Below are 57,091 nucleotides of genomic sequence, written 5' to 3'. Positions count from 1 at the left end.
GCCTATCCACGCTGCGGCGCCGATGAGGTTAAGTTTGTCCGGATCATTGGCGAGCCATAACGAAATAACACCCACGCTGAGCACTGCCGCGCATAATGCGTAGGCGATGCTTGCCCGAGTCCAGCCGGCAAGCCGGTACGTGCAGCCGGTGCCAGCGGCGGCCAGCACCACCGTGATGGCCACAAAAACGGCGGGCGCGGCGGTTCCGGGCGTGAAGTGCCAGATGTCCGTCAGGTTGAGAACCAGGGCGCCGAGGCACATTGCGAGCAAAACGAAAGAACTGGTGAGCGATCCGTAGCGAGCCACGATATGCATGGTAGCGAAACCTCCTCGTTGAGATTTTGTTGATGCGGGTGCAAATGCGGCCGTGAATGCAAAGCTCCCCGGGAACGGTCGATATTTCGGCCACTCCCGGGGAGCGTTAATTCTGTTTCGGCGTGATCATGCGATCACGTTCCCGAAACTTTTTTAGCGGCGACGACGCCCAGCGGCCATGGCCCCACCGGCAGCCACCGCGGCGGCCGCAGCCAAGAGCCCAAGCGTCACATCAGCACCGGTGTGCTGCAGCTTCTTGACCTTCTTGACCTTGGCGGGCTTGGAAGCGTCCGGCTTGTCACCCTTATTGCCCTTGTCGGCATCACCGTTATCTGCCGGGGTGAGGAGCTTGACGGTCTTCTCCGCGGGGATTTGGGTCTCGGAACCGTCGGGGAAGGTGACGGTCACGGTGCCGTCCTTACCAACGGTGACCTGGGTGTTCTCCGGGAGGTCGGGGTTGGCCTTCTTGACCTTGTCCTTGACCTGGTCCTGCTCTTCGGGGGTGAGGTTGTTGGGATCCACGACACCGGTTACTTCGGGGTCGTTGATCTTGATCTTTTCGTTGTCCTTGAGCTGGCGAACCGTCTTGTCCGCGGGGATCTGGGTCTCGGAACCGTCCGGGAAGGTGACGGTCACGGTGCCGTCCTTGCCGACGGTGACCTGGGTGTTCTCGGGCAGGTCGGGGTTGGCCTTCTTGACCTTGTCCTTGACCTGGTCCTGCTCTTCGGGGGTGAGGTTGTTCGGGTCAACCACGCCGGTGATTTCGGGGTCGTTGAGCTTGTTCTTCTCGTTGTCCTTGAGCTTGCGGACGGTCTTGTCGGCCGGGATTTGGGTCTCGGAGCCGTCGGGGAAGGTGACGGTCACGGTGCCGTCCTTGCCGACAGTCACTTGCGTGTTTTCGGGCAGGTCGGGGTTGGCTTTCTTGACCTTGTCCTTGACCTGCTCTTGCTCTTCGGGGGTGAGGTTGTTCGGGTCAACCACGCCGGTGATTTCGGGGTCGTTGATCTTGATCTTCTCGTTGTCCTTGAGCTTGCGCACGGTCTTCTCAGCAGGAATCTGCGTCGTAGAATCATCAGGGAAGGTCACGGTCACAGTTCCGTTTTCTGAGACGGTGATCTTTGTACCCTTCGGAAGATCCGGATTCTTCTTCTCGACGGCCTTCTTGACTTGCTCGCGTTCGGGATCGGTCAGTTTATTGACATCGACAACGCCGGTGATTTCGGGGTCGTTGATCTTGATCTTCTCGTTGTCCTTGAGCTGACGCACGGTCTTGTCGGCCGGGATGTTCGAGGTCGAGCCGTCGGGGAATGTGACCGTGACGGTGCCGTCCTTGCCGACGGTGACCTGGGTGTTCTCCGGGAGATCCGGGTTGGCCTTCTTGACCTTGTCCTTGACCTGATCTTGCTCTTCGGGGGTGAGGTTGTTGGGATCAACAACGCCGGTTACTTCGGGGTCGTTGATCTTGTTCTTCTCGTTGTCCTTGAGCTTACGGACCGTCTTCTCGGCCGGGATGTTCGAAGTAGATCCGTCCGGGAAGGTAACGGTCACGGTCCCGTCCTTAGCGACAGTGATCTCACCAGTAAGGTCGGGGTTGGCCTTCTTGACCTTGTCCTTGACCTGCTCCTGCTCTTCGGGCGTGAGGTTATTCGGGTCGACAACACCAGTTACTTCAGGATCCTTGAGAGTGATCTTCTCGTTGTCCTTGAGCTGACGCACGGTCTTCTCGGCAGGAATCTGCGTCGTGGAATCGTCCGGGAAGGTCACTGTAACCGTGCCGTTCTCAGACACGGTGATCTTTGTTCCCTTCGGAAGATCCGGGTTCTTCTTCTCGACGGCCTTCTTGACCTGCTCGCGTTCGGGATCGGTCAGCTTATTGACATCGACAACACCGGTTACTTCGGGGTCGTTGATCTTGTTCTTCTCGTTGTCCCTGAGCTTACGGACCGTCTTCTCGGCCGGGATGTTCGAAGTAGATCCGTCGGGGAAGGTGACGGTGACGGTGCCGTCCTTGGCGACGGTGATGTCACCGGTGAGGTCGGGGTTGGCCTTCTTGACCTTACCCTTCACCTGGTCACGTTCCGGATCGGTGAGGTTGGTCAGGTCCACGACACCCGTGAGCTCGGGATCCTTGAGAGTGACCTTCTCGTTGTCCTTGAGCTTACGTACGGTCTTGTCCGGCGTGAAGGTAGTTGAGGAACCGTCCTTGTAGGTCACGGTTGCAGTTCCATTGTCGGAGACAGTGATCTCGGCATCCGTGGGAAGATCAGGGTTCTTGGTCTTGATGGCATCGCTAACCTTGGTCTTTTCCTCGGGCGTGAGTTTATCGAGGTCCACAACTCCGGTGATGTCGGGATCCTTCAGGGTGATCTTCTCTGCCATCTTCGGCTTGGTAACGGAGATCTTGAAGGGAACACGCACCGGCTCAGGCTGGCCGGGGATGGTCACGAGCACAGTGCCCGTCACATCGCCCGTCTCCTGCCCCTCGGGGATCTGGTAGGTGATCTTGCCATCCTCGCCAACGGTGAGGCCGGTCGGAGCATCGCCGTCGATCTTAAAGGTGGAACCGTCCGGGAAAGTGAAGTCTTCCGGGGTGGAGATCGGAACCTCAACTGTGGAACCGGACGTACCCTTCGAATCCGGGTACGAAGGCTTCACTGTCGGTGCCTTGAAAGTCTTGTTGCCGAGATCCTTGCCGTTGCGGTTGAAGGTGATGGTGACGGTGCCGTCCTTGCCGACGGTGACTTTGTCCGTGTCCTTGAGCTGGTTGAGCTCCCGGGTCTTGTCCTCAATGGCCTTCTGCTCACCAGGGGTGAGGTTGTTCGGGTCGCTTACCGTGGTTTCGGGGATACGTGCGGTGTAGTAAATGATGGTGGCGGTCAGCTTCGGGGAGACCGCGCCGAGGTCGGTTTTCAGGGTGCCGGTGAATTCCTGGGTACCAGGATCAAGGGTCATGCTATCAACCGAGATTTCCTTGGTTACCTTGGCCTTGACCTCATCGTGAATCTGTTGTTTGGTGAGTCCGTTATCGTTGCCGTACTTCAACGGGTTGAGATTTTTGTAATCGACGCCGATGAGGTCCTTGACTTCATCCGGTGTAAAGGGATCTTCGGTATCCAAGCTGCGAATGAGAGTTTCCTGCTTCAAAGGCACAACGCGCACCTTGAACATATTCGAGAAGGATTGAGTATAGCTTTTGTCGTTGGCTTTGTCAGTGCGGATGCCGATCCACCGGTTGCCGCCGGTAACGTTCGAAACGCCAGCGTTGTACTTGCCGGAGATCACGACCGCATTGCCGTCACGTTTTAAGTCGAGGCCGGCCAGTTGCTGATTGTTGGGGAGGCTATCATTACCTCCGGCACTGTTGGTGCCCCAGAGCTTCCCATTGTCGTAGTTATCGGCTTTGAGGGGGATTTTAACAGGGGGAATCGGAGTTGAGGTTTGCTGGCCTTGCTTCGGATTAGAAGCAGGATCCAGGAATACTAAAATATTGGGAACAGTTCCGATGACGCTGACGAATTCACTGCTCGGAACAACTGCACTGTAGGTATCAGATCCCTCGGTCTTTGTGATCGTCAGGTTGCCCTGGTTATCCATGGAGAGCTGCTCACGGGAGAGACCGAGATTGGCATTCTTTTTTGCGAATGCGTCAACGAGCCGACTTTGTTCCTCGTTCGACAAGCTGTAGCTATTCGGGTTGTCAACTGTGGCTTTACCGACGTTGTGATTGGTGTTGTAATTCGGGTATTCCGAACCCTTCTGGAATGCAAAGGGAGGGGTGTAGTAGAAAACTTTGACGGTGTAGGCTTCGGGATTGCCCTGGGGTGTCTTCTTTGTGACGGTCACCGGAATATCAGTTACGCGATCAGTGCGGCCGGGGCCGTTGGATCCAGCGTTCGCCTTAGAAATAGCACCTGCGTCCACGGTGATGTTGTAATCGTCAGCGTTGAGGCCGGCTTTGGTGAGTTCGGCTTTTACGGAGTCAAGAACTTCAGTTTCCTTTAATCCGTCGATCAAGAAGAAGTTCTTTGCGATGGCACCGCCGAACTTTGCGGAGTTGGCTTGTTCGGCAGTTGGAGCTCCCGCAGGGGAGGCTGGGTCGGCGAGCGCGGGAGTGCCGCCGAAGAAAATGAGAGTGGCGGCTAATGTAGCGCCGGCCACCTTACGAAATGGTGTCACGAGATCCGTTTCAGCGTGTCAAAATCATTGAACGGTGAATGTAACAATGAGATGAATAGAGAATTGACATCTCAATTCTAATCCGCAGGTCAGGGGGTTGAAAACCGTTTCTCTGTGACGTTATGCCCTGGTCTTTTCTTGCTGACGAATGTGCGGGTAACGGGGAAGGTACGTTGGGTGCCGCTTTACCTGTTCAGGCTTGTATGCCACTGGGCGTAGCGTTCTTGGATGGCGCGAAATTCTTCTTCAGAGATGCCGTACTGGGCTACCTCGTCGAAGTCCACGTAAGCGCAGGCTTCTAAGCGCTGAATAAAGAATCCCATGTCGAATCTGCGATCGCTTTCCTTGGCGAGGGCGATGAGTTGATCGTCGGTATAGCGGCCGCTGCGGCGAAGTGAATCCACATCCAAATAGTCACGAGGTTCCGCGCGGGAATACAGTGCGGCGACTTTGCTGCCCGCGGCATCTTCCTCCGCCAGAACTGGACCGATGTTTAACGTGGCTGGAGGGAAGCCACGCCAATCAACACCCATATCGATGGATAACACGTTATCTCCATCGGAGATGACCAGGTTGGCGTACTGGCTGCTTGCATGCGTCGTCGCAATCTTGAAGCCGTGTTCAATGCGCGTTTCCACTACCTTCTGGTACGCCAGCGGGAACGTATCCGCATGCTTCTGGACGGTAAAAAGGTCAATATCTTCAGTGGGGCGCGTAATAATTCCGTGCTCGCGTAGTGCTCCCGAGCCGCACAGAACGAAGCCGTACTCGTCGATTTTCGAGAGGATAAGGCGGGTGATTTTACGCTGAAATTCGAGATTTTCCATGGAAGATCCGATTCTCCGGCAGCTCCGGGAATTTTGATTCCCACATCTCGTAGACGCGCCACGGCAAACTGAGTGTTGGCCAGACCTGCATGAGGAGTTCCCGATTGAGCCAGCGCTCCTGCTGCTCGGTAGTTCCTTCGTTGATCAAAGCTGTGTAACCGCGCTTGATGAGGCCGTTGCTTTCAAGATGGATCGTCTGGGAATTCGGTGCCCAGATGATCGAGTGGTCGAGATAAAGCGTGCCGCCCATGCCGGGGCCGCGAAGCGCATCCAGGGAAGAGGGCAGTTCATAATGCTTGCGTTGTGAATAGGGTGCAATATCACGCATGCGGCCTCCTTCCCGGTTCTTCCCCCATCCTAAAGGGGAAGATGGCTGGAAGCCACGGCGCTAACTCTAATTGAGCTTCTGAATTATCTTCTACATTGAATATTTATATGGCAAGATAATCTTTGATAGCTTCCTCGAAGTTATATTTCCACGTTATTCACCAGTCCTCGGTGAAGATATTTAAAGGAGTTGATGGATGAAAAGCCTGCGTAGGGCGAAGGTGCTCGCGGCCTCTTTGGCTGCTTGTTTAACCGTCCCTCTTGCGTGTACTTATGCAGCATATGCGGATGGGGCGGATTCTAGCGGGGGGGGGGTAGTTCTTCCCGGTGATGATCCGGTAGCCGCAAACAAGGTAGCCATTAAGAACTTCGTCAATCCAGATCTGGCGGTGTTGCCAGATAACGTGAACTGGGACGGTAAACAACAACTCCAGACACAGGTAGAAACCTTCCACAAGGGTGTGAAGCTGCCCAATACCGCCACTCCTTACACCGTGTATCGCATGCGTGAGTTCCACGGCTACAACAAGCCGACAATCACCAATGCCGACGCGTTCGGTTGGAAACTCATAGGCGCGGCGTCGCTATCGCAAACCGGGCAGGCGTATAGCGAAGGCACTGGCGAATCGGGCATCATCAATCCCGAGGGCAAGAAAAATATTGCGTGGCTGGGTAAGTATTCTCCTAATGGTGAGAGCGTAGACCGCCCGGTTGATACCGGAACCAAGGCCCGCGATTTTATTGGCAATGCGGATCAGATGCCTGCTGATACCGTTTTTGAATTCGTTGAAGGTGAATATTGCCGGCACAAGACCAAAACCTGGCAGTATGTCGACTGTGCAAGTGATGATGCGAACGCCGCGATCAAGAAGAATTTCGTTGATCCCAACAAACTTACCGCTCTGGGTATCTGGGATGTTTTGGTCAAGGCCACCTTCGCCGAGGACGGCTCTTCGTGGATGATGGGTACGGAGTTTACGTACCGACCGCGCTTCAATATGGGAGTTCGGCAGGAACTCAACGTTACCCCCGGCCAGGAAATTGTCATCACTCCTTCCTGGGTGTCCAACGGCAACAAGGATGGGATTGACCAGATCCGCACCCTCGTCTACGACATCACCAACCAGCAGGGCGAAATTGACTGGAACCGAGCGGAAGAACGCCCCAAGGCGCTGATCGGTGTAGACACCAACGCGGACGAGCCGGGCAAGCAGGGATTTGTATGGAAAGTCCCCGAAGGTGTGACGCGCATTTCTGTGAGCTTCCAGCAAGCCGATGAGAAAAAGGAACATACCGGCCTGGCTGATAAGAAGGCGATAGCTGTTTCCGGTTTCACCGGAGCACACGCGACCAGCGGTTCTCACCTCGCTATATCCGCTGCTGATACCAATAAAGCTGACCAGCAATATGCGGGGCGCGCGTTTGACTACACGCTCACTGTGCAAAGCGACGGGCAGGTGGCCGCTGCTGGCGGCCAATTCACCGCAAAACTGCCGCAGGGAGTCAAGCTCGCTTCGGTCAGCGTAGGCTCTGGTGATTCCCAGACCGCAGGCGAAATTAAAGACGGCGTGCTCACCGCACCGCTACCCAAGTTGGAGCCGGGTGAGCAGACCACGATTACGCTGCACGGCCTGGTACTGCCCACTCCTGAAGCGTGGGATCTGGAATCTCCGATGCTGTCCTATGACACATTCGCGGTTCGTGGCGGCTACGTAGAAGCGGCACCGGACGGGGCTAAATTCCATATCAACCAGCCCTACAAGGTGACAATCAACGCGATCAAGGTGCCAACAGTCGATGCCGGTACCCAAACCGATACGCCGACTACAGAGGATACGGGTACGCAGACGGATGAGCCGTCGACTGGTGATGCTGGTACGCAGACCGACACGCCGACTACCGGCGACGCCGGGACTCGGACGGATGAGCCGTCGACTGGTGATGCGGGTACGCAGACCGATGAGCCGTCTACTGGTGATGCGGGTACGCAGACCGATACGCCATCCACTGGCGATGCCGGGACTCAGACCGATACGCCATCGACAGGCGATGCGGGTACGCAGACCGACGCCCCGAGCACCGGTGATACCGGCAAGCCGGCTGACGTTGATAAAACCGACCAGCCTGATGGCTCTGCGGGTAGCGCCGTCGGCGAAAAACCGAATCAAACCGATCCCGCGACCGATGGGAAAACCGCAGAATCTAGCAAAACGAAGCAGGTGAAGACCGCGCGTCACTTGCCTTCAACCGGAAGTGACGCTGCTGGTCTTGCAGGATTGGCTGGCGTAGCTCTCGCCTGCGGAATCGGGCTTGCGGTCGCGGCTTCGCGGAAGCGGTCCTAATCCCGCGGTATTCAATAAGCGGCCTGGCAGATAGCCTGTCGGCTTGAAGCGGCCCAAATGGCGGCCCAGGTTCCTCGTCATCCAGATGGGAACCTGGGCCGCTTTATGTCTCGATGCGGCGAAACGCCGGCGGTCACGGTGGAACAATTAAATTGAATACCGCGCGGAATAAATGCGATAAAATTATGCGGAACAGCGTTATGTGAGTGCGCGGTTACGTAGGCACGAGGAGGTGCGGGTCATGGCACGGCTACATGTGAGAAGGCGGTGGTCCTTCTTCGATGATAGGAGCCGCCATTATTTGAGCGTAAACGGAAAGAAACGCCCGGAGGTACTACTTCCCGAACGCGATAATGTTTTTGAGGTGAACGACGGCGCATGCGTTGCTCAGGTGCGAACGCTGGTTCCCCTCAAGAGCAATCCCGTATCTTTCTCCGCGGCGGCGGATAGCGACGTCTATCTCAGCTATCGCCTCAAGAAGGGAGCCATTATTGGCCTCATTGTGCTATTCGGCGCGGTGGCGGCCCTGCCCTTTGTGGCGAAGTCCGTAGACCGCATGATTCTGCTGCCGGTGGTCGGGGTGTGCCTGATCGTGCTGCTGGTGCTGTCGCTCACCGTTTTTTCGACGATGTACACGCTCAAGATAGAGGACTCGCCCGGAGTAACTGCATAGCCAGCCACGCGGGCCAGCTTCCCGTAGTCATGTGTACTGGCGGCGGCCTAGGCGGCGTCGTCGTTCTTATCGGGAATGCACTGCGTTGTTGACGAAATACGCTGGGCGCCGCGATGGTCGGCGAGCCAACGCTGGCCGTTGACGTCCGTGAAACAGAAACGGAAGTTTTCGTTGATGACGGTGCGCGGGGGTCGGTCGCCGAAAAGGGCGTCGCCGTAGGTGTCCACGTATTCGGCTTTTTCTTTCGGCGGGAGCGTGGGGAACGTGATTTCGTAGCCGGCGGCGGTTTGCCGGAATTCGTGATAGTGGTCGGCGGAGACGGTGAGGCCGTCGAGCGGGGCCGGCAGTGCGAGCGTGAGGTCGAAAATCGGGTTGGGGGAGGCGTTGTGGAAACTCGAGGTGATCTGCCGGCCGATCTTCCCGGTGTCGGTGCGGTGTTCCTCCGCGGTGATCTTATTTTGGGTGAATGCCTGGTTGGCCTGGGAGAATTGCTCGGCTTTGATCGCCTCGTGGCGGTCGTAAATATTCAAGCCGAGCACGGCCACCGCGATAACCACCGAAATCAGCGAGAGCGTTTCGGATAGCGGCAGCCAGCCGCGCCGCTTCCCGCGCAGCTGTCCAGTGCCGATGGCCTTCTCCTCATCCATGCGCTTGTCCCTTTTCTACCCGTTTTCGAATCGTAGCCGCGCTTGGCGTGACTGACGCCGGCGCTGTGCAGCGTGGGCCCGCAGCGTGGGCCCGCAGCGTGCGGCCACCGATGAATTTTAGCGGTTGGGATTATGGTGGGAAAGCTTCGACGTGGCCTGAGTGGAAAGAAATCCAGCCCGTCTGCAACCAAAAGTCACAGCGGGGCTAATAGACAAATGGTGGGTCTTATACCGGGAGTTTGCCCTGTCATACCAACGAAAAGTCGGCCTTATTGAGGTCGGGCACCTCAATAAGCTTGCTTCCTTGACATCCGTTGCGTGACATGCCTTGACGGAAAACTCGTTCCGTCCGGGCTGCCATGCGCCACAGCCACGGGGTGGGCAGAGGCGTCAGAGCCGCTTTCTGGGCCGTGTAGGCGCCATAGTGCGCGTTAGAGACACGAAATCGGGGACAAACGGTGCTCTCCCTCGCACTTCGTTTGTGTACCCGATTCGTACGGATCTGATCCGGATCCAAGCCAACGACACGCCGTCATTAGACCCACTTTTTGTCTATTAACCCTCACAGCGGGCTGAACGATTGATGTAAATGTACCATGAGCGGGCTAGTCGGGTAAATAGCCAAAAATGGTTGCCAATAACCCGACTTTCCCCTGTTATGCCAACGAAAAGTCGGTCTTATTGAGCTTGAGCATCTCAATAAGCTTGCTTCCTTGACATCCGTGGCAGAACATGACTCGACGGAAAACTCGTTCCCTCCGGGCTGCCACGCGCCACAGCCGCAAGGTGGGCCGAGGTGTCAGAGCGCTTCTATATGCAGCCTGGTCGTAGCATCGAACCTCTATGTGTGGAAGCTACATCTCAATAAACGTTCTTGCGGTGACGATTCTTGGTGTGGTTACCATCGCCTCTAGGAAGTCCTTGTCTCCAGTTACAAAGACGTGAGCTCCGCAGGCGATTGCGGCGCGCAATATCGGGCGATCCGACGGGTCTCGAATTCCTGACTCTGTAGCGGTTGCGGACGTGGGAATGTCGACGACCGCCAATGTTAATTCTGCGGTACGTAAGAAAGTATCGAGGAGATGCATTTTGTCAGGAAATTTAACACTGAAGACCCGGCGCAATTCTTCGATATTTTGTTCGCAGATGACCGCTCGATTGGGGAGTGAGACAGCCTTGGCGAATGCTCGTGCTGGAGCGGATCCGGGATTGAGCGCGGCTGAGATCAAAATGTTGGTATCAATGAAAACCAGCATCTTGACTACTCACTTCTAATGTCAGCAACTAGGGCGTTAACGGCTTCCTCAGTGTCGAGTCCTAAACGCTCGGCCTCGCCCTCTAAGCCGGCTTGCAATACGGACATTGCGTAGCGTGCGGAATTGACGACGCGCACCTCGTCGTCGTCAACGACGAAGACAAGTCTGTCTCCGCTATCAACGCCCAGCCGATTGCGCACCGATTTGGGGACTGTTACCTGCCCTTTTGCCATTACTTTCGCTGATTCGACAAAAACCGTGCTCACGCTAATCCCTCCTTAGGGTTCTGATCGGTGAAACTGACTATGTACACAGCATACCTCAAGTAGGGAAAGTAGGGTGATGGATTGGGGTGATCTGCCGCTTGCTTGTGTCCTTCACTTCGTCAGCTCCTCATATACGCGCGCATTTTTTCTGATGAGCGCGGCTGAGACCTTCGCGAGCTCGGCATCGTCCGGCTCTGTGGCCCCATCGAGCTTGTTAGATTCTGCGAATTCCTTGGTCACCGTCATCCCTCCTTGGATGTGGGCGGTAGTGTTGATGCTTCGATTCTAAACCGCAATTCTCGTTGAGGATTTTCTTTGTTCAGCGGTTCCGCTCGCTGTGGCCAGCTGGCGGCATTGAACTTTTGCGTTTCGTAGCGGCTCGATGGCACAGCTAGACGCTTGCTGATGCACTAACAAATACCCTAAACTGTCAGTGCAACCAACGGTTGGAGGGGAAATGGCGTCGAGTAGTCTTACTATCCGTCTTGATAGCGAATTGAAGGATGGTGCGGCAAGTGTTGTGGAATCCTACGGACTCGACCTATCGTCCGTTGTGCGAGCGTTTTTCACTGAAATGGTGAACACTAACTCGATTCCTTTGTCTTTCGATTACAAGCGCCCGAACGAGGAGAGCCTTCGAGCTATTCGTGAGACTCGGGAAATGATTGCCTCGGGCAGCGGTAAAAGCTATGCGACGGGCCGCGACCTCATTGAAGCGGCTTTGGCATGAGCAGGCGCCTACAGGCGAAGTTCGCTCCGGCATTCAGTAGAGATCTGAAAAAGAAAGCCGCCAAACGGCAGTGGAACCTTGTGGAACTGGAAAACGAACCGGATCTCATGACGAGCTGTTTCGTCGGTGAGTGGCAAGCCTAAGGTGGAGCGGGCGACGGGAATCGAACCCGCCTCTGCAGCTTGGGAAGCTGCCATTCTACCGATGAACTACGCCCGCGAGAGCGGTGAAACCTCAGGCAAGCGGCCGAACCGCAGGCGCGAAAGAATCACTAGGTGATTATCCTAGCGTGCCATCCCCGCCAGCGCAAAGCGCGCCCGCGGCTTAGCGCGCGCAGTCCGTGTGGTGCAGTGCTTGCGGCACGTGTGGCTCAGTTCCCGCGGCACGCGTGGCCCAGCGCTCGCGGCGCGGAAGCGCGCCCAAATTGCTCCAATTACTCCACATACCGCCGCGCGGGTAGCGCCCACCCGCGCGGGCGTGTCAGAATCTAGGCGTGTTACTTTCCGATGTTGATATTTTGCGCTCCGTGAGCGAGGGCCGCATCGCCCTGCACCCCTGGGATCCGGCGATGGTGCAGCCCTCCTCCATCGATATTCACCTCGACCGCTTCTTCCGACTCTTCGATAACCACAAATACCCGGTCATCGACCCGGCCGCGGACCAGTCCGACCTCACGCGCCTGGTAGAAGTTCCCGCCGACGGCGAATTCGTTTTACACCCGGGAGAGTTCGTGCTCGGCTCCACTTTTGAGCAGGTCACCTTGGGGAACGACGTCGCAGCTCGCCTGGAAGGAAAATCCTCCCTCGGGCGCCTGGGACTCCTCACCCATTCCACCGCCGGATTCATCGACCCGGGCTTCTCCGGGCATGTGACCCTCGAGCTGTCCAATACGGCAACGATGCCGATCAAGCTCTACCCGGGCATGAAAGTGGGCCAGTTCTGCTTCTTCCAGCTTTCCTCGGCGGCCAATAACCCCTACGGCGCTGGCGCAAGCGGTTCGCGCTACCAGGGCCAGCGCGGCCCCACGGCCTCGCGCTCCCACCTTAACTTCCACCGTATCGACGTGACCCACTACCCGGAAGCCGGTAACTAAACTCCAGCCTTAGTACAACTCACCTGGCGCACCGCACGAAGCGCGCCGCACTCAGCAAACCGCCCGGAGCGCCCCGCACCCAGCAAACCGTGCCCGAAGCGCGCCGGCCTTAGCAAGCCTCGCGCTTCCAAAGCAAGCGCCGGCCGCGCGGTCTCATCGAGAGCGGAAACACGGGACACTCCCGCATATTTTCGCTACTGTAATGATGTTCCATGCGTTAACAACGAGCTCCACCGCCTAAGAAACCGGCGCCCGCACCTACCAGCTGCATCGCGCCAGGTCAGCCGCGGAGGGGCTCAGTGGCGTATGTTCGGCACGCTGCGCACGTAGAGCACGTAGCGCACCCCGCGTGCATGGCAAAGGTCGAAAGGACGGAGGCTGCCGTGGCATATGTGCTCCTGCTATTTGTGGTGGGGGCGCTGTGTGCACCGCTCGTGATGCAGCGCGGGCGTTTCGGCTTCGCGATCCTCGCCCTCCTCCCGGCCGGCACCTTCCTCTGGCTCCTCAGCCTCATTCCCCGCATCCTCCGCGGTGATGTCTACCAGCAGTCCCTCACCTGGGTGCCTCAGCTCGGCATGGACCTCGATATCCGCATCGATGCCCTCGGTCTGCTCCTCGCCCTCATCGCCACCGGCGTGGGCGCTGCCGTGCTCTTCTACTCGGCGCGGTATTTCAAACGCGATGCCTCCTACCTGGGCCGCTTCGGCGCGATCTTCGTGGCTTTCGCCGGCGCCATGCTCGGCCTGGTCACCACGGATAACACCATCGCCCTCTATATTTACTGGGAACTCACCACCGTCTTTTCCTTCCTCCTCATCGGCCACTACTCCGACCGCCAATCCTCGCGGCGCGCTGCCTTCCAGGCCATTATTGTGACCACGGCCGGAGGGCTGGCCATGCTGGGCGGAATCACCATGCTGGGCGTTATGCCCGGGGGCTCTTTCTCGCTGCACGAGCTCGTGGTGGCCTCCCACGAAGCAACAATCTCCCCGGGGAATTCCGCGCTGCTTACGAGCGCCGTCGTACTTGTACTTATCGGGGCGTTCTCCAAATCCGCCCTCGTGCCTTTCCATTTCTGGCTGCCGGCCGCCATGGCCGCGCCTACGCCGGTCTCCGCCTACCTGCACGCCGCCGCGATGGTCAAAGCCGGGGTGTACCTGGTGGCGCGCCTGGCCCCCGGTTTCGCGCATAACCCGGCCTGGCACTGGATGGTGATTATCCTCGCCTCGTACACGGTGCTGCTGGGCGGCTACCGGGCCCTCAAACAAACCGATATCAAACTGGTCACCGCTTTCGGCACGGTTTCTCAGCTCGGGCTCATTATCCTTTTCGTCGGTTACGGGGATTCGGCGATGTTGCTGGCCGGGCTCATGCTGCTGCTGGCCCACTCCCTCTTCAAATCCGCGCTCTTCCTTTCCGTGGGCATCGTGGACGTGTGCACCGGTACCCGTGACCTGCGCGAACTATCCAATGTGGGCCGCAATATGCCCGCGGTTGCCACTTTCGCCGGGATGGCGGATGCCTCCATGATGGGCTTCCCTCCCTTCGCTGCCTTCGTGGCCAAAGAAGGTGCGCTCGGTGCACTGTGGGGCGGGAGCGCCACCGATATTGCGGTGCTCGTGCTCATCGCGGTGGGTTCGGCGGTCACGGTGGCTTACGGCCTGCGTTTTTGGTGGGGTGCGTTCATGCGCAAACCGCGTGTGGAAGATACCGAGGTGCGTGACGTTTCCGCGGTGATGATCTGGCCCGTGGGTATTTTGGCGACGGCGGGCCTGGTGGCCGGGCTCGCAACCACGCCCATCAGCACCTTCCTGGAGCAGTACCTGGCCCAATACCCGGTACTGGCCCCCTACCAGGGCCACCTGCACCTGTGGTCCGGCTTCAACGGGCCCTTCCTGGTGACCCTCGCGATCCTCGCGTCCGGCTGCCTCCTCTTCTGGCAGCGCCACCGCATTTCCGCCTTCACCCAGCGCCACGCTATCCGCACCAGCGCCGAGGAAGCCTACCAGCGCATCGTTTCGGGCACCGAGCGTTTCTCCATGACCGTCACCGCCCGCACCCAATCCGGTTCGCTTCCCACCTACCTCCTCACCATTTTCTGGTTCCTGCTCATCACCGTGGGAATCGCCCTGCTCACCAACCCGGTCGGCACCCTGGTGGTGCCGCGGCTCTTCGATAGCTGGGCGCAGGCCGCGGTGGCCGTGGTTGGCTGCCTGGGCGTGCTGCTTGCCGCGGCTTCCCGCCACCGCCTCAAAGCCGTGATCCTCATGGGAATCGGCGGCTATGCCGTGGCCCTCACCTACGAGATCTACGGGGCGCCGGACTTGGCTCTCACCCAGGTGCTTTCCGAAACCCTTACGCTCGTGGTCTTCGTGCTGGTGCTGCGCCGCCTGCCCTCCTATTTCTCTTCCCGCCGTACCAAAGGCACCCAGCGCTTCCGCATTGTTTTCGCGGCCATCATGGGGTTGCTTTTCGCGGGGCTCGCCTACCTGGCTGCCGGGGTGCGCACCCACGCCCCGATCTCGGAGCTCTTCGCCGACGAAGGTTTCCGCTTCGGGTACGGGCGCAATATCGTCAATGTCACCCTCGTGGATATCCGGGCGTGGGACACCATGGGCGAGACCTCCGTGCTGGTGGTCTGCGCCGTCGGCATCGCCTCCCTCCTCTTCGTACGTGACCGTTTCGGCGGCACGGACCGGCTACGCAATATCCTCGGCGCGAAAAGTGAACGGGCGCAACGCTGGCGCCGCCTGGGCGAGGACCCGGCGGAATACGTGCGCAACTCGGTGCGCGCGGAAGAAGAAGCGCGGCGTTCGGGGCGCAATCGGGTCTGGCTCGCCTCCGCGAACCGCCCGGGCGTGGCCTCCCGCCCGATGATGCTGCAAATCGGCACCCGCCTGGTTTTCCACACCATCCTTATTATTTCGCTCTTCTTCCTCTTCGCCGGGCACAATATGCCGGGCGGCGGCTTCGCCGGCGGGCTGCTCGCCGGCATCGCGCTGACCTTGCGCTACCTGGCCGGCGGGCGTTTCGAACTCGGCGCCACCCTCCCCATCCTCCCCGCCCACCTGCTGGGAACCGGGCTGGGCCTGGCCACTCTTTCCTCGCTCGCCCCGATCCTGTTGGGTGGCAGCCCGCTGCAAACCGCGAAAATCGATATGGTACTTCCGATTTTTGGGGACGTTCATTTTACGACGGCGCTCATCTTTGACACCGGCGTCTATATCGCGGTTGTTGGTCTGGTAGCCGAAATTCTGCGGTCCCTCGGCGCGGAAATTGACCGGCACGGGGAAATGGAAGAAGGTGTGTGGGACGCCGATATTCGCATCGAACCCTCCCATGACGCCCGCCAGAACCTGCGCGAAGAAATGGAATCCCAGGCCGGCCTCAGCGAGCGCACCTCCCCGCAACAGGAAGCCGAGCGCCTGGCTATGGCCGCCGAACAGCGCGATGCCGCAACGGAAGGAGAGCAGCAATGAGCGTATCTCTCGCCCTCATCCTCATGTGCGGGGTTTTCGTTGCGGTAGGCGTCTACCTTATTTTGGAGCGCTCGCTCTCGCGGGTCATCCTCGGGCTGGGGTGCCTTTCCAACGGCGTCAATATTCTTTTCCTCATCGCCGGCGGCCGCACCGGCAACCCGCCCTTTATCGGCAACGGCTCGCCGGACCTGTGGGCGGATCCGCTGGTCATGGCCATGATGCTCACCGCCATCGTGATTACCTTGGCCACCACCGGCTTCCTGCTGGCCATGGCCTACCGCACCTGGCAGCTGCGCGATGACGACGAAGTGCGTGACGACGTGGAGGATCGCGCCGTCGCCGTACGTCAGCAACTGGAAGAAAGCAGCCAGCGATCCGAAGTGGGAACAGACTTGCAGGAAACCTCCGCGGAATTCCGCGACGAAACCGATACCCCGGCCCCGCGTTTCGGGCGCCTGGGCCGCTGGAACCGCCGGCATCCCAAGCGCCGCCGGCACCGCTACGTGGCCAATCCGAATGCCACCCACGGTGTGGACGGCTCGCTGGGGAACGGCCTGAACGGCGCGAACGGTAGGAACTCGGGGCATAACGGGCACCCGCGCGGCAATGGAAATCCGCGCGGCACCGGTAACGCCGGACGTAACGGCACTACGGGAGGTGCGCGGCGATGATTTCCTGGCTGCTGGCCGTTCCCATTGTGCTGCCCCTGCTGGCCGCCGGGGTGCTCCTGGCAATTCCGCGCCGGCGCCGCGTGCAGGCCTGGACCGCGGTGGGGATGCTCTCCATCGTCCTCGTGGTGGCGGTCATTCTGCTCTTCGTTTCCGCGCGCGGCCCCATCACCCTGGACGTGGGCAATTGGGCGGCGCCCGTGGGCATTTCCCTGGTGGCTGATCGACTCTCCACCATTATGCTCACCACTTCGGTCACGGTGACCCTCATCGTGCTGGTGTATTCGGTTTTCCAGGGCGTGGCAGATGGTGAACGCGGCGCCCCCACCTCGGTGTACTACCCGGCCTTCATGATTCTCTCCGCCGGGGTCTCCGATGCCTTCCTCACCGGCGATCTGTTCAATATGTACGTCGGCTTTGAGATCCTGCTGGCCGCCTCCTTCGTGCTCCTCACCATGGGCGGCACGGCCGAACGCATGCGCTCCGGCTCGGTTTACGTGATCGTCTCCATGGTCTCCTCCCTCATCTTCCTCACCGCGCTCGGCCTCACCTACGCCGCGGTGGGTAGCGTGAACCTGGCCGACCTGGCCGTTAAACTCCCGCAGGTGGATCCGGGAATGCGCATGGTCCTCCAGATCCTCTTCCTCGTGGCCTTCGGCCTGAAAGCCGCGATTTTCCCGCTGGCCGCCTGGCTACCCGACTCCTATCCCACCGCATCCGGCCCGGTCACGGCGGTATTCGCCGGCCTGCTCACCAAAGTGGGCGTGTACGCGATTATCCGCACCCAGGTGCTGCTCTTCCCAGGCGGGCGCCTGGACGATATCCTCGCCGGCTTCGCGGTGGCCACCATGCTCATCGGTATCCTCGGCGCGATCGCGCAGGAAAATATTAAACGTCTGCTTTCCTTCACCCTGGTCAGCCATATCGGCTACCTCATTTGGGGCATCGCCATCTCCACCGAAGCCGGGCTGTCCTCCACGATTTTCTACGCCGTGCACCACATCGTGGTGCAAACCGCGCTCTTCTTGGTGGTGGGCCTCATCGGTTGGGTGGCAGGAACGACGTCGCTCGTGCGGCTCGGCTCCATTATGCGAGCGGCCCCCGTGGTTGCGATTCTCTACTTCCTTCCCGCGCTTTCCCTGGGCGGTATTCCGCCGCTATCCGGATTCCTCGGCAAAGTGGGGTTGCTGGAAGCGAGTGCCGCGCGCGGAACCCCGATTGACTGGGTGCTTATCGCGGCCGGCCTGGTCACCTCGCTCCTCACGCTTTACGCCGTGATTCGCGCCTGGAATATGGCTTTCTGGCAGGAAGCTCCGGCGGAACTGCCCTCCACCACCTACCCGAGCGGCATGGTCATTTCCGCCTCCGGGCTCATCGCGGTCATGCTCGGTATTACCTTCGCGGCCGCGCCGTTGCGCTCGTTTACCGACGGCGCCGCCGCCGAGCTGGAAGCCCGCACTCCCTATATCAGCGCGGTGCTTCCCGATTGGGATCGCGGTACCGGGATTTCCCCGGAGGTGGATGAAGAAACCGTGGTACCCCACGAGGATTCCACCCCGGATACCGGCACCTTCACCCAAACTCCCGAACCGAAGGAAAGCCCGCGCCTGCTGCGCTCCCCGAGTCCCACACCCGCGGCCACGCTAGTGCCGACCGGTGCACCGGTGCCGAGCGGTGCGCCGTCGTTCCCCACACCCGCGGCGGTTCCCGCGCAAGGTCCCGCACCCACGCCCGTTCCCACAGTTTCCGGAGGTGAGCAATGAGTCGCGATAGTGAAGCAATCCGCCTGGTCACCCGGCGCGAAGGCCGTTTCCCGAGCGCCTCCCTGGGGGTGCTGGTGTGGCTGACCATTGTGTGGGTGCTGCTGTGGGGGCAGGTGAGCGCCGCCAATATTGTGGCCGGTTTTGCCCTCGCCCTCCTCGTGACCGAAGTGGCGCCGTTCCCTACCGCCTCCTTCGACGGGAGGTTCCGCATCTGGGGTGTGATCCGGCTGGTTGCGATTTTTGTGCGTGACCTCGTGCATGCCTCCTGGCAGCAAGCCTGGTTTATTCTGCGGCGTGCCACCCCGCGCGGCGCGGTGATCCGCGTGCGGTTGCGCTCCCACTCCGATGCTTATCTTGCGATTACCGCCGGGATGTCCACCCTGGTGCCCGGTTCGCTCGTCATCGATACCGATGCCGCCACGGGCACACTCTACGTGCATGTATTCGACGTGGGCATGGCCGGGGGAGTGAGCGCCGCGCACCAATCGGTACTCGATTTGGAAGAGCGGGTGCTGCGCGCCTTCGCCTCCCGCAGCGAGCTGGTGCAGGCCGGATTCGTGCCCGGGTCCAGCCCCAAGGCCGGGCGTTTGCCCGTTCCCTTCGCTCCCGATAGTTCCGGAGGTGAACGGTGATTATTGTGATGGTGATCTGCGGGGTGCTGCTGACCATCTCCGCGCTGCTGGTGACAGTTCGCATCGTCAAAGGCCCCACGGTCCTCGACCGGGTGGGGGCGCTCGATGTTATCACCTCGATTATGGTGGGGGCGCTCTGCCTGCTCGCGGCGGTGACCCGGCGAGCGGATTTGCTGGCGGTATTCGTCGTCGTCGCCATTGTTGGTTTCCTCGGATCCGTGGCCGTGGCACGCTTCATTCGGCCCGTGGACCAAAACGACCCGAAGGAAATGCGGCGCCTCGAAAAGGCGAACGAACGCGAAACAACCGACGAAGAAGAAGACGAAAGCCCCGCTCACGATCCGGATCGCGATACCGAACAGGAAGGAGCCCGGCCGTGAGCCCCTGGGATATTATCGGCGCTGCGCTCATGCTGGCCAGCGCCACCCTCACTTTCGTGGCCGCCATCGGGATGTTCCGCTACCCGGACCTCATGACCCGCCTGCACGTGGCCACAAAACCGCAGGTCCTCTCTCTGATCATGGGCTGTCTGGGCGCGGCCTGCCTGGTGCGTGACCCGTCAATGACGTGGACGCTGCTCCTCGTGATCGGCTGCCAGCTCATCACCTCGCCCATCTCCGCGCATATGCTCTCGCGCGCCGGGTACCGCACCGGCCGCATCGATTCGGATGCCATGGTCGTGGACGAATTGCGTGAGGACCTGCGCTTCGGGCGTGGGCTGAGTCATAATAGTTCTGGACAGGACAAGAATTCCGCGCGGGGGAACACCTCCACGCACTAACCATTGCGGGCGGCGCCGGGCCTCCTGGCCGCGTCTGGCCGGGGCCGCGCCGCGCGAAGAAAGGGACGTTATGGATATCGGTTGGAAAGTTGTGAGCGCGGGCGTGGGAGTGCTCTCGGGGATCGTCGCCAATAAAATCGTGGACGTGGTGTGGAAGGGCATTTCCGGGCGGGAGATTCCCGATTCGGAGGATCCGAACGCGCCGCTCGTGGACGCGGTGATTTTCGCGGTGGTGTCTGCCGGGGTGGCCGCGGCCGTTTCCCAGCTGACCCAGCGTCAGGCCGCGAAATGGTACGGCAAGGGCGAAGTGATCGATTCGCAGGCACGCGCCCGGGCCTAAGGTTCGCGCGGCCGTGCCTCGCCTTCGCGCGGCGCCGATCCGGTTCTGGCTCGGGACCGCAGGCGTGAAAATACGGGACCTCCGTACTAGACTGGACCGCACGACAGGGGAGCGCAGCAGCGCTGAGAGTGCGGCCGGCACGCGGCACGCAGACCCTCGAACCTGCTCCGGTTAGTACCGGCGAAGGGAGTCGAGATCTCTCCTCCGCACCGCGGAGACCCTCCTTATATCCTGAGGAGGATGCATGGTCCAGAAAAATAGGCACGGCGCCCGCGTTCTTGCGGCCGCCGCGATGGTTGCGGCACTGGCCCTGGCCGGCTGCTCAAAGAACGACGACGCCGCCTCTCCGGCAGCGAGCGATCAGCCCACCACCGTCCGGGTGGTCAGCCACGAATCATTCAATCTGCCCGATGAGCTCATCGCCCGCTTTGAGAAAGAATCCGGGTACACCATCGTGAAATCGGCACCCGGGGATACCGGTCAGGTTGTTAACCAATTGGTCTTGGCGGATGGCAAGCCCGGCGCGGATATGGTGTTCGGGGTGGATACCTATACCGCCTACCAGGCGCTGGACGGTAATACCATCGCCGATTATTCTTCCCCGAAGCTCCCCGCGGGAGTGACTGCCCTGGAAGGGAAACTCAATCCCATCGACCAGGGCGAAGTCTGCGTGAATTACGATCGCGAGTGGTTCACCCAGAAAAATATGATTCCGCCCCTGAGTTTCGCGGATCTTTCCCGCCCTGAATACGCCGGGCTGCTCGCGGTGGAAAATCCCGCGCTTTCCTCACCCGGCCTGGCTTTCCTGGCCGCCACCGCCCACGTTGCCGGGGGAACGGAGGGGCTTTCCCAGCTGTGGGGCCAGCTGCTCGGGGCTGGCACCCGCATTTCCGGTTCGTGGACGGATGCCTACTACACTGATTTTTCCGGTTCGGAAGGGAAGGGAAACTACCCCCTGGTGGTTTCCTATTCTTCCTCCCCGGCCGCTGAAAACGGGCGCACCGGCGTGATCGAATCGACCTGCGTGCGCCAGGTGGAATACGCCGGGGTGCTGCGTGGGGCAGAGAACCCGGAAGGCGCGCAGGCTTTTATCGACTTCCTGCTTTCCGAGGATGTGCAGAAAGCTATCCCGGAGTCGATGTACGTGTACCCGGTGGCCGATGTGGAGCTGCCCGCGAGCTGGCAGCAGCACGCCCCGCGCGTCAAGGATCCCATCGTGCTGGACGCTAAAGAAGTGGGTGCCCAGCGCGCCGAATGGATCCGCGCCTGGCGTGATACCGCGGGAATGTGAGTAACGCATTCCGTATCCCGCGCCCGCGCGGAGCTTCCCTGGTGGTGGCCCTCGCGCTCGCGGTCCCGCTATTTTTCCTCGCGGTGTTCTTCCTGTGGCCGGTGGTGGCGATGCTCGCGCGCGGGCTCGTCACGCCGGCCGGGGTAGATACCGCGGGTTTCGCCGCCGAGCTCACCCGCCCGCGCACCTGGAAAGTTGCCGGGCAAACCCTGTGGATGGCAGCGGCCAGCACCGGATGCTCGGTGATACTCGGGCTTCCCCTCGCCTATGTGCTTTACCGGCTGCGCCTGCCCGGAGTGCGAGTGGTGCGAGCCTTCGTGGTGGTGCCTTTCGTGCTCCCCACCGTGGTGGTGGGTACCGCGTTCCGGGCGCTGTTGCGCGCGGATGGCCCCTACGGTTTCCTCGGCTGGGATTCCAGCCCGTGGGCGGTGGTCGCGGCCATGGTTTTCTTCAATACCGCGGTGATTTCCCGGACGGTGGGGCCGCTGTGGGCGGCGCTTCCCCCGCACGCCGAGGCGGCCCGCACCCTCGGCGCCTCCCCGTGGCGCGCTTTCCGTACCGTCACCCTTGTGGAATTGGCCCCGGCTATTACCTCCGGTGCGGCTATTGTCTTTTTATTTTGTTCGACGTCGTTCGGAATCGTGCAAACCTTAGGTGCACCTGGCTACGGGACCCTCGAAACTGAAATCTGGGTGCAGACCACCACCTTCCTTGATTTACGGGCCGCGGCGGTGCTCTCGCTGCTGCAAGTGGTGATCGTCGGGATTGCCACCGCGGTGGCGGCCCGGGCCACCCGGCGTACCTCGGCGGCCTTGCGCCTGCGCCCGGCTGCCCGGAGGAAGGTGAGCCGGAGTGATATTCCGGCGCTGCTCATTAGCGGCACAACCGTTATTTTCCTGATCGGGGCACCGCTTCTCACCTTGGTGGCGCGCTCCTTCCAGCGTTCGGGTACTTGGACGCTGGAGAACTACCGCAATCTCATCGGTTCTTCCGGATTCTCGGGGGTCTCGGCTTCCGATGCGCTCCGGAATTCCTTGACGACGGGCCTGAGCGCTGCTGTTCTTGCCCTGCTCCTCGGGGCGCTGCTGGCTTTCGCGTTGGCTTCTCCGTGGGCTCCGCCACGGCCGGTGAGCGCGGCGGCGGAAGGGATCGCCCTGCTGCCGCTGGGGGTTTCCGCGGTGACGGTAGGTTTCGGATTATTCCTCACCATCCGGATGCTCGTGCCGTCCGCGCAGGTGCTCGTGCCGGTGGCACAAGCGGTGGTGGCCCTTCCCCTCGTGGCCCGGGTGATTCTCCCGGTGGTACGGGCCATCGACCCGCGCTTGCGCGAGGCCGCCGCCACCCTGGGGGCCGGACCGGGGCAGGTCTGGAGAAGTATTGACCTGCCGCTGGCCGCCCGCGCGCTCGCGGTGGCGGCCGGTTTCGGCCTGGCCATTTCTTTAGGGGAATACGGCGCTACGTCCTTCCTGGCCACCAGTGATTCCACCACGCTCCCGGTTCTGATTGGCCAGCTCCTGGGGAGGCCCGGGGCGGAAAATTACGGGACCGCGATGGCCGGGGCGGTGGTGCTCGGTACGGTCACCGGGGGCCTGATGGCGCTGAGTGAAATGGCGGCGCCTGCCGGAGCTGCGTCGTCGTTATTAACGCAGCAGAAAGGAAAGCTTCGTGTTAGAACTTCGTGACGTATCGGTGCGTTACCCGGACGGTTTCGAGGCGGTGCGCGGCGTGAATCTTAGCGTGGAGTCGGGTACGACCGTGGCGCTGCTGGGGGCCTCCGGTTCGGGGAAATCGTCGCTACTGCGCGGAATCGCCGGGCTGGAGGCAGTGCGCGGGCAGGTGCTGATCGACGGTGCTGATATGACGGCGGTTCCTACCCACCGGCGCGGGGTCGGCATGGTTTTTCAGGACGGGCAGCTTTTCCCGAATCGCAGCGTGGGCGGAAATATTGCCTACGGGATTGAGAAGGGCCGTTCGCGCGCCGAGGTGGCGGCGGAGGTGGAGCGCTGGCTGGAGCTGGTGGAACTGAGCGGTTATGCCGAGCGGGCGGTTACGACTCTTTCGGGTGGGCAAGCCCAGCGGGTGGCTCTGGCGCGTTCCCTGGCGGCGCGCCCGCGGGTGCTGCTCCTGGACGAACCGCTTTCCGCCCTCGATACCCGCCTGCGGGAGGACCTGGCGGTATTCCTGCGCCGGGTGCTGCAAAAGGCCGGCACGACGGCGGTCTACGTGACCCACAATGATGCCGAAGCGGCGACCGTTGCCGACCGGGTGGTGCGCATGGATAGCGGGCGGCTGGTTGCCGCTTCGGAGTAGGTGGTGCTGGCGGCCTGCGTTTTCCGGTTCGCTACGTTCCCGGAACAGTATGGTTAGGGTTGCGCATCCGAGGCTTGGCGCTTCTGGAGCGTGTATTCCCATCCGAGCCATAGGGATAGCCCGCATAAGGGCGCTACGGTGAGGAATCCGGAAGAAGTCCAGCTCACGTTGCCAGTATGGAAATAAATAACCAAGGCGGACAGTCCCATCGCTCCGCCGATGGAGATAACGAAGCGAATAATTCGTTGCACGAGTTTCATCTTTTCGGTACTCCTATCGTGGAACTGGGGCAAACGGCTAGTCGTACTGTTCAGGGAGGTTAGTCATGTTTTGCTTGCCGAACACCCTGGATAATTCCGGGAAGCATGAAGGATAGGCGTAGCGCGACATACGTGGCAGCGAAGACCGCGAACCATATCAAGCCGTTATGCATATTCCAGCCCGGTTCTTTGGCCAGGAAAGCCACAAGCAAAGCAAGCAATCCGGCGCAGATATCCGCTATGCGGGCTCTCGTCTTGTCAGTCATGAGCGGTTCCATATCTATTAGTTTCGTACCGAGCACAAGGTTTAACTTGCGCTCGATATTCGGGGATGCGCCCTCGACGGAGGACGGGTAGCACCGTGAGAAAACGGGTGCTGCTCTCCTTTGAGGGATGATGCCAGTTAACCATGCGTGGCTACTTCCGGACTACCGATAAGTGTCGGTATGTTTAGCGGAATTTGTAGATATGGGGATAACCTGTCAAGCGCAAGTTAAAACTGCACGCCTAGCGCAAGGAAAAATGCACACCCAGCGCAAGGAAAACTGCACGTACTGCTCGAACTATCGAGTTGTCGTCAACCTGTGATTCCAGCTTTGATAGCGGTGATCCCTAGTTCCGCGCGCGTTGCGCACCCTGTGCGGGCGAGGATATCGGAAACATAGGAACGCACAGTAGTCTCGGATAGCCCGGTTTGTCGGGCAATATTCTTGTTCGCCAAGGCTTGGAGAAGTAATTGGAACACGGGCCGCAAGTGCTCCGGAAGTTGTTCAACTGCTGCAACGAAGTCCGCGTATTCTTCCTTGTTCTGCTGGAGCTTCTCGTAGGAAGTGATCAGGATTTCTGTGGGGCGGGGTGCCATGACTTGCTGTCCGCTGTAGGCCTTGCGGATTAGTTGAGCGAGTTCCGGAGCGATGATGTCCTTAGTGAGAAAACCGCGTACACCGGCACCGATCGCTTCACCAAGAGAATCTTCGTGTTCGAATACGGTGAGCATAACGATCACGATGTGGGAGTAATCCTGGCTAATACGTTTAGCGGCTTCTATTCCACTCATGACTGGCATATCAACATCCAGAAGAGCGAGATCCACTTTTTGGTCATGGAGTTGATCGATAGCTTGCGCGCCGTCAGCAGCGGTAGCAACCACAACCAGCCCCTCTTGTTCATTGAGTAGCCGTGCAAGACCTTCGCGGATAATAGGATCATCATCGGCGAGTAGAACTCTAATGTTATCCATGCGCTATTCTTTCGGGGTCTCGATTTTCATGCTCGTGGCTTCTGAAGTAACAGATGTGTGGGCGGGCAAAGTTATATAAGTTACCCACTGCTGATCTACTGCGCGAGATTGCATCGTGCCGCCCTCGGCTCTGATTCTATTAGCGAGATTTGCCAGGCCGTATCCACTACACATGCCGGAAGTAAATGACCGGATATCGATTAGGTTACTTAGCGAAAGTGCGAGCAGATCAGGTTCCGTTGTTGCCTCTATGACGAGGTTTGCCTCCGAGCCGACCGGTGCGTATTTAAGAATATTAGAAGCACATTCGCGAATTGCTAAAGCCGCCGTACGGCGCTGCTGGCGCGTCGTTAGAGTGTCAATATCGCCAGTGATATTGACTTCCAAAGTAATATCTCGGGTACTCAACATATTGGACACTTGAGTGACCACCGTGGACAGTGGAGTTTCGGTTGCCGTTGTATCCATGGAGATGATGATCGGACGGATACGCTTGGAGGCACTTGTTGCAACCTCGACTAAGGTGCCTAATTCCTCGGATAAATCAGGATGTCGGATAGCGAGGTCTTGAGCGAGGATCGCAATATGTGCGAGGTCTTTCGCCGTAGTGTCATGCAGCTGACGTGCTAACTCCTGTCGAGTTTGTCTCACGGCTTCAAAGGCTTCTTCCCTTTTGGCCTCCGCGAAAATACGGCGGTTATTTTGCCAGCGTAGAGCCAAACCAGCTGTTAAGGTGAGGGTAGCGATGATCAGTGAGCTAAAAAATTGCAGCTGGGGAGTTGGACTGATAGTTATTGCTACGGCCGCCTCAATAGTCATGGCAGCGATGGCTGGAATAATCCACGAGCGTTGAAGCCATAACACCAGTATTATGGGTACACCAAAACAGAGCACGACCAATCCGGTAACCAAATCGCATGCGTTCACGGCAATGTAACTGGCTATAAATAGGAACTCACAAACTCGGAAGAACCCGGCTAAAGCGAATAGCGTGCACAATCCGATATACGGCAATAGGGATCGGGGATCATAAATGTAAAGACCTAGTATGGCGCAGACGAAGTCAAATGCGGCTATTGTGACGGCGCCGAAGGTGAAAAGTAGCGGTCGTGCCGTGGTAAAGGGTATGCGGTTAGAAAGGGGAAGATGCATCGTTACTCAATCATTGTCCTCCGTTACCGTGGCCACTGGAAACCACGTGAACGCTATTGGGTGTTTCCAGCCCAGTGTTAGCCGTAGAGGCGCAGTGATGGAAAAACTAATGCGCCTATGATTGCCGCGATACCTAATTTGGGCATGATTTTCCTTTCGATTCGACGCGGTAGATTTCTTGAGTCTACCTGTGATCTTGAGATTTTCACGGATGAACATTGACGTAACTGACCGACATTCATCGGTATTGTCAAGCTCCTGCGTTGGGGTACGCTTCAAATGTTGATTATCGACGGAGTGAGTAGGTGGGCAGTTCAATGAGGAAGCTCTTTTATAGCAAAGATTGGCTGAGGGTTTACGTCGTTACCCTGGTGTCTATCTGCCTGATGTCGGGCCTGTTCTTTATCTGGATATACCTAAAGAACAAGGCGCAGTTCTCAACTTTCATGGCCGATTACGGCTCGGACTTGATCGGGTACTGCCTCATGCTGGTTGTTGTGATGCCGCTGGTTTTCGCATTGTACGCAAAGCGGCGGCAAGATCAGCGTGAGTGACCTAGACCCCTGCGTTTGGCTTTGCGGCATGCGCCAGCGAAGCCAGATTCGCTCGGGGTTTAGCGAGGATATCGCTAAACCCCGAGGAAGCGCAGGATCGCAGGGAAGTCCTCGTTGATCTGGGCGGTGCCGGCCGCGAAAGAGGCTTCTAGCTTCGCCACATTGGTCTCCCGGTTGGAAGTCAGCCGGTGGCGCGGGAAATAGAGATAGGCCCGCCCCCGCGCTTCCAGATCGAAAAGATGGGCCCGGGTGGCATTGTACTTCGCGGCGCGTTCCTCCAGCGCGGTAATGAGGTGGGGGTATTTGCGGAAAGCCGCCCGGATCAGCGCAGTTGCCTTTCGGGAAGGCGCTGGGCGCACGTAATCGCGCGGTTTCGTCATAATAACGACGGCGCGCTCGAAGCCAGCAGCCTCAGCAGCATCAATAGGTATACCCCCGGATGGCCCGAGCGCGCCGTCGGCATAAAGCTCGCCGTTGAGCGTTACGAAAGGCATGATGCCGGGCATCGTTGAGGATGCCTGCACCCGCACCAACAGGTCGTCAAGAACCTTAATATCGCCGCGGTGCCAATGCACGGCGGCGCCGTCGCTCAAACGAAAAGCGCTGATATCGAAATCACCGGGCGTGGACTGGAAAGTCTCGAAATCGAAGGGAAGGGCCTGGCCCGGGCGCGACGTGTGAAGATATATGTAATCCGAGTTGAAGGCGCCCTTGCCGCTGAGGAAGGTCCGCCAGTTTCCGATATTCGGATCCGCCCCAAATTCCACGAAAGAACGCCGGGCCCGCAGTGGGTCACGGCTGAGGTAATTCGCCACGTGACTGGAACCCGCCGAAATCCCCGAAACATGCGGGAACTCCAGGCCGGCCTCGATAAATTTGATAACTACCGGGGCCGTGGCGCTCGCGCGCATACCACCGCCCTCAAAAACGAGGGCGGTCTCAGCAATCCGAGACATAGAGTCTCCTTTCTACGCGCTAAGCTGGGGCGGGTGCGGCCGCGAGCAAAGATGGCTCCGGCCGCGGCTCAAACTACCTGCCGCGCACTCCTGATTCGCCCATTCCGTAACGCAGCGAATTGACTTCGCAACTGCATTCGGTGGCGATATTGATTGTGGAGGCAATCGCGCCTTCGGCGCGCAGCTCCAGTAGGCGGGGAACCACCCGATCTCGCAAGGACCACGGGTCAATGGTATTGACGTAGATCTTGGTGCCGCCTTCAAAACCGGCGAGGGTGGAGGTGCGCCACTTGAGGAGCACCCGCCACGGGGTCGCTACTTCCATATCCCGCGAAGGTGCGTACCATTCCTCATTCGTGGGAATATCCGGGCCGGTGGCCGCGTGCATGGCATGCACCAGATCCGAAACCGCGCGCAATTCGTGGCGGGTGTGCTCGAAAGGCTGGGAGGCTTCCGAACGCGACCACACTTCGAGCGTGGGGTAGCGATGCCCGAACCCGGCGTAGGCCACCGCGTACTTGTTCTCCGCGATAACGAGATTGTGGTAGCCGGCGTAATCCACCCCGTACTCGTTGAAAATATTGGGGTTATCGCGCACCCGGTCCACTTCGTAGCGGTGATTGACGGTGCGCTCATCAATGGAGACCAGCTGCTTATGGAGGTGTTCGAAGGAGGCACCGGCCGGCCGCAACCAATTCTGGAAGACCTGCACGTATTTGACGTAGCGGTTCTGCTCGTACAAATCGCGCATGGCATCCGCGGTAAGCAGGAAGTACCAGTAGTGCTCAGCCGGGGTGAGGGTACCTGAGCCGGCCCGATTCGCGGTGGAATCCGAACCCGGCACATAGTGGTGGCGCCCGATAATGAGGTCATGCCCACCCCCGTAGAACGGCAGTGCGCTCAAGAGGCGCTCCCGCTCCGGAAGTGCATTCCAGGCATCCTCATCCATGCCCGAGGCAATGGCCTTGTTATGCGCCACGGAAAGCACGTGGGCGCGCCCGGCCGCATCCGAGGTGTAGCGCTCAAAAGCATCCTGGCGGCGGGTGGTGAGTTCGTACTGGTAGTTGGTGGTCCAGTACTGGAAAGGAACAATCTCAAAAAGATTGGGAACCCGCCGGAAATCCCACGGGTCCGCCAGGGAATCCACCGGGGCATCATAGGTGATCCGAGCTTCACCCGTGGCGGGGTTGCCAACGATGCGCGCCTTTTCCGGCGGTGTTTCCAGCACTCGATCCGCGCAGAAAGAACAGAAGTTTTCCGGGTGATCCGCACTCAGCGGTTCCGCGATGGGAACTTCCGCCTTGAGGGGCCGGTTAGCACGGCCCGGCTGGGTCCACACTTCGGTACCGGAAAACGGGTTGATCTGTTTGATGGTCCCATCCGGAAGCCGGGTAATGGGCGGGCGGATTTCGTGGCGTACAACCATAAGTTCCCCTCACGTTCGGCAGCAGAGCCACCCACCATAGTAGTGGGTAGCTCCGCTGCGAGCACGGTGAAGCTGAATTCTTAGCTCACCGAATACCCGGCCTGCGCCAAAGTTGCATAAGCCTCATTGACGAAGGCGCTACGCACCTGCACCTCATATGAATTGGCGGTGGTGGCCCGCACCGAGGCGAAATCGCGCCGCCCACCGGTAAACCCGTGCGAGATCGCACCCATAATGGCACCGAGCACCGCCCCGCAGGCAAGCCCGAAGAGGAGCACCTGCCAGAGCACCACGGCCGGCGCGAAAAGGATAAAGAAGAAGGAGAAGAAGAGGCCCCAGGAGGCCCCGCCCGCCGCGCCGTAGAGCGCGGCCTTCCCGGTAGTCAGGCGCCCGGTCACCTGCTCCACGCTTTCCAGATTCACGCCGACGATACGCACATTTTCCACCGGGAACCCGGCATCCGAGAGCGCATCTACCAGGCGTTCGGCCTGCCGGTAATCAGAAACTTCCGTAATGGTGCGGTAATCCGCGGCACTTTGTTCAGCGGCGCGCGCGGTGGCGGACGCGCCAGTAGTTATGTTTTCATTCATAGGCTCATCCTAAAGGTGGCCTATGACAGAAAAACCGCCCTCGAAACAAAATCAGCTGCGCGCCGGAAATGCTCGCTAGCGGTGGAAACCGGGAAGCGTATTCCGGCGCGCAGCCTGGATGGTGTTAGTACGCGCCAAATGGTACCGGCGCACAGCTCACGCACGTTGGCTAGCCAGCCACGTTACTCAATCGTGGACAGATCCGCAGCACCAATAATCCCGGCGTCATTCCCGAGCCGCGCGAGGCGAATCTCCGGTAGCGTCCGGTATTTCGCCACGGGGAGAACTTCGGGGAATTCGCGTACCAACGGATCGAGCACGAGCGAACCGGCTTCGCTTACCCCGCCGGCAATCACGAAGATTTCCGGATCGAAAATGGTGGCCATATCCGCCAAACCGATGGCATTCCAATGCGCGAGCTCGTTGAAAACATCGAGGGCCATCTCGTCGCCTTCCTGGGCGGCTGCGGTCACGGCCGGGCCGGTCACGCGCCCTTCGCCTAGCTCCAGGATGCGAGTGGCTCCGCTCGGGTAATTCGCGGCCCGTTCGGTGGCGAAACGCACCAGTGCGCTACCCGAGCCCATCACTTCCCAGCACCCGCGCGATCCGCACCCGCACAGCGGCCCGTTCGGAACCATGTGGATATGCCCGATTTCCGCGCCGAAACCGAAAGCGCCGCGCAGCAGATTCCCGTTCATAATGATGCCGCCGCCCAGCCCGGTGCCGAGCGTCACCACAACGGCGGATTCCGCATCAGCGGCGGCACCGAAACGGTATTCGGCCCAGGCGGCCGCGTTGGCGTCATTTTCAACGACGACGGGCATGCCGGTGAGCTCAGCGATACGTGAACCGAGCCGTCCGTTCTGTAGGGGCACATTCGTGCCGTAGATCAACGTATCGCGATCCGCGGCGATATAGCCGGCCTGCCCGATTCCAACGGTGGTAGCCCCCGAGGATTTGAGGTCATTGACGCAGGCGGCGATGGTTGCGATAAAGGCCTCGGAATCCTGGCGCGGCGTGGGGCGCCGGACCCGCTGCAAAATTTCACCTTGTTCATTGACGACGCCGGCGGCCACCTTCGTGCCGCCAACATCCACACCGATGCTCAGAGTCATGGTGCAAGTCTACCTGGCGTGGCCAGCCGGATTCCGGGATGGCGCAGCGGCGTCGTCGTACCGAAAAAAGAGGGTGCGCAAGGACGTGACGTAGCTCGCGAAAAGTGGGCGGGAATAAAAACCACGCCCCTAAGGTTGAGTTAGGTGGACTCAAGAAAGGGCGAGCCGATTGGACATAGGTTCTCGGATCGTTCAGACTTGGAAGGAAACTTTGTCGAAGGGTCCGCGGCCGGTACCGCCGGCGTGCGGATCTGCGGCACGAATGCAGAAGGAGCAATCATGGCACGTGCAGTAGGTATTGACTTGGGAACAACCAACTCCGTGGTGGCCGTCCTCGAAGGCGGGGAACCCACGGTGATCGCGAATGCGGAAGGTGCGCGCACCACCCCGTCCGTTGTGGGCTTCTCTAAGAGCGGAGAAGTACTCGTGGGTGAAGTGGCCAAGCGCCAGGCTGTCACCAATGTTGATCGCACGATTTCTTCCGTCAAGCGCCATATGGGTGATGACTGGAAGGTTGATATTGACGGTAAGGAATACAACGCGCAGCAGATTTCCGCGTTTATTCTCCAGAAGCTGAAGAAGGATGCGGAAGCCTACCTGGGCGATACCGTCACCGATGCGGTTATTACCGTGCCGGCCTACTTCAATGACGCGCAGCGCCAGGCCACCAAGGATGCCGGCACCATCGCCGGCCTGAATGTGCAGCGTATCGTCAATGAACCCACGGCTGCGGCGCTGGCCTACGGCCTAGAAAAGGGCAAGGAAGACGAAACGATCCTGGTCTTCGACCTGGGTGGCGGCACCTTTGATGTTTCCCTCCTGGAAGTGGGCAAGGATGAGGATGATTTCTCCTTCATCCAGGTGAAGGCCACCTCCGGGGATAACAAGCTCGGCGGGGATGATTGGGATCAGCGCATCGTCAACTGGCTGGTTGATCAGGTGAAGAACGCCTCCGGTGTGGATCTGTCCAAGGATAAGATCGCGCTGCAGCGTCTCAAGGAAGCCGCGGAAAAGGCGAAGATTGAGCTGTCTGCCGCGACCTCCACCCAGATTTCGCTGCCCTATATTTCCATGAGCGAATCCGGGCCGATCCACGTGGATGAAACCCTCAGCCGCGCCAAGTTTGAGGATATGACCAAGGATCTGCTGGATCGCACCAAGACCCCGTTCATGAACGTGATTCGCGATGCGGGCATCCAGATTTCCGATATTGATCACGTGGTGCTGGTGGGTGGTTCCACCCGTATGCCGGCTGTGACCGAAGTGGTCAAGGAGCTCACCAACGGACGCGAACCCAATAAGGGCGTGAACCCCGATGAGGTTGTGGCCGTGGGTGCGGCGCTGCAATCCGGTGTGATTACCGGGGACCGCAAGGATGTTTTGCTTATTGACGTCACCCCACTCTCCCTCGGTATTGAAACCAAGGGCGGCGTGATGACCAAGCTCATCCAGCGCAATACCGCTATCCCCACCAAGCATTCGGAAACCTTCTCCACCGCGGAAGATAACCAGCCTTCGGTATCCATCCAGGTGTTCCAGGGTGAACGTGAGTTCACGCGCGATAACAAGCCGCTGGGAACCTTCGATCTGACCGGGATCGCTCCGGCTCCGTCCGGGGTGCCGCAGATCGAGGTCACCTTCGATATCGACGCCAACGGCATCGTGCATGTATCCGCCCGCGATAAGTCCACCGGCAAGGAACAGTCCATGACCATTACCGGCGGTTCGGCCCTCTCCGAAGAGGAAATCAACCGCATGGTCAAGGAAGCTGAGGAGCACGCCACGGAAGATGCCAAGGCCAAGGAAGAAACCGATACCCGCAACCAGGCCGAGCAGACCGCGTACTCCATTGAGCGCCTGATCAAGGACAATAAGGACAAGCTCACCGATGCCACCGTCACCGAGGTGGAGGAGGCCATCGCCAAGGTGCGCGAAACCCTCAAGGGCACCGGCAACGTGGAGGACGTCAAGAGCGCCCTGGCCGAACTCAACGAGAAATCGCAGAAGATCGGGCAGGAAATTTACGCGCAGGCCCAGGCCGCTGAGCAGAATGGCGGCGCGAATGCCTCCGGTGCCGCGGGTGGTTCCGGTGCGGCCGGTTCTTCTGACGACAATATCGTCGACGCCGAAGTCGTGGACGATGAGGAGAATAAGTAATGAGTGAGGACGATCTGAAGGGCAACGGCCCGGAAAGCGCGGGTGCCGGTAACGGCGCGGGCGGTTCCGGTGCGGGCGCTGTTTCTGGGAACGACGACGCAGCTGCCGCCGCGGCCTCGCCGGCAGGTGCGGGTGAATCTGGCGCGGGCACGGCTCAGGAACCCGAGGCGGGTGCGGCTGGCGCTGGAGAAGCTGGTGCGGCTGGCGCTGCCCAGGCATCGGATACTCACGAATCCGATACTGAAGCTTCCGGTGCTGAGGCCGGCGCAGGCGATACTGAGGCCGTCGCGGCCGATCCGCTCAGCGAAGCAATGGCGACCATCAGCACCCTGGAGGATCAGCTCAAACGCGCCCAGGCATCGCTGTACAACACCGAAACGGAGTACACGAATTACGTGCGCCGCTCCAAGCAGGAAGCCGGAGCGCACCGCGATTCGGGCACTCTCAAGGTGATCGAGGCTTTGCTTCCGGTTCTTGATGATGTGGAGCTGGCTCGCCAGCACGGGGACCTGGAAGGCCCCACCGGCTTGATCGCGGAGAAGGTGGAGCAGATTCTCTTCTCCACCTTCAAGGTGGCGCGCTTCGGGGCGGTTGGTGATGAATTCGATCCGGAGTACCACGAGGCACTCATGAATCGCTCCTCGGCGGAAGCCACCTCACAAACTATCGAGACGCTTATCCAACCCGGATACACCGTGGCGGATAAGGTTCTCCGCCCGGCCCGGGTGGGAGTGGTCTCGCCGGAATAGTGAGGGCAGGCTTCACGGAATACACACAGCAGGATAAGAAAGGGGAGGTGAGCATATGGCAGGGGCAAGCCAAGATTGGCTCGATAAGGATTTCTACCAGGAACTCGGCGTGAAAAAAGACGCCACCCAGGAGGATATTAAAAAGGCCTACCGGAAGCTATCCCGCCGTTACCACCCCGATCGGAATGGCGGCTCGAAGGACGCCGAAGAAAAGTTCAAGAGGGTGGGGGAGGCCTACCAGGTTCTTTCCAACCCGGAGGATCGCAAACAATACGATGCGATCCGGGCGCTCGGGGCCGGCGGGCCCCGCTTCCGGGCCGGTGGGCAAGGCAGCGGTGGTTTCGAGGACATCTTCTCCATGTTCTCCGGCGGCCGCGGCGGAACCTACCACGCCTCATCCTCCACGGGTGGCACCCGCGCAGGCGGCTTCAGCGGTAACTTCGAGGACGTGCTAGGCGGACTTTTCGGGGGCGGCCAGGGAGGTGGAGGTTTCGCCGGATTCGGCTCCCAGCGCCGGGCCCAGAAGGGTGCGGATATGACCGCCACGGTCTCGCTCCCGCTCCGCCAGGCTGTGGACGGGGCCACCGTGAAAATCCAAACCGCCTCCGGCAAGTCCGTGACCGCGAAAGTCCCGGCCGGCGTGAGTGACGGCCAGAAAATTCGGATCGCCGGGAAGGGGCATCCGGGCCTCAACGGCGGGCCGGCTGGCGATATTATCGTCACCGTCCACGTGGAGCCCCACCCGGTTTTCGAGGTGCAGGGCAAAGATGTTTACGTCAATGTCCCGGTGTCCTTCCCGGAAGCCGCTCTCGGGGCTACCGTAGAAGTACCAACGCTGGCAGGGCACACCGTCCGGGTGAAAATCCCGGCCGGTTCCTCCACGGATAAAATTCTGCGGGTGCGCGGCAAGGGTCTCACGGCCAAGGGTACGGCCGGGGATATGTACGTGCGTCTCAAGGTCGTGGTTCCCACCCGGCTGTCGGATGATGCCCGCAAAACCGTGGAACTCTTCGCCAAGGCCACGGACGATGCTGATCCGCGCGCGGATTTCATCCGCATGGCCAAGGTCTAGGCGAAGTGCTAGCGAAGCTCATGCGAACGGATAACCAAGCTAGCGCGAAGCTCTAACGAAGCGACACGAGGAACGAAAAACCCGGCTAGCCCGGCCCCACGCGGGGCCGGGCCCGGAACCCCAACAAAGGAGGTTGAGGAGGTATGGCGAATCGACGCGCACCGTTACTCACGGTGTCAGTAGCGGCCGAACTCGCGGGCATGCACGCCCAGACGCTGCGCCAATATGACCGCCTGGGGCTGGTGTCCGCCCGGCGCACCCGCGGAGGCGGGCGGCGCTACTCCCTGGAGGATGTGGAACGCCTCCAAGAAATTCAACGCATGTCCCAGGAGGACGGCATCAATCTGGCCGGTATCGCCCGTATCCTCCAGATGCAAGAGCACATCGACCAGCTCACCCGCTCCCTCCAGCACGCGGAACAAGAACTCGCGGCAGAGCGGGAACGCGCCAACGAACGGCGCGCCCATGCTCGCCGGATTTTCGCTGCCGGAGCGGATGGCGACGTCGTTCTTACCCGCGGCCATAAAGATCTACGCGAGTATCTACGCCACCAGGCCGCGCAGCGCCTCGCGCAGTTACGCGCACAAGAAAGCGCCGGGCCTTCCCGCGTGGGGGCCGCAGGAAGTTCCGCGGCAAGTGCCGCAGCCGGTGCCGCGCGCCACCCCGGCTCCGAACTGACCCGCTACCAACCCCACACCCTGGATCTACTCCTCGCCGCGCTCGCGGTGCAGATGGATTGGGATCGCAACCATGAACACGGGCGCGTCCCCAGCCGCGACCACAGCCACGAACGCAGCCGTGACCGCAGCCACGCACGTGACCGCGCCTAGGAACGCGACCGTGACTTCCAGCGCGGCGCGGCACGCGAACGCCCCTGGAATAGCGCGCAGTACTGCTAGGGTCACTATGTGCACGCCCTGCTAAGAATTTTTCGTTTCACCTCCGCGCTGTCCCGCTACTACGTGGCGGTGGCCCTCGCCTCCATCCTCGTGACCGCCGGAACCATCATTGTTCCCTTCGCGCTCGGCGCCGCCACCGATACCGCGGTTGCTGCCGTGAGCGGCAGTCTCCACGTTGATGTGGCGGTGCGGCGGGTTATCCTGCTGGCCGGCGCCTTCCTCGCCATCGATTTTTTCTCCACCACCATCGATTCACTGGGCGGATACGCCGGCGACCTCATGAGCCAAAAAATGCGCTCTATCCTCTCCGTGCGCTACTTCGATAAACTCCTCACCCTCCCTCAAGATTATTTCGACCGCGAACTCACCGGCACCATCACCTCGCGCCTCAACCGCTCCATTATGGAGGTCACGAATTTCGTCAAGAACTTCGCAAACTCCTTCTTCACCACGCTGCTCACGGTGATCGCCGTACTGATTATTTCCTTTATTTATTCCCCGCTGCTCTGCCTCCTCCTGCTTATTATTTTCCCGATTTACATGTGGCTGACCGCCCTCACCTCGCGGCGCTGGCAAGGCCTGGAAGCACAGAAAAACGAAGACATCGACGTGGCCGGCGGGCGCTTCAACGAAGTAATTGGCCAGATCCGCGTGGTCAAATCCTTCACCCGCGAACGCGGCGAACTCGCGCATTTCGCCCGTCACTACGAGCACGCCGAGCGTCTCACCGCCAATCAATCCCGCCACTGGCACACCATGGACTTCCTGCGCCGCATGGTTATGGCCATTATTTTCTTCGCGATTTACGCCATTATTTTCCTGCGCACCGCCCGTGGCCAATTCTCCGTGGGCGACATGGTTATCCTGGTGCAGCTCGTGGGGATGGCACGCCGCCCGGTCATGTCAATGAGCTGGATCGTGGACACCACCCAGCACGCCATCGCCGGCTCGCGTGATTACTTCGAGGTCATGGAACTCACCGAAACCGAACGCGGCCAACGCCCCGTATTGACCGGCGGCCCGACTCTTCCTGGCGGCACTTCCGTTACTCCTAACGGTGCCGTCCTTACTCCTAACGACGACGCCGCACCGGCCCGCCCACTTACGGCCCGCGCGCTCCACCAGAACGTGGTGGAAATTGAGCCTGATGTACCGGCGATTCGCTTCGAGAACGTAACTTTTGGATACGGCACCGATCCGGATGTTTTACGCGATGTTAGTTTCGCTATCGAGCCGGGGGAGCGGGTCGCTTTCGTTTCAGAATCCGGGGGTGGGAAAACCACCCTGACCTCGCTTCTCCTGGGGCTATACGAACCGCGGGCCGGGCATATTGAGCTCTTCGGCAGCGATATCGCGGGTCTGCCACTCGGGCAGGTTCGGGCCGCCATCGGGGTAGTTTTCCAGGACCCGGCGCTTTTCTCGGGAACAATTCGGGAAAATATTGCTTACGGGCGCCCGGATGCTACTGAGGACGAAATCCTCGATGCCGCGACCCGCGCACACGCGGATCGTTTTATCCGGCGTTTTGCCCAGGGGTATGACACCGTCATCGGGGAGCGCGGGCTCAAGCTTTCCGGTGGGCAACGCCAGCGCATCGCCGTGGCTCGCGCTATGCTCAAAGCTGCCCCGGTTTTGGTGCTGGACGAAGCAACCTCCGCGCTGGATACCCGCTCCGAGCGGTGGGTGCAGGCCGGTCTGGAAGAACTTATGAAAGACCGCACCTCGATTATTATCGCGCACCGGCTCTCGACTATTGCCAGCGTGGACCGCATTATTACTCTGAGAGCCGGGCGTATCGATGAGGTAGGTAGCCCGGCCGAGCTTGCCGAGTCCGGGGGGATCTACGCCGAGCTGCTCGCCTTACAGAATGACAACTCCGCGCGCGCCCAACGCCACCTCAAACGCTACGGCTTGAGGTAGGTGCATAAACCGCGAGCGAGTCATTGCAACTGCTCCGGTCTCCAATAGTGGCGCGAGCGGGGTTTTTCGTTGCTATTGTGCCGATCCGTCAGTTCCTACTGCAATGATTTGGTCGGTCCTACTGCAATGATTTGGTGGGTTCTACTGCAGTGATTTGGTAGGATCTACTGCAATAATTTGGTAGATGCTACTGCAATAATCTGGTGACTTCTGGGTAGATATGCGGTGGCTCTACTATCGCAATGAGGGGAGGTGTGGCACGGTGATTCCTCGCAGCGCGAGTGGTTATATCGCACAATTAGCGCAATGGTTTCCGGTGGTTTTCGTTACTGGCCCGCGCCAGAGCGGGAAATCAACCCTGGTTCGGACGGCTTTTCCCACGTATGAATACGTCAACCTCGAAAATCCGAATCTCCGTGCGGCAGCTACCCAGGATCCAGTTGGTTTTCTTGCCGCGCACCCCGCGCCGCTTATCGTTGATGAGGCGCAATACGCTTCGGATCTTTTCTCCACCATTCAGGTGCGATCAGATGAACGTGGTGCGGCGGGGCAGTACATTTTGACCGGTTCACAAAACTTTTCGCTGCTGCGGAGCATTCGCCAATCCTTGGCCGGCAGAGTTGGAATTCTTCAGCTACTCCCCTTGAGCTGGCAAGAACTTCAAGCACTTGATCCTGTGCCCACACTCAGCGAAGCGCAAGTAACGGGAGGATATCCGCGTATTCACGAGGTAGGTATTCCGGCCCACGTTTTTATATCTAATTATGTGCGGACTTACCTTGAAAGCCATGTTGCGGATTATCGTGATGTCCAAAATATTGACGCATTCCGTGCTTTCCTGAGGTTGTGTGCAGAGTCGAGCGGAAGCCCTATTGACTACAGTGGCTTGGCGCGCGATATCAGCTCCACCTATCGGACCGTCAAAGAGTGGGCGTCGATTCTCAACTCCTCCTACATCACGTTTACGCTGCAGCCGTATATGTCCAGCGGTGCGAAACGAGTGACGAAGACTCCGAAGCTGTTCTTTTACGATACGGGTTTGCTGTGTAATCTCTTGGGAATCCGAAGTGCTGCTGAACTTCTCACCCATCCGAAACGCGGGGCGGTATTCGAGAATTTTGTGATCGCGGAGATGCGGAAACAATATCTCCATACGGGAACGGAGCCGGAGCTCTATTTTTATCGTGATGATTCCAAGCGCGAGGTTGACCTCCTTGATTTCACCGTGCGCAGTAACCCGCGCATTTTCGAGATTAAATCCTCGATTACGATGCGCGATAAATTCGGCCACCAGCTTTCCCAGATCGGTGACCTCCTGGGAATCCCGGCCGATAATCGCGCGGTTATCTACCAGGGGGAGGAATCGTACCAAGGGAAAAACTTTGCAGCCCAGTCGGCGGCGCACTTGCTCGCTACCTATCCGCAACCTGCCCCAGGTGCTTAACTCCCGTAGCGGGAGCTTTATTGTGCCCGGTGCCGCTCTTCGACCACGGATAAGGTAGTCGGGGAGGCGGCACCGGGCACAGCTATAAGGAAGTGGATGGGTATGGACTATGCGCAGTAGTGCTTGATGGCTTCGTGAACGAATACCGCGGTTCCTTCGCCCGCAAAATCATCAATATTGCGAGTGAACTCTCCACCATCGACATACATTTCCCCGAGGCCGGCCAGGACCTCATCCGTGCACGCGTAGAAGTTATCGGTGATGAAGCCTTGCAACTTTTCCACCAGCGCCTGAGCTTCTGGCGAGTCGGGAGCGCCGGTTTTGATCTTCCCGAATTCCCCGAAAATTAACATGAGGCTCTGGGTTATGGCCTGATTTTCCGTGTCGCTCCGTCCTGCGTGCTTGGATTCATACTCCTGATATTCCGACGTTGCGCCCCAACGCTCTCGGGCCTGGCGTGCGTAATCATCGATTTTTCCAGTGTCAAAAACTGTGAAATCCATATAGGTACCTCCTGACGATTTAATTCTTTTTGCGAAGTCCAGCAAGGCTTCGAGCCGGTCCCTTTTCAAGGACAGTAGGGTTATCTGCTGGTCGAGCGCCTCGGCTTCATCGAACTTCTCGCTGTGGACTATGGCTTTGATTTCTTTGAGCGGGAATTCCAACTCCCGAAAAAGCAAAATATATTGCAGCTGTTTCACGTCCGAGTCGCTGTACAGCCTGTATCCAGCATCCGAGTAATCGGTGGGCTTGAGAAGCCCGATTCTGTCGTAGTACTGCAATGTGCGAACGCTAATGCCGGCAATTTTGCTGACCTCACTGACGGTTTTCATCACTCATCCTCCTTCCGTGTTAACAACGGTAGAGTGTGACGTAATGTCAGGGTCAAATGGAAGAAATCATGCCCGCCCTCAGTTAAACGCAGGTGATCTCCGAGCAGCAAGAGCGCCACATGAATTAAAGTGGTTGGGCATCGGTACCTATCGCGGAATCCCATTCGCCGAACTCTAAACTCAGTGATTTAAATACTTCGTCTGCGGGTCGGGTGGCGCCAGATTCGATGGACCGGAGGCCTTTGTCCAATTCGGCAATTAACTCCTCTTTGGTCAGCGAGCTAATATCAACCGGCCTGGCATACGGGAGCTTCACTTCAAAGGGGATGCCGTGGTGCAGGATCACTTGCTTATAAAGCAGGGTAATAAGAGTTGACGGGGAGATACCCAATAAGCTCAAAATGTGTTCTGCCCGTTCCTTGAGTTCCGGATCAATGCGGACGTATACATTCGCTGTCTTTGCCATGGGTGACCTCCTTATCGCCTGTTGAATAGTCTGCGCCAATGTAGTGGCAGGCGCAAGCACGTATCCTTCGCGAAACGCCCGGGATAAATATGGCGGCATACCGCTCCGAAACTTCGCTGCCGCCCGCCTAATTCACCCGCTCCGCCAGCACCATGCACTCCATATGCCCGGTCTGCGGGAACATGTCCATGAGGCGTGCTTCGCGCACGGCAAAGCCATCCAGCAGCTGCAAGTCCTTGGCCAGCGTGGTGGGATTGCACGACGAATAGATGAGCCAGCGCGGGGGATTGGCCGCAATCCACTCGGTGAGATCGGTCAGGCCACGTCGCGGTGGATTGACGATGAGCAGATCGGGCGTGCCGCCGAGCTTGCCGGCGGCACGTGCGGCGTCGCCGGCAAAAAACTGCGCGGAACTGCCGGCCTTCGCGGCGGCGCGGCGCGCGGAATCCACCGCGGCCTCGGAAATCTCCACGCCGGTCACGCGCCGTCCCGGGCCGGCCACATGCAGCGCGAAACCACCCACCCCGCAATACAAATCCCAGACCGTGCGCACCCCGTCTAAACCCGCGGCCCATTCGCGCGCCTGTGCGTACATCGCCCGGGCAATCGTGGTATTCGTCTGGAAGAAGGAACGCGGGGTGAGATAAAGCGTCACCGCGCCGAGCGGGAATGGCAGCGTATCCTCCCCGGTCAGCACAATCTCCTCCTCACCCTCCACGAGGGCGGCACGCTGCGGCAGCAAATTAACAGAAATAACCCGAGCATTCGGGAGCTGCGAGCGTAACCAGGGCAGATGCTTGCGAATCCGCACTACCGACTCGGTCGAGCGCAGCACAAAACGTAGTAGCAGCTCACCGCTCGGCGCCGCGGTGATAAGAATATTTTTGAGTTCCCCGCGCCCGCTCGGCACGTCGAAAGGCGTGAGCCGCGCCCGTCCGATGAACTCGGTCAACGCCGGGAGCGCCGCGGTAATGGGCTCCTCGTAAAGCCCGCATTCGCGCAGGTCCACCCCGCGCATACCCCGATCCAAAATTCCCAGCGTCGGTGCCTGCGCACTTCCGCCCACGGCGAGCTTCGCTTTATTACGAAAATGCGATTCCGGGGAGAGCGCCGGTGGCAGCCACGCCGGCGCGAAAGGCGCCAGCAATTCGGCCAGGCGTTCCTCCTTGTCCGCCACCTGAGCGGGGTAGGCCTCACCCATCCGGGTACACGAACGGCAGGTCCCCGCCTCAAAATACGAACAACGCACGGTCCCAGCTTAGTGGGCGCGCCCCGCATCCACGGTCTCCACCACCGCGAGCTCGCGCACCCCGCGCCGCGCCGGCCCCAATTCCACCCCGGTGATCGCCCCGGCCGCGGTTTCGTCGCCCACCAATTGCTGGCACAATTCCGCCAATTCTTCGGCTTCGCGCGGCGGAGTATCGGCCAGGAGCGCCAGGCGCGCCACCCGCCCGCGGAAATATTTCGCGGCGTGCGAGATCGTGCGGGACGTTGCGCCCGTGATGCGAGTCGCGGTTATTTTTACGACGTCGCAGCTAGCCGGCACCTTCCATCCCGCATAGGCACCGGACCTCGCGTCAATGACCAATCCGGAGGCCCGGCTATTGAGAACCGGCCACAGGGGTGCCCAGCGTGCCGAGATTTTCGCGCCGCCCAGCTCCACGTTCATTCCCAATCGGTAGGAAGGGATGGGGTCGAGTGGCGAGGTAGCCCCGAAGAGCCCCGAGAAAATCAGGGTGTGCTCCCCGGCGCGGGTGAGCTGAGCGGCCGAGAAGCTCCCCATATCGAGGGCCTGGTAGAGCACCCCGGTATACACCTGCCAGGCCGGGGCGCAGGGCTGCTCGCGCAGCGTGATCTGCGTGGCGACCTCATCAGCAATACTCGGGCCCACCCCGAGAATATCGAGGGCATCCGGGCGGCGGGATACTTCTTCCAGCTCCGCCACCAGCTCGGTGCGCAAGGCCGTGAATTCCGGGATGCTCAAGGCACTCAGGTCAAGGGCGGGGCCGCTGGCCGGAGCGGTTTTCCCTTCCGAAGGAGGTAGGAGGATAAGCACTGTTTACTCCCCACTTTCTGCGCTCGCGTGCCAGGAGAAGAGCTCCACATCGTCCCCGGCAGGATCAACGCCAATGACACGGACCCGCGGGTGCGGCTCGAGATCGAGGCGCACCCGCAGCTCAGCGGGCTTGCCAGAGCCCGCACTGGCCGGAGCTGCGTCGTCGTGCTGACGCTCCCACACGCGGTACTCGATCCAGGTATTATCCTTGCCCGTGACCTCGAGGCGGGCGCGGGTGAGCCACGGGTGGGTGCGGCGCAGCGCGATGAGAGCGCGGTAGGCGCGGTACATCCCGGCGCCCAGGTCGGAGAGCTGTTCGGGGCGTTCGGGCAGGGGCGGGCGCAATTGGTCGTCGGCGGAAAAGCCTTCGAGTTTGGTTCCCGTGAAGCCCTGTTCGTCCCCGTAATAAATCGAAGGCATCCCGGGAACCGTGAAGAGTACCGCGGCGGCCAGTACCGCGCCGGTCGGGCCCACCGCGGTGGCGATGCGTTCCACATCGTGATTGCCGATAAACGTATTGGGAATGAAATGCTCGCAGAACTGCGCGTGCCGCCCCAGATTCCAGTCCAGCTCCCAGAAATTACGCGCGGCAATCGACTGGCGAATCGAGGCCCAGAGCTCGTACTGGGTGAGGGTATCCACGCTGGAGCGCGCCACGAAATCGGGGTAATCGCCGTGGATAACTTCGCCTAGGAACAGCGCTTCGGGGAAGCGCTCGCGGACTTTCCCGAGCACTTCCGCCCAAAAATCGGTCGGGACCGCGTAGGCCACGTCCAGGCGCCAACCATCGATACCACGCTCCAGCCAGAATTCCATGACCTCGCGGACCAGCTCGCGCACCCGCGGCGAAGAATGGTCGAGGGTAATGAGATCCCCGTGCCCTTCCCAGGTGTGGAAATCGCCGTTCTCGGTGCGTAGGCCCAGCTCTTCGAGCTGCGGGTGGGAGCGGGAAATATGGTTGAAGACGCCGTCGAAAAGCACCCGGATGCCGCGGCGGTGCGCTTCCTCAATAAGGTGAGTGATATCCGCGTTATCGCCCAGGCGCGGATCGAGGCGGAAGTGATCGAGGGTGTCATAGCCGTGAGAAACCGAAGCGAAAATCGGGGTGAGGAGCAGGCCATTGGCGCCGAGCTCAATAAGATAATCCAGCCACGGATCCAAAGCCCGTAAGCGGTGTTCACCGGGAGTGGCGTCGGAAAGTTCCCCGGTCGCGGTCAGGGGGCTATGCCCCTCGCGAATGGGCGCCCCGCAGGCTCCCAGGGCAAAAACTTGCCACCAGATGGTGTCGAGCTGTGACATAGCTACGAGCTGCCTTTCTTCGCTTGATCGCTTGGTTGCTTATTCGCTTGTTCGTTTGATCGGCTGTGCGCCGAGGAGCGCGCTCAGCTGGGTGAATGCGCCGCGGCCCCTCGCTCTCGATTCTAGAGCGAAGGGCCGCGAAGAGAAACGCCTAGCGAAGTAAGCGGCGTTTACTGCAAGTTAACAGTGGCGTTATGAATCCACCCGGTCTCCAGTTCCAGCTTGGCAGGAACCGCATCGGCAGGCACATCGTAGAGCAGCTTGCCCGTCACGGTATTGCCCGGATTGACCTTCTCGTAGATCATCGACGCATCGCCCAAGTACAGGGAATCCCCGGAAACCGAATGCTGGCGCCCCTCGGTATCCACGAGCTTCTGCTCCGATTCGGCGAAGCCAGCCGCTTCCTTCCCGGTATTCTTCACGGTCACATCCACAATGACGTACTGGCCGGTGGCATCCTTGCCGAGCACATCATTGCCGATATGGCTCACGCCTTTCTCCACATTGGTCACGGTCACTTCAAAATCACCGAGAACGACCGGGGTGCCGATGCCCACGGTTGCGTCGTCGTTCTTATCTTTCTTATCGCCTTTATCGCCCTCAGCCTCGGCCTTCTTATCCGCGCCCTCCGCGGCGTTCCCGGATGCCGCGCTATCGGCGGCCTGGGAGCTGGACGTGGCGGCGGGCTTGCCATCGGATTGCTTGGACAGCGCGGTGCCCACAATCGCGAGCACCACAATAGCGAGCAGCGCGGTGAGGAGCTTATGGCGCGCAAACCAATTCTTTTTCTGTTCCGGAGCGGGTACTGCGCCGTACACCGGCGGCGTGGATGCTGACATGCGAGAACCTTTCTTATCTACAACGGTGGGCGCCGCCCCGGCCCGGCAGGAAGCCCGCGGCCGGAGTCGCTCACGTATCGCCTCCAGGGTAGAAAGGCGGCGCGGTGCGCACATCCTCCACCTGGGCAGACCCGCCTCATCCCTTCGGGTGGCATTCGCGGGCCGAACGGCGGTTCTGAAGCGCGCGGGCGCGCCGTACAATCACAGGCATGACAGATTACGCGCCGAAGAAACGCAGCGGTGCGGCGGCGCGTGCGGGGCAGAGTCCGGCGCGCCGGCGCGGGCTCGCCGCCCTCCCCTTCTATCTCAAAACTGCCGCCATATATATCGTCATGGTGGTGGGGGTCGGCTACCAGATTGAACGCGCGAAAATCCGCGCGCTGCCTGGCTGGCTCGGCACCCTCGACGAAGTCGGGATCTTCGTATCGATGTGCTGCTGCATTATGGCGGGCGTGTGGGTGGCGCGCCGGGAACGCTACCCGCGCCGCGCGCTCGCGGTTGCGGCCGTGTGTTCTACTTTGGGTGCGATCGGACCGGTGGTCGGGTTTTTGCTGCCGCGCTATCTTGCGGGGGCGCGTGCCTTGGGGCGACGACGCCGCGCCTTGGGCGTGTGCCTCATGTATGCCCTCATTACCGCCTGGCAATTCGCCCGCGAACTGACCGGGAAAGATTACAACTCTTCCTGGGTGATGGGCTTCCTCAATCACCAGAATCCGCTGGATGATTTCCCGAATAATATTGCGCCGCTCCTGGTGCTCTACGCGGTGGCGGTGCTCCTCCCTATCGGTTGGGGGCTGTGGCGCAGTGCCACCGCGGAGCTGCAGGAAACTCACCATCGCCTGGATGCCACCAGCGAGGAACTCCAAGCATCGGCCGCCACTTCCGAAGAGCTAGAAACTCAGCTCACCCGCAAAGAAGAACGCGATGCCCTTGCTCGGGAAATTCATGATTCCATCGGCTCTCAGCTTGCCATTATGAGCCTGCAGGCCGGCTCCTTGGAATTGCTGGCGCGCGGGGATGCGGACTTAGAGGAAGCGGCGCGGTCGCTGCGGGAATCATCCCGCCAGGCCACCGATGATTTGCGTTCCCTGGTGCGGGTCATGCGCGATCCGAGTTCCTCGGCCTACCGCCCGCCGCGTTCCCTCACTGAATTAGCGGATCATATTGATAAAGTGCTGGCGGCCGGGCATCCCGTCGTCGCCAATGTTTTTATTACGGATGCCGAACGCGCCCCGGCCGCGCTCACCACGGCCTGCTACCGCATCGTCCAGGAACTACTCACCAACGCGGTCAAATACGCCCCGGAAGAAACCACCCGGGTGCGGGTGAGCGGGGGGCCGGATCAGGGCCTCGATATTGCGGTGCGCAACGCTATGCCCGCCACGAATGACGGGGAGAAGACCGAAAGCGAGCACGGGGCGGGTTCGGGATTGCGCGGGGTGCAGGCCCGAGCCCAGGCCCTGGGCGGGCGAGCCAGCTTCACTACCGCGGGCGGCGTTTTCGCAGTTGATGTGCACCTTCCCTGGGACGGGAGTGCCCGGGGCGGCAATCCTGGAATGGTAAAATAGCGCGGTGCCGATTTCCTCACCCATTCGCGTTATGGTCGTTGATGACGACCCGATGGTTCGCCGTCTCCTGGTACAGATTATTAACCTGAGTCCGGAGCGCGATAGTGAGGTGGTGGCGCAGGCGGGCACGGCCCGCGAAGCTTTGGAAACTCTCACCGCGGTGAAGATCGACGTCGTGCTCATGGACGTGGCGATGCCCGGAGGTATGGACGGCATCGAGGCCACGCGCCAGCTGCGGACTTTCCCGCATCCACCCCACGTCATTGTGGTGACCACCCTGGATGCCGATGATGAAGCGGTACGCGCCGCGGAAGCCGGCGCTTCTGGCTTCATTCTCAAATCGGAAGATCCCCAGGTTCTCCTCCAGGCGATCCGCAATGTGGCGGCCGGGGATGGCGCTCTCTCCCCGCGCGCGGCCAAGCAGGTGTACGAATATTTGGCGGCGACCCGCACCGTGAGCGCGCGCCGGCGCGCCCAGGAAAAAATCGCGCGGCTCACCGCCCGCGAACTCGAGGTGGCCCGGCAGGTTTCCCGGGGGCTCTCGAATCGCGATATCGGCGAGAAATTGCACCTGTCCGAATCCACGGTGAAAACGCACCTCTCCGCCATCGTGGCGAAAATGGGGGTGGAAGGGCGTATCGGGGTCGCGGTGGATATGACGCGCGCCGGGCTGCTCGACGACGAGCCTGTGTAGCGCCGCAAGCCCTGGTCACCGCCCGTTTACCTGGTGTTTAAGAGTTGGCGATGCGGCCGGGCTAACGTGGAGGAGGCGTGAAGCACTTTCCGCGCCCGCCACGCGCGGACCACACAGAAAGGTCGCAACGTGAAAAAACGTGCCCTCGCGGGCGTTGCGGTACTATCAGCCACGGCTTTGATGGTTCCCGGCGTCTGCCTCCTCCCGGCGTTCGCCGCGCCGGACGGTTCCGGAATTGTCATTAATGAGATTTACACCCGGGGCGGGTCCTCCGGATCCACCTACACTCATAAATACGTTGAGCTGTACAACCCGAGCTCGGCGGCGATTGACCTGAGCGATCTGACGCTGGGCTATTCGGCAAGCCACGGGAAGAACATTTCTTCCAAGGTGGCCCTGAGCGGCAGCCTGGACGCCGGGGCTTATCTGGTGGTCAGCGCCGGATCGAACGGGTCCAACGGTGCTCAGCTCCCGGAGGCGGCCACCTCCCCGATCAACCTCGGAGCCAAGGGAGGGATTGTGGTGCTGGCGCCGTCGTCGCGTATTGACGCGGCCCTGGCCGATCCCGCCACCGCGATTGACCTGGTCGGATACGGGAACGCGAGCGTGGCGGAAGGCGAGGCGGCTCGCGTCGGCTCCAATTCCCAGATGGCCGCGAACTCCGCCTCCCGCATCCCCAACGGCGCGGATACGAATAATAATGCGGCCGATTTTAGTGTTGTTCCGGCTACGCCGGGACGTGCGAACGACGACGCAACCCCGAGCCAACCGGATCCCGGCACCCAGCCGCAACCCGGGCCAAGCACCGGCCCCGGCACCGAGCCAACAACGGAGCCGGGCACGGGAAGCACAAGCGATCCGGCCGCGCCCGTCACCATCGCGCAAATTCAGGGAAGCGGGCAGGCAAGTCCACTCGCCGGGCAGGAGGTGACCACGCGCGGCGTCGTGACCGCGGCCTACCCGGAAGGCGGACTCAACGGGGCCTATATCCAAACGCCCGGGGTGGAACATACTGATGCATCCCACGGTATTTTCGTATACGGGGCAGCGGCCGCCCAGCTGGAGGCCGGTGCCTATGTGGAGGTGCGCGGCACGGTCACCGAGTTTTACGGGCTGACTGAAATTAATGCCGCTGCTATTACCGTGCTGGAGGAAAAGCCGGCGGCGATTGAGCCGGTTGAAATCGCCTGCAATGCCACGGCGGCGCAGCGCGAAGCGGTGGAGGGCATGCTCGTGCGCGTGACCGGGCCGCTCACGGTGACTAATAACTATGCCACCAACCAGTACGGCGAGGTGGGTCTGGCCTGTGGCACTCAGCCGCTGTGGCAGCCCAGCGAACGTTTCAACCCGAGCGAGAATCCCGAGCAGATACAGGCCCTGGATGCCTATAACGCGGCGAATGTGCTGGTTTTGGATGATGGGCGCTCGCGGGCCTACTTCGGGCGCAATGCCCAAACGAATGTGCCGGTGCCCTATCTGTTCGCGGATAATGCGGCGGCTCAGCGTGGTGAAGCCGGTGCCGCCGGTGAGGCTGGCGCGACCGGTGGGGCCGGTAACGCCGGCGAGGCTGCTCAGGCTGCGCCGGTGCGCGTGGGCGCCGCCGCAACTCTCCAAGGCGGGCTCATTATGGACTTCCGCAATAATTCCTGGAAGCTGCAACCGCGGTTCCCGGTGACGCTGGAAGATGGCACGGATCGGTCCACCGAAGTGGTCACTTTTGAGAACACCCGCGCGGCGGCCCCCGGGGATCTGGGCGGGGATATTTCTCTCGCCTCCTTCAATGTGCTCAACTACTTCACGAGCCTCGGCGAAAACGAGAAGGGCTGCCGGGCCTATACCGACCGCGAAGGTAATCCCATCGCGGCGAATAGGTGCAAGGTGCGCGGGGCATATAGCCCCGAGTCTTTCGCGCGCCAGCAAACCAAGATTGTGCGGGCTATTAACGAGCTGGATGCCAGCGTGCTGGGGCTGCAGGAAATTGAGAATACTGCCCGGGTATCCGGCGGGGATCGCGATACTGCGGTGCGGGCCCTGGTGGCGGCCCTCAATGCGGACGCGCAGGCCGAGCGCTGGGCTTATGTGCCTTCCCCGGCGAAAGTGGGGGAGAACGAGGACTATATTCGCCTTGCCTTTATCTACCAGAAAGATAAGGTGCGGGCGGTAGGCGCCTCGCAGATTCTCAATAGCGAGTGGTATACCGGGACGGCGCGCCAGCCGCTGGCACAAACTTTCCAGGCGGTTGTGGATGGCGAAGGCGTGGGCCCGGAGTTCGTGGTGATTACCAACCACTTCAAGTCCAAGGGTTCGCTATCCAAGAAGATCGCGAACGACGAGGATGTGTACCAGGGCAATAACAACCGCCTGCGCACCAAGCAGGCGGAGACGCTACGCGATTGGATCGCGGCGGAGTTTGCCGATAAGCCGGTGTTTGTGGTGGGGGATCTCAACTCCTATTCGAAGGAGGATCCGATCCGGGTCTTTGAGAAGGCCGGATACACCAATCTGCACGGGCATTTCCAGCCGGATTCCTACACCTACCAATTCTCCGGGCTGGTGGGCTCGCTCGATCACGTGCTGGCCAATCCCGCCGCCGCGAAGCTCGCCACCGGCGGGCAGGTGTGGAATATCAATTCCCCCGAGTCGGTGGCCCTGGAGTACTCCCGCTACAACTACAACATCAAGAATCTGTGGGATGAGAGCGCTTTCCGCTCCTCGGATCACGACCCCTTCAAGGTTGGGCTCAAGGTGATTCCGGAGAAGGAAGATCCGGCTCCTGCGCCGACGCCCACGAAGCCGGAACCGACTCCCACGCAGCCGGAGCCGACCGCGCCTGAACCAACCAGTCCGGAACCGACTTCACCGGAACCGACTTCACCGGAACCGACGGCGCCTGCGCCTGAACCGACGCAGCCGGAGCCGACGGCGCCCGAACCAACCACGCCCGCGCCGGAACCGACGGTACCTGCGCCCGCACCGACAACTGGCAATATGTTCTACCTATCCAATACTTGGCAAGCCACCGTGGCCGACCTCGTCTTCAGCTACGGCCGGGCCGGCGATGAAGTCCTCGTCGGTGATTGGGATGGTGATGGTGTTGATACGTTTGCGGTGCGGCGTGGGAATGTCTTCTACGTGAAGAATTCCCCGGCCAGTGGCGTGGCGGACAGTGTGTTTTCCTATGGTCGGGTTGGTGATGAGGTCCTGGTCGGTGATTGGGATGGTGATGGTGTTGATACGTTTGCGGTGCGGCGTGGGAATGTCTTCTACGTGAAGAACTCGCTGGCCAGCGGCGCGGCAGATACCTCCTTCTCCTACGGCCGAGCCGGCGATGCCACCCTCGCGGGAGATTTCGACGGCGATGGCCGGGACACCCTCTCGATTCGCCGCGGCAATACCATCCACGTCAATAACTCCCTGGTGAGCGGAAACGCTGATCACACCCTCCCGTACGGGCGGGTAAGCGATGAGCTCTTCATCGGAGACTGGGACGGTAACGGTACCGACACCCCAACGGTGCGCCGCTAACCTCCATATTTCTACCAACACGGGTGGGTGCCGGGACCGTGAGTTCCAGCACCCACCCGTCTCTCATCGGGCCGGATCGCAAAGTGGTACTGGAGCTACAACCAACCCCCGATTTTCTGTCGTGTAGTACCACTCTGTCAGGCCCGATGTTCTCCAGTACCACTTTGTCGACACCGTCGCAGGACGGGATTCGTGTCAGCTCCTCCCCAATCAGGCGCCGATACTACCCGGCCCGGCTCTAGACAGGATCCAAGCCAGCCCCGGAAAACAAAGTGTGCGGGAGAGCACCGTTTTCACCCGGTTTCGTGTTCCTTACGCACATCCTGTGGGAGGCAGTGTCCAGAACTCACATCCTGTGGGCCCCGATGTCCTCAGGTTGCACTTTGCGTACTCCAAGCGTCGCGGAGGCGCATTTTAAGCTCGTGACGCCAAGCGAATAACCGGATAGGCTTGCGGTAGCTGTTGCGTGATCGTGCTGCGCCCGTGACCCGCAGCTGCTCCGCCGCATCGCCGTGCGAAGGTACCGTATCCACCCAGCCCAGGGAGGCATCATGACCGGCACAATTGCCTTGATTCATCCGGGAGAAATCCTCAACGAAGAGTTCCTGGTACCGATGGGTATCGCCCCTGAAGCACTCGCGAAATCCGCGAAAATTCCCGCATCCCGCATCCACGAGATTATTCGGGGCCAAGGCCGGATCACCGCAGATATTGCGCGGCAGCTCAGCGAATTCTTCGGCACCACCGAGCAATTCTGGCTCAATCTCCAAAGCCACTACGAGCAGGCGCTGCCCGAGTAAGCCAGAGCTAGCCCCACCCGCAACCTCGGCTTACCGGACGCAATCGGATAGCACCTCGTGCAGGGCGTGACGTTCGTCGTCGTCGACCCGAAGCCCGTACGCACGCTTGACCGCCACCTGCCGCGCGGCGTATTCGCACACAAAAGCCGGGTTATCCGGCAACCACTGCGCGGCGGTGGCGTGACCCTTCTCCTTATTCGCCGCCCCGGAGACCGCCAGCAAATTGAGCGGGTCGGTGGCGAATTGCGCGCGCGTATCCGCGTCCCAGTCCTGCGCCCCGGCCCGCCACGCATCGTAAAGCGCAACAACGTGATCAATCGTCACCGCCTCGGGGGCGCGGGCGCGGTCAAAAGAAATCACCGTTCCGCTATACGGGTCGCGGAGGGTTCCAGTGGCGACGACGCAGCCGGGCGGCGTGGACTTCCCCGACCAAAAGGTGACTCCCGCGAGATCGCGGCGCAGCACTTCATTACGCACCGTGCAGCCGTCTCCGTCGGTATCGGGCCAGCCATCTCCCAGGCCGAACTCGGCGCGCGAATAACCACGCCCGGAATCGGGGCGACCCCCGGGGAGCTCGCTCAGGGCGGAAAGTGCCTCGGACGCGGTGAGTTCGCCGCTGCTCGCGCTGCCCGCCGCGCCACTCGCGCGGCCAGCACCACCAGGCTCCGGCGCCGAATCCGAATCAGCGCGCCACAACTGGATCAGCGCCACCGCGAGGACCACCAGCAGCGCGGCGATCACGTTCCACATGCGCCGGTGCGGCGAAGGGGAAGCGGCACCGGATGCGCGCTCGGAGGCATCGGAAGCACCGGGAGCACCGGATGCGCGGACGCGGTTCCCAGATGCACCGGAACGATGAGGCGCACCGAAACGACCAATCGAAAAACGCATACATAACCTTTCGGGACACATGCCCGTGGCGGGCCTGCGCCTGCAAGGTAGCATAGTGAGGGACCTTGGCACAGTTACGACAATGAAGGAGTTATGAATGGCCCAGGCACTTGAGACCGATATGGTGAAGAAGTTTGCGGCGGATTTCGCGGCGGATCGCACCGCTCGCATCGTCCAGAACGCCGTCACCCAGACCTCGATCACGAAGGTCGCGCAGGATCGCGATGTTATTAACGCGATTGATCCGTCCATGTCGGTGAAGGTGGACACCTGGAAGGTGAATAACCAGAAGAAGTCCGGGCGCTGCTGGCTTTTCTCCGGGCTCAGCTCGCTGAAGATGCTCGTCAATCGCGCCACCGGCCTGAAGAACTTCGAGTTCTCCCAGTCTTTCCAGCATTTCTACGACAAGCTGGAGAAGGCCAATTATTTCCTCACCTCCATGATTGAGCTGGCGGACCGCCCGGTTGATGACCGCACCGTGCACTACCTGCTGTCCGATCCCATTGGGGACGGCGGGCAGTGGAATATGTTCGTGGCCCTGGTGGACAAGTACGGGGCCTGCCCGAAGTTCGCGATGCCGGAAACGGAATCCTCTTCCAATACCCAGCTCATGAACCGCACCCTGGAAATGCTGCTGCGCCGCGCCGCCCATGATATTCGCGAAGCCGAAGCCGGCCAGCGCGAAGCCGTGCGCGAAAAGTTCATGGGGCAGGTCTACCGGGTGCTGGCGATTCACCTGGGCACCCCGCCGGAAAGCTTTGTATGGCAGTACGAAGATGAGGAGGGGAACTTCCATCGCGAAGGGAAGATGACCCCGGTGGAATTCGCGCAGAAGTACCTGCCGGATCTGGACCAGTACGTGTGCATCGTCAACGATCCGCGTAATGAGTACGGCAAGCTCTACACCGTGGATCGCCTCGGCAATGTGGTGGGCGCCAAGCCGGTCACCTACCTCAATGTGCCTATCGAGGTCATCCGCGAAGCCACCATCGCCACCCTCAAGGACGGCCAGCCCGTGTGGATGGGTTGCGATACCGGCAAGCAGTCGGATCGCGAACGCGGTATTTGGGACGGCCAGCTCTACGATTACGAAGGCACCTACGGGATTGACCTGGCGCTTTCCAAGGCCGATGAGCTCTACTACGGCGAAGCGATGATGACGCACGCCATGGTGTTCACCGGCGTTGATCTGCGTGAAGATGGCAGCCCGCGCCGCTGGCGCATCGAAAACTCCTGGGGCGATGAGCACGCCGATAAGGGCTTCTGGACCATGAACGATTCCTGGTTCGACCAGCACGTTTTCGAAGTTGCGGTCACCAAGGATCGCCTTTCCGCCGAGCTGCTGGCCGCGCTGGAAACCGAACCGGAAGTGCTGCCCGCCTGGGATCCGATGGGTTCGCTGGCCTAAACCGTGGAGTACGGCCGATACGCACCCTCGCCGAGCGGAGACCTGCACCTCGGGAATCTCCGCACCGCGCTCCTCGCCTGGGCTCTGGCCCGGCGCAGCGGGCGCGGCTTCCTCATGCGCGTGGAGGATATGGACGAACGGTCTCGCCCGCAGTTCCAGGAGCGCCAGCTCGCGGACCTGCGCGCCCTTGGCATCACCTGGGACGGCCCGGTCCAGATCCAATCCCAACGCACCGCGGGGTACGACGCCGCCTTCGCGTCCCTGTGGGAACGTGGACTGCTCTACGAGTGCTATTGCACCCGGCGTGATTTAGCCGACGCCGCCCGGGCGCCCCACGGGGCGCCCGGGGTATACCCGGGCACCTGCCGGGACCTGAGCGCGGCCGGCCGTCGGGCCGGGCGCGCCAAGCTCGCGGCGGTGGGCCGCCAGCCGGCCCTGCGGCTGCGCACCGAGGTGAAAGAACTGAGCATTCACGATGAGGTGTGCGGGGAGGTAAGCGGCGTCGTCGACGATTTTGTGATTCGGCGTGGCGATGGTCGTTACGCCTACAATTTTGCCTCCGTGGTGGATGATGCGCTTGAGCATATTACCCAGGTCACGCGCGGGGCAGATTTGGCGCCGTCCACGCCCCGGCAGGTGTATTTGCAGCGTCTGCTCGGGGCGCCCACCCCGGAATATTGGCATGTGCCCATGGTTCTCAACCAGGCCGGCGCGCGCCTGGCCAAACGCGACGGGGCCGTGACCATGCGGGCGCTCGCCGAATACGGCTGGAGCGCAGCCGATGTGCTGGCGCTCATTGGGCGTTCGCTGGGGCTGGAGGTGCGCACGGCCGCGGACTTCGCCGAGCAGCTGGATATTCAGGCGCTGCGCCGCGGGCCCTGGTACGTGGACGTGGCGGCGCTCGAAGCCGGGCCGGCTGAGTAAGCGGGAGGTATGAGCGGGCGGGCGGTGCTGAGCCGCCACGCCGCTGAGCCGCCGCGCCCCGGCCCGCCGGGCCGGCTTAAGTGTGCCGGCTAAAATCAGCGACCGGCGCGAACGTCGCGCGCGCCGCGGCCGCTAAATCAGCCGGAGCCAGCCGCACCGAGAGTCCGCGTTTTCCACCCGACACCACCATCGCCTCCAGCTCGCGCGCCGAGGCGTCAATAAAAATCGGGCTGCGGTGTTTTTGACCCAGCGGCGAAATACCCCCGGTCACGTAGCCGGTGAGTTTCTCGGCATCATGCGGATCCATCATCGCGGCCTTTTTGCCGCCCGCCGCCTTCGCCAGGGACTTGAGATTGAGCATGGCGGCAGCCGGCACCACCGCGCACACCGCCTTCCCATCCACCCGCGCCAGCAGGGTTTTGAAAATAACACGGGGATCCATCCCCAGCTCAGCGGCGGAATCGAGGGCGAATCCGTGCTCGTGATGCAAACTTTGTTCGTACTCAAGAATCGTGAACTCTACGCCGGCTTTCTCCAGGGCGAGGAGGGCCGGAGTCCCGGCCGGCTTATTTTTCTTCGACGACATACGTCCAGGATAGTAGCCCTCATGTTCATATGGATGCACTACCATATTCCTACCGGGAGCCAGCCACCCGGAGACGGAGGAAACCGTGAGGAAACGCCAATTCGGCCGCCGGCATGATGACCAGCAGCGCGGCAGTGCCACCGGGGAAGATCCCGCTATCGAATCCGAAGAAGAACTGAGCGGCGGCTATGATTTCGGCGGCTACCAGCCCGGGCAGAGCTACTACCCGCGCCGCCGCCTCTTCTGGCAACGTGCCACCATTATCGGCATCGCTTTCGTTATTTCGATGGTCGCTTTGGTGGCTTATTTCCTGTAGCGCCGGATAGGGCGCCGCGGAAGCGGCGCGGCGTCGTCGCCCTAAAACAGGGTAATGAGGTACGACGGCGCCGCCGGGCACGGGTACGCTAGGCCGGTCAAAGCCGGTCTGCCTGTGGGTGACACGCCCGCGGGGCTCGTGCCTGTGGATAACATTTTCTCCCTCTCGACAAGCACCACTTTTATCAGCCACCATTGGAACACCGGTCCTCACCGGCCGGCGTCCGAAGCGCGGAACTCTCACCACCCGCGCGCCACCACCTACGTACCTCAGGGGGATGTATGGCTGTATCCACCGCACAATTGCGGGTCGCTAATGATTCGATTCTCACCGTTCGCGCGCTCGTTACCCAGGCTCAGGAGGAGTTGCGCGCCCACCTGCACTCAACTATGGACCGCATTGCCGCCTGGCATGCCGGCTGGCGGGGTACCGCTCCGGTAACTTTCGCCGCTGCGCTGGAGGAATACCGCGCGGCCAGCGAAAAACTGCTTGCTCTGCTGGCTGATTACGGGGCGCGCCTGGGCCGCGCTGATGCCACCGTCGCTGAAACAGACGCGGCCACCCGCGCGGATTTTTCCCGCATGGCCGCGCTAGTCGGGGATCTGCCGGCGGCGTAATAGCGCTGCGTCATAGCTCCGGCCGCCCGTGCTTCAACGGCGTGGTAGTGCCCGTTTCAGCGTGATCGCGTCGGTGCGTCTGTGTCAGCGTGCTCGCCGGGGTATCCGCACACTTAAAGAAAGGATTGTTATGACCGAGCTTCGTGCTCATTTTGGGGAACTCTCCGCGGGGGCGGCTGATATGGCTGCCCACGCTTCCCGCATCGAGGGGGTGCTCGCGCAGCTCGATGCGCGAATACGCACCGCGATGGCGGATTGGGACGGGCAGTCTCAGGCAGCCTACGAAGCCGCGCAAACGCGATGGCATGCCGCGGCCCGTTCCCTGAATGATATATACGCGCGCATTGGCCAGCAGGTGGAATGCGCTTCGCAGAACTATCGCGCGGCTGACCGGGCGGTGGCTCGCCTCTTCGGGTAGAGCAGCTTCATCATGGCTCTATTTCGTCATGCAAAAAATAATATTGTGAAAGGACTCGTATCCACCATGGCAATAACCACGGGCCCGAAACCCACCCCACATGTGATTCGGGTATTTCTTGCTTTTCTCATGGTGTTCGCTCTGGCGGGCGCCGGTCTGTTCGGCGGTGCCGGAGCGCGCGCCGATTGGGATCATTCTGTTGGCCGCGGCATCGAAATTAAAGGTGTGAATATTGTTGGCCACCTCCGCCTCGGCCCCCATTACGCGGAAACGCAATCAATTAACGGGGTGGCGGTGGAAGGCTATCCCATCTGGTGTATCCAGGCGAAATATGCCGATCCTGGCCCCGGGGAAATGGTCGATATTACGACCCTTACCGAATCCCGGGCGCTCGGGCCGGG

At 60.6% G+C, this 57,091-nt stretch carries 55 protein-coding genes, 1 tRNA gene and 1 riboswitch (2 of these 57 cut by a window edge); of the genes, 31 read left to right on the top strand and 25 right to left on the bottom strand.

What is annotated here, in order from left to right:
* The 4 genes from ACRQFC_RS00975 to ACRQFC_RS00960 form a co-directional block, all read right to left on the bottom strand.
* On the bottom strand, nt 1–315 hold the 5' portion of the coding sequence (locus ACRQFC_RS00975; protein WP_320753602.1) for a hypothetical protein. The gene continues 78 nt to the left of window position 1, outside the view; only the first 315 of its 393 coding nucleotides appear in the window; its start codon is at nt 313–315; the stop codon falls past the left edge of the window.
* Nucleotides 316–468: 153 nt separating this feature from the next.
* Nucleotides 469–4,491, bottom strand: coding sequence for a MiiA motif-containing surface protein (locus tag ACRQFC_RS00970; protein WP_320753601.1), 4,023 nt, complete (start codon nt 4,489–4,491; stop codon nt 469–471).
* Between the two features lie 185 nt (nt 4,492–4,676).
* The gene (locus ACRQFC_RS00965; protein WP_320753600.1) at nt 4,677–5,318 is read right to left on the bottom strand and encodes a nucleotidyl transferase AbiEii/AbiGii toxin family protein; all 642 of its coding nucleotides are present in this window, start codon (nt 5,316–5,318) and stop codon (nt 4,677–4,679) included.
* Entirely contained in the window at nt 5,293–5,646 is a 354-nt protein-coding gene (locus ACRQFC_RS00960; RefSeq protein WP_320753599.1) for a hypothetical protein, read from the bottom strand. Before ACRQFC_RS00960 ends, ACRQFC_RS00965 begins: the two co-directional genes overlap by 26 nt.
* A 196-nt stretch (nt 5,647–5,842) precedes the next feature.
* Between ACRQFC_RS00960 and ACRQFC_RS00955 the strand changes: the two genes are divergently transcribed.
* Complete coding sequence (locus ACRQFC_RS00955) at nt 5,843–7,987, top strand: LPXTG cell wall anchor domain-containing protein (protein ID WP_435731179.1); 2,145 nt, start codon at nt 5,843–5,845, stop codon at nt 7,985–7,987.
* Between the two features lie 301 nt (nt 7,988–8,288).
* Nucleotides 8,289–8,660: a hypothetical protein gene (locus ACRQFC_RS00950; RefSeq protein WP_320753597.1), complete on the top strand. Its 372-nt coding sequence runs from the start codon at nt 8,289–8,291 to the stop codon at nt 8,658–8,660.
* 47 nt (nt 8,661–8,707) lie between these two features.
* Here ACRQFC_RS00950 and ACRQFC_RS00945 read toward each other — a convergent pair whose 3' ends face one another.
* The 4 genes from ACRQFC_RS00945 to ACRQFC_RS00930 all read right to left on the bottom strand — a co-directional run bounded on the left by ACRQFC_RS00945 (nt 8,708) and on the right by ACRQFC_RS00930 (nt 11,069).
* The gene (locus ACRQFC_RS00945; RefSeq protein ID WP_320753596.1) at nt 8,708–9,307 is read right to left on the bottom strand and encodes a hypothetical protein; all 600 of its coding nucleotides are present in this window, start codon (nt 9,305–9,307) and stop codon (nt 8,708–8,710) included.
* A gap of 854 nt (nt 9,308–10,161) precedes the next feature.
* Nucleotides 10,162–10,563 (bottom strand): putative toxin-antitoxin system toxin component, PIN family, encoded by a 402-nt coding sequence (locus ACRQFC_RS00940; RefSeq protein ID WP_320753595.1) that lies wholly within the window; start codon nt 10,561–10,563, stop codon nt 10,162–10,164.
* Nucleotides 10,564–10,568: 5 nt separating this feature from the next.
* The gene (locus tag ACRQFC_RS00935) at nt 10,569–10,796 is read right to left on the bottom strand and encodes an AbrB/MazE/SpoVT family DNA-binding domain-containing protein (protein ID WP_320753594.1); all 228 of its coding nucleotides are present in this window, start codon (nt 10,794–10,796) and stop codon (nt 10,569–10,571) included.
* 144 nt (nt 10,797–10,940) lie between these two features.
* Nucleotides 10,941–11,069, bottom strand: coding sequence for a hypothetical protein (locus ACRQFC_RS00930; protein ID WP_320753593.1), 129 nt, complete (start codon nt 11,067–11,069; stop codon nt 10,941–10,943).
* A 193-nt stretch (nt 11,070–11,262) separates the two neighbouring features.
* Between ACRQFC_RS00930 and ACRQFC_RS00925 the strand changes: the two genes are divergently transcribed.
* Nucleotides 11,263–11,559: a type II toxin-antitoxin system RelB/DinJ family antitoxin gene (locus ACRQFC_RS00925; RefSeq protein WP_435731089.1), complete on the top strand. Its 297-nt coding sequence runs from the start codon at nt 11,263–11,265 to the stop codon at nt 11,557–11,559.
* A gap of 145 nt (nt 11,560–11,704) precedes the next feature.
* Here the strand turns inward: ACRQFC_RS00925 and ACRQFC_RS00920 are convergent.
* Nucleotides 11,705–11,778 (bottom strand) — tRNA-Gly (locus ACRQFC_RS00920).
* A 274-nt stretch (nt 11,779–12,052) separates the two neighbouring features.
* Here ACRQFC_RS00920 and dcd point away from each other — a divergent pair.
* The 11 genes from dcd (at nt 12,053) to ACRQFC_RS00865 (ending at nt 23,916) form a co-directional block, all read left to right on the top strand.
* Nucleotides 12,053–12,652 (top strand): dCTP deaminase, encoded by a 600-nt coding sequence (dcd, locus tag ACRQFC_RS00915; protein WP_087069999.1) that lies wholly within the window; start codon nt 12,053–12,055, stop codon nt 12,650–12,652.
* A gap of 383 nt (nt 12,653–13,035) precedes the next feature.
* Nucleotides 13,036–16,131, top strand: a complete 3,096-nt coding sequence (locus ACRQFC_RS00910) for a Na+/H+ antiporter subunit A (RefSeq protein WP_435731090.1) — start codon at nt 13,036–13,038, stop codon at nt 16,129–16,131.
* Nucleotides 16,128–16,802 (top strand): Na(+)/H(+) antiporter subunit C, encoded by a 675-nt coding sequence (locus ACRQFC_RS00905; RefSeq protein ID WP_284901408.1) that lies wholly within the window; start codon nt 16,128–16,130, stop codon nt 16,800–16,802. Before ACRQFC_RS00910 ends, ACRQFC_RS00905 begins: the two co-directional genes overlap by 4 nt.
* A complete protein-coding gene (locus tag ACRQFC_RS00900; protein WP_284901410.1) occupies nt 16,799–18,562 on the top strand; it encodes a Na+/H+ antiporter subunit D in 1,764 nt (587 codons plus the stop codon). Before ACRQFC_RS00905 ends, ACRQFC_RS00900 begins: the two co-directional genes overlap by 4 nt.
* A complete protein-coding gene (locus ACRQFC_RS00895) occupies nt 18,559–19,194 on the top strand; it encodes a Na+/H+ antiporter subunit E (RefSeq protein WP_087069996.1) in 636 nt (211 codons plus the stop codon). The genes ACRQFC_RS00900 and ACRQFC_RS00895 overlap by 4 nt, the downstream gene beginning before the upstream one ends.
* Nucleotides 19,191–19,574 (top strand): MrpF/PhaF family protein, encoded by a 384-nt coding sequence (locus tag ACRQFC_RS00890; protein WP_035276729.1) that lies wholly within the window; start codon nt 19,191–19,193, stop codon nt 19,572–19,574. The genes ACRQFC_RS00895 and ACRQFC_RS00890 overlap by 4 nt, the downstream gene beginning before the upstream one ends.
* Nucleotides 19,571–19,975 carry a monovalent cation/H(+) antiporter subunit G gene (gene mnhG, locus ACRQFC_RS00885; RefSeq protein WP_284901413.1) on the top strand — a complete coding sequence of 135 codons (405 nt, stop codon included), beginning with the start codon at nt 19,571–19,573 and terminating at the stop codon, nt 19,973–19,975. Before ACRQFC_RS00890 ends, mnhG begins: the two co-directional genes overlap by 4 nt.
* Before the next feature lie 70 nt (nt 19,976–20,045).
* Complete coding sequence (locus tag ACRQFC_RS00880; protein WP_016441870.1) at nt 20,046–20,315, top strand: DUF4235 domain-containing protein; 270 nt, start codon at nt 20,046–20,048, stop codon at nt 20,313–20,315.
* Between the two features lie 95 nt (nt 20,316–20,410).
* Nucleotides 20,411–20,521: riboswitch (TPP riboswitch) on the top strand.
* A 38-nt stretch (nt 20,522–20,559) separates the two neighbouring features.
* Nucleotides 20,560–21,606, top strand: a complete 1,047-nt coding sequence (locus tag ACRQFC_RS00875) for a thiamine ABC transporter substrate-binding protein (protein ID WP_320753981.1) — start codon at nt 20,560–20,562, stop codon at nt 21,604–21,606.
* On the top strand, nt 21,603–23,288 hold the full coding sequence (locus ACRQFC_RS00870) for an ABC transporter permease (protein ID WP_284901536.1): 1,686 nt from the start codon (nt 21,603–21,605) through the stop codon (nt 23,286–23,288). The genes ACRQFC_RS00875 and ACRQFC_RS00870 overlap by 4 nt, the downstream gene beginning before the upstream one ends.
* Complete coding sequence (locus ACRQFC_RS00865) at nt 23,272–23,916, top strand: ABC transporter ATP-binding protein (RefSeq protein WP_284901538.1); 645 nt, start codon at nt 23,272–23,274, stop codon at nt 23,914–23,916. Before ACRQFC_RS00870 ends, ACRQFC_RS00865 begins: the two co-directional genes overlap by 17 nt.
* A gap of 53 nt (nt 23,917–23,969) precedes the next feature.
* Here ACRQFC_RS00865 and ACRQFC_RS00860 read toward each other — a convergent pair whose 3' ends face one another.
* The 4 genes from ACRQFC_RS00860 to ACRQFC_RS00845 form a co-directional block, all read right to left on the bottom strand.
* The gene (locus ACRQFC_RS00860; RefSeq protein ID WP_284901540.1) at nt 23,970–24,176 is read right to left on the bottom strand and encodes a hypothetical protein; all 207 of its coding nucleotides are present in this window, start codon (nt 24,174–24,176) and stop codon (nt 23,970–23,972) included.
* Between the two features lie 59 nt (nt 24,177–24,235).
* Entirely contained in the window at nt 24,236–24,442 is a 207-nt protein-coding gene (locus tag ACRQFC_RS00855) for a hypothetical protein (protein WP_284901541.1), read from the bottom strand.
* A gap of 311 nt (nt 24,443–24,753) precedes the next feature.
* The gene (locus ACRQFC_RS00850) at nt 24,754–25,416 is read right to left on the bottom strand and encodes a response regulator (RefSeq protein ID WP_435731091.1); all 663 of its coding nucleotides are present in this window, start codon (nt 25,414–25,416) and stop codon (nt 24,754–24,756) included.
* A gap of 3 nt (nt 25,417–25,419) precedes the next feature.
* Entirely contained in the window at nt 25,420–26,343 is a 924-nt protein-coding gene (locus ACRQFC_RS00845; RefSeq protein WP_284901467.1) for a sensor histidine kinase, read from the bottom strand.
* A 542-nt stretch (nt 26,344–26,885) separates the two neighbouring features.
* On the opposite strand from ACRQFC_RS00845, the gene ACRQFC_RS00840 reads away from it, so the two are divergent.
* Nucleotides 26,886–27,122 carry a hypothetical protein gene (locus tag ACRQFC_RS00840; RefSeq protein ID WP_284901466.1) on the top strand — a complete coding sequence of 79 codons (237 nt, stop codon included), beginning with the start codon at nt 26,886–26,888 and terminating at the stop codon, nt 27,120–27,122.
* Nucleotides 27,123–27,196: 74 nt separating this feature from the next.
* Here ACRQFC_RS00840 and ACRQFC_RS00835 read toward each other — a convergent pair whose 3' ends face one another.
* The 4 genes from ACRQFC_RS00835 to ACRQFC_RS00820 form a co-directional block, all read right to left on the bottom strand.
* Complete coding sequence (locus tag ACRQFC_RS00835) at nt 27,197–28,078, bottom strand: patatin-like phospholipase family protein (protein ID WP_284901465.1); 882 nt, start codon at nt 28,076–28,078, stop codon at nt 27,197–27,199.
* A gap of 73 nt (nt 28,079–28,151) precedes the next feature.
* The gene (locus ACRQFC_RS00830; protein ID WP_016441865.1) at nt 28,152–29,504 is read right to left on the bottom strand and encodes a DUF4921 family protein; all 1,353 of its coding nucleotides are present in this window, start codon (nt 29,502–29,504) and stop codon (nt 28,152–28,154) included.
* An 80-nt stretch (nt 29,505–29,584) separates the two neighbouring features.
* On the bottom strand, nt 29,585–30,094 hold the full coding sequence (locus ACRQFC_RS00825; RefSeq protein WP_284901464.1) for a general stress protein: 510 nt from the start codon (nt 30,092–30,094) through the stop codon (nt 29,585–29,587).
* Nucleotides 30,095–30,276: 182 nt separating this feature from the next.
* Complete coding sequence (locus ACRQFC_RS00820; protein ID WP_320753689.1) at nt 30,277–31,209, bottom strand: ROK family glucokinase; 933 nt, start codon at nt 31,207–31,209, stop codon at nt 30,277–30,279.
* A 279-nt stretch (nt 31,210–31,488) separates the two neighbouring features.
* On the opposite strand from ACRQFC_RS00820, the gene dnaK reads away from it, so the two are divergent.
* The 6 genes from dnaK (at nt 31,489) to ACRQFC_RS00790 (ending at nt 39,450) form a co-directional block, all read left to right on the top strand.
* Nucleotides 31,489–33,366 carry a molecular chaperone DnaK gene (dnaK, locus tag ACRQFC_RS00815; RefSeq protein WP_320753688.1) on the top strand — a complete coding sequence of 626 codons (1,878 nt, stop codon included), beginning with the start codon at nt 31,489–31,491 and terminating at the stop codon, nt 33,364–33,366.
* Nucleotides 33,366–34,115, top strand: a complete 750-nt coding sequence (locus ACRQFC_RS00810; protein WP_284901494.1) for a nucleotide exchange factor GrpE — start codon at nt 33,366–33,368, stop codon at nt 34,113–34,115. Before dnaK ends, ACRQFC_RS00810 begins: the two co-directional genes overlap by 1 nt.
* Nucleotides 34,116–34,170: 55 nt before the next feature.
* Nucleotides 34,171–35,187 (top strand): DnaJ C-terminal domain-containing protein, encoded by a 1,017-nt coding sequence (locus ACRQFC_RS00805; RefSeq protein WP_284901493.1) that lies wholly within the window; start codon nt 34,171–34,173, stop codon nt 35,185–35,187.
* 143 nt (nt 35,188–35,330) lie between these two features.
* Nucleotides 35,331–36,017, top strand: coding sequence for a heat shock protein transcriptional repressor HspR (locus ACRQFC_RS00800; protein ID WP_349018355.1), 687 nt, complete (start codon nt 35,331–35,333; stop codon nt 36,015–36,017).
* A 78-nt stretch (nt 36,018–36,095) separates the two neighbouring features.
* Complete coding sequence (locus ACRQFC_RS00795; RefSeq protein ID WP_320753698.1) at nt 36,096–38,006, top strand: ABC transporter ATP-binding protein; 1,911 nt, start codon at nt 36,096–36,098, stop codon at nt 38,004–38,006.
* Nucleotides 38,007–38,322: 316 nt separating this feature from the next.
* Nucleotides 38,323–39,450, top strand: a complete 1,128-nt coding sequence (locus tag ACRQFC_RS00790; protein ID WP_320753699.1) for an ATP-binding protein — start codon at nt 38,323–38,325, stop codon at nt 39,448–39,450.
* Nucleotides 39,451–39,557: 107 nt separating this feature from the next.
* Here ACRQFC_RS00790 and ACRQFC_RS00785 read toward each other — a convergent pair whose 3' ends face one another.
* From ACRQFC_RS00785 to ACRQFC_RS00760, 6 genes are all read right to left on the bottom strand, one after another.
* Nucleotides 39,558–40,283 (bottom strand): MerR family transcriptional regulator, encoded by a 726-nt coding sequence (locus ACRQFC_RS00785; protein ID WP_284883600.1) that lies wholly within the window; start codon nt 40,281–40,283, stop codon nt 39,558–39,560.
* A 124-nt stretch (nt 40,284–40,407) separates the two neighbouring features.
* Entirely contained in the window at nt 40,408–40,749 is a 342-nt protein-coding gene (locus ACRQFC_RS00780; RefSeq protein WP_320753700.1) for a type II toxin-antitoxin system RelB/DinJ family antitoxin, read from the bottom strand.
* A gap of 127 nt (nt 40,750–40,876) precedes the next feature.
* On the bottom strand, nt 40,877–41,950 hold the full coding sequence (locus tag ACRQFC_RS00775) for a methyltransferase domain-containing protein (protein WP_284901245.1): 1,074 nt from the start codon (nt 41,948–41,950) through the stop codon (nt 40,877–40,879).
* A 57-nt stretch (nt 41,951–42,007) separates the two neighbouring features.
* Nucleotides 42,008–42,805, bottom strand: a complete 798-nt coding sequence (locus tag ACRQFC_RS00770; RefSeq protein ID WP_284896145.1) for a YaaA family protein — start codon at nt 42,803–42,805, stop codon at nt 42,008–42,010.
* 3 nt (nt 42,806–42,808) lie between these two features.
* Complete coding sequence (locus tag ACRQFC_RS00765) at nt 42,809–44,104, bottom strand: alpha-amylase family protein (protein ID WP_284896147.1); 1,296 nt, start codon at nt 44,102–44,104, stop codon at nt 42,809–42,811.
* 170 nt (nt 44,105–44,274) lie between these two features.
* Nucleotides 44,275–44,943: a DUF4352 domain-containing protein gene (locus tag ACRQFC_RS00760; protein ID WP_284904775.1), complete on the bottom strand. Its 669-nt coding sequence runs from the start codon at nt 44,941–44,943 to the stop codon at nt 44,275–44,277.
* Between the two features lie 209 nt (nt 44,944–45,152).
* On the opposite strand from ACRQFC_RS00760, the gene ACRQFC_RS00755 reads away from it, so the two are divergent.
* The 4 genes from ACRQFC_RS00755 to ACRQFC_RS00740 all read left to right on the top strand — a co-directional run bounded on the left by ACRQFC_RS00755 (nt 45,153) and on the right by ACRQFC_RS00740 (nt 51,530).
* Nucleotides 45,153–46,511 carry a sensor histidine kinase gene (locus ACRQFC_RS00755; RefSeq protein ID WP_284904774.1) on the top strand — a complete coding sequence of 453 codons (1,359 nt, stop codon included), beginning with the start codon at nt 45,153–45,155 and terminating at the stop codon, nt 46,509–46,511.
* A gap of 4 nt (nt 46,512–46,515) precedes the next feature.
* Nucleotides 46,516–47,205, top strand: a complete 690-nt coding sequence (locus ACRQFC_RS00750) for a response regulator (RefSeq protein WP_284904773.1) — start codon at nt 46,516–46,518, stop codon at nt 47,203–47,205.
* A gap of 129 nt (nt 47,206–47,334) precedes the next feature.
* A complete protein-coding gene (locus ACRQFC_RS00745) occupies nt 47,335–50,730 on the top strand; it encodes an ExeM/NucH family extracellular endonuclease (RefSeq protein ID WP_435706276.1) in 3,396 nt (1,131 codons plus the stop codon).
* Nucleotides 50,731–51,281: 551 nt separating this feature from the next.
* On the top strand, nt 51,282–51,530 hold the full coding sequence (locus tag ACRQFC_RS00740; RefSeq protein ID WP_284904309.1) for a HigA family addiction module antitoxin: 249 nt from the start codon (nt 51,282–51,284) through the stop codon (nt 51,528–51,530).
* 30 nt (nt 51,531–51,560) lie between these two features.
* On the opposite strand, the gene ACRQFC_RS00735 is transcribed toward ACRQFC_RS00740, so the two are convergent.
* Complete coding sequence (locus ACRQFC_RS00735) at nt 51,561–52,421, bottom strand: HNH endonuclease family protein (protein ID WP_284904307.1); 861 nt, start codon at nt 52,419–52,421, stop codon at nt 51,561–51,563.
* Nucleotides 52,422–52,518: 97 nt separating this feature from the next.
* Between ACRQFC_RS00735 and ACRQFC_RS00730 the strand changes: the two genes are divergently transcribed.
* Together ACRQFC_RS00730 and gluQRS are read left to right on the top strand one after the other, a co-directional pair.
* Nucleotides 52,519–53,829: a C1 family peptidase gene (locus ACRQFC_RS00730; RefSeq protein ID WP_284904305.1), complete on the top strand. Its 1,311-nt coding sequence runs from the start codon at nt 52,519–52,521 to the stop codon at nt 53,827–53,829.
* Between the two features lie 3 nt (nt 53,830–53,832).
* The gene (gluQRS, locus tag ACRQFC_RS00725) at nt 53,833–54,753 is read left to right on the top strand and encodes a tRNA glutamyl-Q(34) synthetase GluQRS (RefSeq protein WP_284904304.1); all 921 of its coding nucleotides are present in this window, start codon (nt 53,833–53,835) and stop codon (nt 54,751–54,753) included.
* Between the two features lie 76 nt (nt 54,754–54,829).
* On the opposite strand, the gene ybaK is transcribed toward gluQRS, so the two are convergent.
* A complete protein-coding gene (gene ybaK / locus ACRQFC_RS00720) occupies nt 54,830–55,339 on the bottom strand; it encodes a Cys-tRNA(Pro) deacylase (protein WP_284904303.1) in 510 nt (169 codons plus the stop codon).
* 85 nt (nt 55,340–55,424) lie between these two features.
* On the opposite strand from ybaK, the gene ACRQFC_RS00715 reads away from it, so the two are divergent.
* The 4 genes from ACRQFC_RS00715 to ACRQFC_RS00700 all read left to right on the top strand — a co-directional run.
* The gene (locus ACRQFC_RS00715; protein ID WP_087069974.1) at nt 55,425–55,655 is read left to right on the top strand and encodes a hypothetical protein; all 231 of its coding nucleotides are present in this window, start codon (nt 55,425–55,427) and stop codon (nt 55,653–55,655) included.
* 281 nt (nt 55,656–55,936) lie between these two features.
* Nucleotides 55,937–56,272, top strand: a complete 336-nt coding sequence (locus tag ACRQFC_RS00710) for a WXG100 family type VII secretion target (RefSeq protein WP_284904302.1) — start codon at nt 55,937–55,939, stop codon at nt 56,270–56,272.
* A gap of 130 nt (nt 56,273–56,402) precedes the next feature.
* Nucleotides 56,403–56,690 (top strand): WXG100 family type VII secretion target, encoded by a 288-nt coding sequence (locus tag ACRQFC_RS00705; protein ID WP_284891526.1) that lies wholly within the window; start codon nt 56,403–56,405, stop codon nt 56,688–56,690.
* 45 nt (nt 56,691–56,735) lie between these two features.
* Nucleotides 56,736–57,091 carry the beginning of a VaFE repeat-containing surface-anchored protein gene (locus ACRQFC_RS00700; RefSeq protein ID WP_284904301.1) on the top strand. The gene runs 2,920 nt beyond the window's last position, so 356 of the gene's 3,276 nt are visible here — the first part of the coding sequence; the start codon lies at nt 56,736–56,738; its stop codon lies off the right edge, out of view.

It is taken from the genome of Actinotignum inguinis (genome assembly GCF_051265835.1).
GTDB lineage: Bacteria > Actinomycetota > Actinomycetes > Actinomycetales > Actinomycetaceae > Actinotignum > Actinotignum timonense.
This window is presented reverse-complemented; position numbering and strand designations above follow the sequence as displayed.

Excerpts from the sequence above, each read along its gene's own strand:
- ACRQFC_RS00785 (WP_284883600.1), bottom strand. The coding sequence starts at position 40,283 with ATGAAAACCGTCAGTGAGGTCAGCAAAATTGCCGGCATTAGCGTTCGC.
- ACRQFC_RS00820 (WP_320753689.1), bottom strand. The coding sequence starts at position 31,209 with ATGACTCTGAGCATCGGTGTGGATGTTGGCGGCACGAAGGTGGCCGCC.
- ACRQFC_RS00840 (WP_284901466.1), top strand. The coding sequence starts at position 26,886 with ATGAGGAAGCTCTTTTATAGCAAAGATTGGCTGAGGGTTTACGTCGTT.
- ACRQFC_RS00945 (WP_320753596.1), bottom strand. The coding sequence starts at position 9,307 with ATGGATGAGGAGAAGGCCATCGGCACTGGACAGCTGCGCGGGAAGCGG.
- ACRQFC_RS00800 (WP_349018355.1), top strand. The coding sequence starts at position 35,331 with ATGGCGAATCGACGCGCACCGTTACTCACGGTGTCAGTAGCGGCCGAA.
- ACRQFC_RS00730 (WP_284904305.1), top strand. The coding sequence starts at position 52,519 with ATGGCCCAGGCACTTGAGACCGATATGGTGAAGAAGTTTGCGGCGGAT.
- dnaK (WP_320753688.1), top strand. The coding sequence starts at position 31,489 with ATGGCACGTGCAGTAGGTATTGACTTGGGAACAACCAACTCCGTGGTG.
- ACRQFC_RS00965 (WP_320753600.1), bottom strand. The coding sequence starts at position 5,318 with ATGGAAAATCTCGAATTTCAGCGTAAAATCACCCGCCTTATCCTCTCG.
- ACRQFC_RS00880 (WP_016441870.1), top strand. The coding sequence starts at position 20,046 with ATGGATATCGGTTGGAAAGTTGTGAGCGCGGGCGTGGGAGTGCTCTCG.
- ACRQFC_RS00735 (WP_284904307.1), bottom strand. The coding sequence starts at position 52,421 with ATGCGTTTTTCGATTGGTCGTTTCGGTGCGCCTCATCGTTCCGGTGCA.
- ACRQFC_RS00875 (WP_320753981.1), top strand. The coding sequence starts at position 20,560 with ATGGTCCAGAAAAATAGGCACGGCGCCCGCGTTCTTGCGGCCGCCGCG.
- ACRQFC_RS00710 (WP_284904302.1), top strand. The coding sequence starts at position 55,937 with ATGGCTGTATCCACCGCACAATTGCGGGTCGCTAATGATTCGATTCTC.
- ACRQFC_RS00765 (WP_284896147.1), bottom strand. The coding sequence starts at position 44,104 with ATGTCACAGCTCGACACCATCTGGTGGCAAGTTTTTGCCCTGGGAGCC.
- ACRQFC_RS00960 (WP_320753599.1), bottom strand. The coding sequence starts at position 5,646 with ATGCGTGATATTGCACCCTATTCACAACGCAAGCATTATGAACTGCCC.
- ACRQFC_RS00810 (WP_284901494.1), top strand. The coding sequence starts at position 33,366 with ATGAGTGAGGACGATCTGAAGGGCAACGGCCCGGAAAGCGCGGGTGCC.
- ACRQFC_RS00755 (WP_284904774.1), top strand. The coding sequence starts at position 45,153 with ATGACAGATTACGCGCCGAAGAAACGCAGCGGTGCGGCGGCGCGTGCG.
- ACRQFC_RS00780 (WP_320753700.1), bottom strand. The coding sequence starts at position 40,749 with ATGGCAAAGACAGCGAATGTATACGTCCGCATTGATCCGGAACTCAAG.
- ACRQFC_RS00850 (WP_435731091.1), bottom strand. The coding sequence starts at position 25,416 with ATGGATAACATTAGAGTTCTACTCGCCGATGATGATCCTATTATCCGC.
- ACRQFC_RS00895 (WP_087069996.1), top strand. The coding sequence starts at position 18,559 with ATGAGTCGCGATAGTGAAGCAATCCGCCTGGTCACCCGGCGCGAAGGC.
- ACRQFC_RS00825 (WP_284901464.1), bottom strand. The coding sequence starts at position 30,094 with ATGAATGAAAACATAACTACTGGCGCGTCCGCCACCGCGCGCGCCGCT.
- ACRQFC_RS00805 (WP_284901493.1), top strand. The coding sequence starts at position 34,171 with ATGGCAGGGGCAAGCCAAGATTGGCTCGATAAGGATTTCTACCAGGAA.
- ACRQFC_RS00940 (WP_320753595.1), bottom strand. The coding sequence starts at position 10,563 with ATGCTGGTTTTCATTGATACCAACATTTTGATCTCAGCCGCGCTCAAT.
- ACRQFC_RS00855 (WP_284901541.1), bottom strand. The coding sequence starts at position 24,442 with ATGACTGACAAGACGAGAGCCCGCATAGCGGATATCTGCGCCGGATTG.
- ACRQFC_RS00835 (WP_284901465.1), bottom strand. The coding sequence starts at position 28,078 with ATGTCTCGGATTGCTGAGACCGCCCTCGTTTTTGAGGGCGGTGGTATG.
- ACRQFC_RS00900 (WP_284901410.1), top strand. The coding sequence starts at position 16,799 with ATGATTTCCTGGCTGCTGGCCGTTCCCATTGTGCTGCCCCTGCTGGCC.
- ACRQFC_RS00705 (WP_284891526.1), top strand. The coding sequence starts at position 56,403 with ATGACCGAGCTTCGTGCTCATTTTGGGGAACTCTCCGCGGGGGCGGCT.
- ACRQFC_RS00935 (WP_320753594.1), bottom strand. The coding sequence starts at position 10,796 with ATGGCAAAAGGGCAGGTAACAGTCCCCAAATCGGTGCGCAATCGGCTG.
- ACRQFC_RS00740 (WP_284904309.1), top strand. The coding sequence starts at position 51,282 with ATGACCGGCACAATTGCCTTGATTCATCCGGGAGAAATCCTCAACGAA.
- ACRQFC_RS00955 (WP_435731179.1), top strand. The coding sequence starts at position 5,843 with ATGAAAAGCCTGCGTAGGGCGAAGGTGCTCGCGGCCTCTTTGGCTGCT.
- ACRQFC_RS00830 (WP_016441865.1), bottom strand. The coding sequence starts at position 29,504 with ATGGTTGTACGCCACGAAATCCGCCCGCCCATTACCCGGCTTCCGGAT.
- ACRQFC_RS00775 (WP_284901245.1), bottom strand. The coding sequence starts at position 41,950 with ATGGGTGAGGCCTACCCCGCTCAGGTGGCGGACAAGGAGGAACGCCTG.
- ybaK (WP_284904303.1), bottom strand. The coding sequence starts at position 55,339 with ATGTCGTCGAAGAAAAATAAGCCGGCCGGGACTCCGGCCCTCCTCGCC.
- ACRQFC_RS00860 (WP_284901540.1), bottom strand. The coding sequence starts at position 24,176 with ATGAAACTCGTGCAACGAATTATTCGCTTCGTTATCTCCATCGGCGGA.
- ACRQFC_RS00760 (WP_284904775.1), bottom strand. The coding sequence starts at position 44,943 with ATGTCAGCATCCACGCCGCCGGTGTACGGCGCAGTACCCGCTCCGGAA.
- ACRQFC_RS00905 (WP_284901408.1), top strand. The coding sequence starts at position 16,128 with ATGAGCGTATCTCTCGCCCTCATCCTCATGTGCGGGGTTTTCGTTGCG.